Here is a 57,671-nt window from a genome sequence, read left to right as displayed (position 1 = left end):
AAGCCATTATTTTATATCAAAAACTGGCAGAAACTAAACCTTCGCAGGAAGTAATTAAAAATCTGGCCGATTCTTATTATTATACAAATGACTTAATCAAAGCACAGCGTTATTACAGGCTTTTAGTCACCAATTATAACAAAGATTTAGACAGGCAATATTATTTTAGATACGCACAGACCTTAAAAGCAAGTAATAGTTATGCCGATGCAAATATTATTTTAAAAGAGTATTATGCCAAATCAGCCAATAGTCAGGATTCTGTTTATTTTCAAAAAGAATTAAAAGAACTTGAAAATGTATCAGCAATTGGGAACAGATTTGACATCAAAAATCTCGCAATAAATACACCTAATTCTGAATTTGGAGCCGTTAAATACAAAAATAATCTGGTTTTTGCAGGCGTGAAATTAAAGCCAGGATTGTTCGACAAAAAATACAAATGGGATAATGAAACTTATTTGAATCTGGTAAAGGTTCCGGTCGAAAATAGTAATTCTGCAGAAACAATTGTGACTTATTTTGCCGATGAATTAAAAACAGGCGTACACGAAGCCAACGCTATTTTTACAAAAGATGGCAAAACAATTTATTTTACCCGTAATAATTCTAAAAACGGCAGCAAGAAAAAGAACGATCAGAAAATTTCAAATCTTCAAATTTTCAAAGCCGAACTTGTAGAAGGAAAATGGAAAAATATTGTTTCACTTCCATTCAACAGTCCGAATTATTCTGTAGAACATCCAGCTTTGAGTGCCGATGAAAAAGTGTTGTACTTTGCTTCGGATATGCCCGGAAGTTTAGGTTCATTTGATATTTATTCGGTAAACATTAATAGAGGTGCTTTTGATACACCAAAAAATCTTGGATCAGTTATTAATACAGATAAAAGAGAACAATTTCCGTTTGCTTCAGATGATAATAAACTTTATTTTTCTTCAGATGGACATTTGGGATATGGGTCGCTGGATGTTTTTGTTTCTGATATTACAGGAAATGAATATTCGAAACCAACAAATATCGGTTTACCATTAAATTCGAATTTGGATGATTTTTCCTTTAATATCAATTCAAATACCAAGGAAGGATATTTTGCCTCAAACAGAGAAGGAGGAAAAGGAAGCGACGATATTTATCAATTTAAAGAAATCAAAGACTTAATTGTAGAAGATTGTAAACAATTTATCGCAGGAACAATAACCGATATTGATACAAAACTGGCGCTTGAAAATGCAACAGTAATTTTGCAGGATTCAGAGAATAAAAACCTGAATACTATTACAACTTCTGCAGATGGAAAATTTAGTTTTACAGTTGCATGTGAAGCTGTTTATAAAGTTTCGGCTTTCAAGGAAAAATACACAAATGAGTCTGTAACTTTATCTTTAGACAAAACCAGAAATAAAACAAGCGATGCATCTTTGGCGCTAAAATCTGTAGATGCAATTAAACTAGAAGAAAAAGAAAATGCCGAAAAGAAGAGAAAACAGGAAATCATTATAGAAGAAGAGAATAAGAAAAAAGAAGCTTTGGCAGCTGTTCAATTAAAAGAAAAAGAGAAAAAAGCAAAAGAAGCAGCAATTGTCGCGGCCGAAGTTAAAAAGAATGAAAAAGTAAAACAGATTTTAGAACAGGAAAAAGATGTTATAAGAGATGATAAAAACAGATTGATCATCAAAACAGATCCAATTTATTTTGATTACAATATGTGGTACATCCGTAAAGAATCAAAAGTGGTTTTAAGCAGAGTTGTGTTTTTAATGAATAAATATCCAGGAATGGTAATCGAAATTGGATCACACACAGACTCGCGTGGAAATGCAAAATTCAATGAAGATTTGTCTCAAAAAGAGCTAGTTCAACAAGAGAATTTATCATACAATCCGGCATTAATGCAAACAGAGTTACAGCAAAAGGTTACGGAGAATCTGTGCCCATTATAAAATGTAAAACAGATGAAGCCTGTTCAGAAGAAGATCATGAATTGAACAGAAGAAGTGAATTTGTAATTAAAAATTTGTAAATTCATCGACGTATAATAACTATTGAATTTAATATAATTATGAAAAAACTAGTCATACCATTTTTGCTTCTGACTTTAGTCGGATTTCAAAGCTGTAAAAAAGAAGAAAAACAAAAAGAAACCGAAGCAGTTAAAGCTGAGGAACAAAAAATTGTAAGCATTGAATGCTATAAGGCCATATACGAAAAAGACACAATTGATTTAAAATTGAATACCTTAAAAAACGGAAAATTAACCGGAGATATGGTGATGAAAGTTGCGCCTTCAACAGTAAGAACAGGTGAAGTTTCAGGCGAATTTCATGGTGATACATTATTTGTAGACTATACATTTAAGGAGTTGGCAAGCAAAGACAGAATTTTTAAAAATCCAATGGCACTTTTAAAACGTGATAAACAGTTGATTTTAGGAAATGGTACAATGCAGACAACAATGGGGGTAACGTACTTAGTAAAAGACAAACCTATTGATTTTGAAAGTGTAAAATATAAATTTACAAGTGTTGAATGTTCTGATAAGTAAAACGTCATAGCAAACCCGACAGGTTTTTAAAACCTGTCGGGTTTTTTATGCGATGCTATTTTTGGCAAAATTTAAAACTTTGCCAAAGATTTACTCATAAAAGCAACCATAATATTGTAAATATGGCCAATGGTTTTAACCATTGGAGCGCAATATTGTTACGCCTTGTATTGTGTCCCCACGGTTGAAACCGCGTGCTATGGTTGGAAATATAAAAGAATTAAAATATGTAATGTATTTGTCATTTATGACAAGACGTAAAAAAGCCGCTTCATTTGAAGCGGCTCTACTATTTTTAGAATGTAATTTTTTATAAAACTTCCCCTTTAATTTTTAGGGCAACTCTACCATCAGGATAATTTACAGCATTGGTTTCTACAGTAATTGTTTTACGAATAGGACCTGCAGCCATGTTATATTTCACATCAATCTTTCCTTTTTTACCTGGCATAATTGCAGCAGCAGGTTTTGTAACAACGATCGTGCTTACTGTTGATTCTGCAGATGTAATTAATAATGGGGCGTCTCCGGTGTTTGTAAATTCAAAAGAGCGAACTCCATTATCACTTTTTGATATTTTCCCATAATCAACTGTATTGTCCGGTGCCGAAAATTCAATTTTTGGACCGTTCTGCGAATAACCTATTGCACTAAATAATACTATTACAATAAAAGTGGCAACATTTTTCATTTTGAAATTGTTTTTAAGTTGTAAGTAAATATACTTTGTTTTAATTAATACACAAATTATTATTTCGCTTTTTATAGTGTACTTAATTATTTACTTTTGCTGTCAGTTATAATTACAAAAATTGAACCAATTTTTTTATTGTTAATTTGTTTAACTGTTTAATCGTTTAATTGATTAAGCTTAGACGATTAAACGAAGTAACAAATTAACGATTAAACATATCCACGATTAAACAATCTATAAATGAGTATTCCAGCACAATTTGACGCTAAAACGATCGAGAATAAATGGTATGATTACTGGATGAAAAATAATTATTTTCATTCAGAGCCAGATCATAGAACACCTTATACAATTGTAATTCCGCCACCAAACGTGACAGGAGTCTTGCACATGGGGCATATGTTGAATAATACAATTCAGGATGTTTTAATTCGTAGAGCGCGTCTTAAAGGTTTCAATGCCTGCTGGGTTCCGGGAACGGATCACGCATCTATTGCAACCGAAGCAAAAGTTGTGGCAAAATTAAAAGCGGAAGGAATCAATAAAAATGATTTAACCCGTGAAGAATTTTTGGCGCACGCCTGGGAATGGACAGATAAATATGGTGGAGTAATCCTGGATCAGCTTAAAAATTGGGTGCTTCCTGCGATTGGGAAAGAACCAAATTTACGATGGATCCTGACATGTCAGCATCTGTAATTAAATCATTTGTAGATTTATACAACAAAGGATTAATTTACAGAGGATACCGAATGGTAAACTGGGATCCGGAAGCCAAAACAACTTTATCTGACGAAGAAGTTATTTACGAAGAACAACAAGGAAAATTATTTTTCCTAAACTATAAAATTGAAGGCACTGAGGAATTTTTAACCATTGCAACAACACGTCCTGAGACTATCTTTGGAGATACTGCAATTTGTATCAACCCAAATGATGAGCGTTTTACACATTTAAAAGGTAAAAGCGCCATCGTTCCTATTTGTGGTCGAGTAATTCCGATTATCGAAGATGAATATGTTGATGTAGAATTCGGAACCGGATGTTTAAAAGTAACTCCGGCGCATGATGTAAACGATAAAGCATTAGGAGAAAAACACAATCTTGAAATCGTTGATATTTTTAATGAAGATGCTACGCTAAATAGTTTCGGATTACATTATCAGGGGAAAGATCGTTTTGTGGTTCGTACCGAAATTGCAAAAGAGTTAGAAGAAATTGGAGCTTTGGCGAAAACCGAAATCCATTTAAATAAAGTAGGAACATCTGAAAGAACCAAAGCGGTAATCGAACCAAGATTATCAGACCAATGGTTTTTAAAAATGGAAGATTTAGTAAAACCGGCAATTAAATCGGTTTTAGAAACGGGAGATATTAAATTACATCCAAAACGTTTCGAAAATACTTATGCGCATTGGTTAAACAATATCCGCGATTGGAATATCTCTCGCCAGTTATGGTGGGGACAACAAATCCCGGCTTATTATTACGGAGACGGAAAAGAAGATTTCGTAGTTGCAGAAAATATCGAAGACGCTTTAAAATTAGCAAAGGAAAAAACTAACAATCAACAATTAACAATTAATAATTTAACACAGGATGTTGATGCGTTAGATACCTGGTTTTCGTCATGGTTGTGGCCGATGTCAGTTTTTGGCGGAATAATGGACCCTGAAAGTGCAGATTATAAATATTATTATCCAACAAACGACTTGGTAACAGGTCCGGATATTTTGTTTTTCTGGGTTGCGAGAATGATTATTGCAGGTTACGAATATGCAGGTGAAAAGCCATTTACAAATGTATATTTAACTGGTTTAGTTCGTGACAAACAACGTCGTAAAATGTCTAAATCATTAGGAAATTCTCCTGATCCTTTAGATTTAATCGATAAATTCGGAGCTGATGGAGTTCGTGTAGGATTGCTTTTAAGCGCTTCTGCAGGAAACGATATTATGTTTGATGAAGAATTATGCAATCAGGGAAAAGCATTTTCAAACAAGATTTGGAATGCTTTTAAATTGATTAAAGGGTGGGAAGTTTCAGAAACTATTTCGCAGCCGGAATCATCAAAAGTAGCGATCGAATGGTACGAAGCAAAATTGCAACAGACATTAGTTGATATCGAAGATAATTTCGAAAAATATAGAATTTCAGATTCATTAATGGCCATTTATAAATTGGTTTGGGATGATTTCTGTTCTTGGTTTTTAGAAATGATCAAACCGGCTTATCAACAGCCAATTGATAAAGCAACGTTTGATAAAGCAATCGAAATGTTAGAAAGTAACCTGAAATTGTTGCATCCGTTTATGCCTTTCTTAACTGAGGAAATTTGGCATTTAATTGCTGAGAGAACTCCGGAAGAAGCGTTAATTGTTTCAACCTGGCCGGAATTAAAACCATTTAATGCGAATTTAATTGCTGATTTTGATAATACAATTGAAGTAATTTCTGGAATCAGAACGATCAGAAAAGATAAAAATATTCCGTTTAAAGATGCTATCGAATTGAAAGCAATCAACAGCGAAAACATTTCGACTTATTTTGATTCAATCGTAACGAAATTAGGAAATATTTCTACTTTCGAATATGTTGCTGCTAAAGTAGACGGAGCATTATCTTTCCGTGTAAAATCAAACGAATATTTCATTCCGATTTCAGGAGGAAATATTGATGTTGAAGCTGAAATTGCAAAATTATCTGCCGAATTAGTTTATACACAAGGTTTCCTAAAATCGGTTCAGGCAAAATTATCGAACGAAAAATTTGTTGCCGGAGCACCGGAAAAAGTTTTAGCAAACGAAAAACAAAAAGAAGCTGATGCTTTGGCAAAGATTGCTACAATCGAGCAAAGTATTGCTGGTTTGAAATAAGAATCAGATTTTCTTTTAAATATAAAATCCCAATACTGAATTCAGTATTGGGATTTTTTTAAATAATTTGAATCTCAGAAATTAGTTTTTAATGATCTTTCTGGTAGTTACAATTCCTTTATCAGAAATAAACTGAACGATATAGATTCCAGGAGTTTGTTTCGCAATGTTCACATTAAACTCTGTTCCTTTATTGGTTTTTTCTTCAAAAACAACACCATTATAAAGGCTTGATATTTTTAAAGTTCCCTGTTCGGCATTGTTGATGCTAATTTTAAAAATGCCGTTTGTTGGATTAGGATAAATCGTAAATACTCTGGAATCTTCTGCTTCTTTAAGTACGATTTCATCAGTTTTAGTGTTAGGTTTGTCAGCTTTTACAAGAGCAAAACGTTCACCGCCTTCTAGTTCGCCTTTTAAGGCATCTTCCTGAATGACATCTAAAGTAATTTGTTCCTCGGCAGGAAAGTCTCTCGCTACCCTAAAATCAAATGTTATCCCAAAAGTTTCTCCATTATCGATAGGTAAATTTGTAATTGCCGCTTCTGCCGAAGTGATCAGAATTTTATTTTTATCGATAATTTTCACACTTCTCAGGCTTCCATTAGATTCTGCTCTTTCAAATAAACGTGCATCAAGAGTAGCTTCTATAGTTCCGCCTAATTCGAAGAAATTGTTTTTAAGGTTTTCATTAAATCCTTTATCCAGAAATCTAATATTTACAGATTTAGATTTTATACCTCTAATAAAAACGGCTGTTGGCGCTACAACATCAGTAGTATTTAAATTGTAAACACTCAGGTTTTTCCAGGCAATATTATTGTTGTTTTTAGCATTTGGAGCAATACTGCCATTAACTTCATTAAACATAGGATCACCAAAAGATTCAATTCTGGCTGCTAAACAAAAATGATGCTGGTCAAATGAAAAATCACTTGGGTTTGGCGGATACCACGGAATCATAACAATTGCACTGCTGCCTGCAGTTATGGCCGGAATATTAACTTCGCCTATTAGATCGCCATGTAATACGCCAAGTACACTAAAATTAATAAAGTTAGTAGGCCATGTTAGTCCTGTAGATGCCTTGGCAAAATATAGTTTTACTTTTGAAGCAGAACTTGTAGCGGTTCCTCTGTTGTAAACTCTAATGTATACGGCATTTGGTGAACTTGTTTTATATTCAGGATTTTCATGTACAAGTCCTGCGTCAATATTTTGTCTTACCCAAATATCATCGCTTATCCACATAGGCCCTGAATCCGGATTGGGTTGTACACCAGTATCAAATGGTCTGTCTTTTATATAAAGATCAGCCAGCGGAGGTACTATTCCGGTAACAATAACAGAATATTTTTGAAGGCTGTTTACCAAAGTTCCTTTATGAGAAATACTTATCGTATAGTTGCCAGCAGCCCCAATGATCTTGATTCTCTCAAACGGATCCCTGGTATTATCACCTAATGTGTTTGTGGTAGCGGTTAACAATTTGTAAGGAAAAGTAGTTCCTGATGAATTGGTTACGCGAATATCGAGATCGTTTACCAATTTGGCAGTACCAATATTTGGTGTACTTCCAAAATAAGCTGCACCTGCGGGATCTGTCCATGAAATTGAAGCAATCAAAGGATTTACACCATCAGATGTTACCGTAAAACTATAATTTGCTCCGTTATTTAATGTGTTTTCGTCGATAATAGCATTCGTTCCTTTTTTTGTAATAGTTTCGGCTGCAAATTTTGCATTTAGTAATCCCCATCCAAAAATAGCATCAGGACCAACCGGACCGGCATCGTCTGCGGTATGTAATGCCAATCCTTTTAAGGTTGCAGCACGCATAAACCCGCCGGTTTTGTTTTTGTAATGTTGTTGCAGCAAAAGCAATGTTCCGGTAACGTTGGGAGACGCCATCGAAGTTCCGGTTGCGTTTCCGTAACTGCTATTTGTTAGTGGTGTTATTACAGATGTGAGTGTAGCGGTCGAATACAGCAAAGTCCCGTTTCCGGTAAGATCCGGCTTGATTCTTAAATCGTCTGTAGGACCCTGACTGCTGGAGGCATTAATAGTAACACTTGATAATGCTCCAGTACTGCTTATTACAGCATCATTAGCATTTGCAATTACAAGATTGTTTTTGCAGGTAGCAAATCCGGTCAGCTTATCATAGCTTGCACCTCCTATAGGGCTTGGATTTGCAGTGTTGTCATTACCATCATTTCCCGCAGCTTTTACCATTAAGTAGTACGGCGCATTAAACATTACGTTATCCCAATCTCTTGCAATGGTTTGGTAAGCACCAAATTGCCATGGAGCAATTAAAATAGGCCCTCCCGGAGAACTTCTTGTTGCCCATCCATAAGAATGATTGGATAATAACATTCCGCTTGAACCAGCTGCTGCTGTGGCTTCAGACAAATCACTATTCCAATCGTTGGTTCTGGCATTTGCCTGATAAGCCATTCCTTTTGCCTGCGCCACCACACCTGCAGCAACAATAGTACCGGTAACATGATTGGCATGCTGGCTATTGTTGTTTGCGGGGTTAATAACGGTCGCACCATCTAAAATAGAAACCCTTCCGCCAAATTCGTTATGAGTAGGAAGTGTAGCACCACCATCCCAAACATAGGCTGTCATGGTTTGTCCGTTGAGTGTAAGACCCAAACCGCCACCGGAATTTAAATAATTAGTTCGGGTTGACTTTGCTGCGTCGGTATTTTCAGGAGTAAAGTAAATTGGCGACTTTCCGTCCGGAGTAACGTCCATCAACTCACTTTGCGTCCCGTCTTTATTAATAATGGTCAGGCTCCAGCCATTAGTTCGGGCAAGACTTATTGCTCTTTCCTTATTTCTATCTGCCTCCGCTTTGTATTTTATACTTAAAGCTTCGAGTTCTGCGACATTTGTTTCAGACTTAATCTTTTCAATATCACTTTGTGTTTGGGAATACATGATTCCGCAAATCAGGAAGAGAATAATTTTGTATAAATTTTTCATATGATTTTTGATTTTTAAGGATAAATTTTTTCATGATTTTTTGTTCTTTGGAAAAAAGGGGAGGACTTCTGTCATTTGTGATTTGACAGAATACGTAAAACAAAGTGGTTTTCATTTTCATAATTCTGAGGATTAAACGGTTAGTAAGAAAAACTTTTAAAAAATTGTTTCTGTAATTTTATTTACAAACTAATATAGTTTTGTATGAATTTACTTCAACAATAACAAATCTCGCTAAAGTAAACGAAGTGAAATAGCGTATAAATACCTGATTTTTAAGTTGTTGATATTTATTTTTAAATTCATCCCAAAATTCTGCTGAAGAAGAATAAATAAAGGCGTGAGATCCTTTTATAGATAGCTGAACTTTTCTCTTTTATGTAGAAAAAGTAAATGAGGCTTCAAAAAAGAGCAAAAAAAACCGTCTCAATTAAGAAACGGTTCTAACTTTATTTTAAAGATTCAGAATAGTATTATGTGTTTTTCTTTCGATTTAAAACCAAAAATAAAGGGTAAGAAACTACAGTAATTCCTATAATAATCACAAAGCTTTTTGGGTCACTAAAAATAAAACCAATCAATAATGCAAAAGAAGCTATAATAGCAATTATCGTACTCCATGGATGCCAAAAGGAGCGGTAAGGTCTTGGTAAATCCGGTTCGGACTTTCTTAGTTTAATCAAAGAAAAATAAGCCAAACCCCAAACAATAATAGAGGTGAAGGCAGCAAATGAAAATAAAACTTCAAATGAACCAATACAAATTAAAAATAAACTGAAAAGTGACGAAACCAAAAGCGCAACAATTGGAGTTCCGCCTTTATTGACTGTTGTACCTTTTTCGATAAAAAAACCATCGCGGCTTAATCCGTATAAAATTCTTGGAGGGATCATCATAAAGGCATTCAAAATGCTAATCAAAGAAAAAATAGAAATTACGGTAACGATAATTGCACCGTTTTTCCCAAAAATAATATTGGCAACATCGGCAGCAGCCAAATTAGATTTTGCTACAGTTTCAATGGGCAAAATATAGAAAAAAGCAATGTTTATCAGAACATAAATAGCTATAACAAGCAATACGCCGCTATATAAGGATTTCGGGATATTTTTTCCCGGATTTTCATTTTCTTCTGCAAAAAAACAAACAGCGTTCCAGCCATTATAAGTTCCGATGATCAGTTGAAGCGACTTAAAAAATCCAAATATTAACCCTATTTGAAAGACAGTATTGTTTTTTGGAATTGGATCTAATTTTACGCCTGAATACATAAAACAAGCCACAACTAAAGCAACAAAACAAATCACTTTCAGAAAACTGGTTATTTGCTGAATAACACTTCCGTTTTTTACTCCGCTTAAATGCAATAAAACAAAGGCAATTAATAACGAAATGGCAATTTCAGTTGAAAAATTTGCCAGACCCGGAAACAAAATTATAAGATATTCACTAATTACAATACAATAAAAAGCAGGCGGAATGGCATTGGTAATATAATCAAACCAACCCGAAAGAAACCCGGCATAATTTCCAAAAGCTCTTTTGATGTAATTGTAAGATCCTCCGGCTTTTGGTAACATTGTAGCCAGTTCTGCATAAGAATTGGCACCAATTAAAACATAAATTCCGCCAATAAGCCATGAAGTAATAATAAGCCAGTAATTGTCAAGCATTCCTGCAATTGTGCCTGGTGTTCTTAAAATTCCAACTCCAATTGTTCCTCCAATTAATACGGCAATATTAAAACTTAATCCTAAACTTTTCTTTAATTGGTTCTTTTTGGAATCTGACATATTTGGGTTTTATTTTGATATTTTGATGGAGCAAAAGTAATTATAAAATGAGACACATTTTTAACAAAATAAAAAACCTCACCTTTTGCAAGATGAGGTTTAAAATTTCCAAAAGAGCATTCTAATTTTTAATAATCAGAAAACGCTGTATGGGGAAAATCTAATTCAAAATTTTAGAATTTATAACGTAAACTAGTCATTACCTGACGAGGCGCGATTGGGTTTACACTATAATTTTCGTGAACTGTATAATTCAATTCATTTGTAATGTTTGATAATCGGCATAAGATTGAGAATTTTTTCCATTCATACCCAAGAGAAGCATCTACAGTAACGTAACCTTCTAAAGGAATATCACGATCTCTAATCGTTACAGTATATGTTTTTGGATTGGTTGCAGGTGTGTTTTCTGTCCATAAATAATCATCATTCCATCCTCCTGTACGATCTCCAACATAGTTTCCAATCGCTCCAAAAGTCACTCCTTTTAATAAACCGCTTGGCAATTTGTAGAAAAAGCTCAAATTGGCAGTGTTTTTTGGAGTTCTTGCTAAAACATCTCCAACAACAAGACTTCCGCTTGTGCCGGATGATTTAGATACTTTGGTTTCATTAAAACTATAACCTGCCATAATGTTCAAGCCTTCTAAAGGTGTAGCAGTAATATCTATTTCGACTCCTTTTCCTTTTGTAGCGCCAACTAATTCTTTTAGATTGGTATTAACGTTTTGTGTAACACCGTCTGATTGATATTGAGCTGTTTGTGCTAAATTATTATTGGTAATTTGATATAATGTTACGTTTGTAGTCAAAAGACCTTTGAAGAAATCTTTTTTCACACCAACTTCATACTGATCTATAATAGATGGGTCTAATGGTTGTGAATCTACGGTTGTTCCTGTATTTGGGGTAAAAGAGTTGGAGTAACTTGCAAACAAAGATAAATCTTTAGTTGGCTGAACTACCAATCCTGCCTTAGGTGAAAAAGCTTTGCTAATAGATTTAGCACCAATTACTGGTAGTGCATCTTCGTAAGCAGTTGTAATGACGTTTACATTATTCTTTTTCTCTATCACTTCCTTTGTAGTGGTAGCTTCGCTTTGCTGCCATGACCAACGTAATCCCGCCAGAACTTTTATATATTGATTTATCGAAACTAAATCTTGAAAATACGCTCCAAAACGTTGCGTTTCTGTACTTGTTAATTGAGTAGTTCTTGCTGGATAAGGAATAACAGTATTTTGTGTGCTATAATCGTAAGTATATAAGTTTATAGCGGTAGCTTCTGTTGTTAAAAGGTCTGCAGGTTTTCCAGGAGCATAGAATCCAAAAGTATAACTTGGAGCTAAAGAGTTTTCGTAGTCAGCACCAGTGAAAATTTGGTGTTTTACACTTCCTGTATTAAAAGTTCCCTGTAAACTTAACTGGTCACCAAAAATTTGTTCGGCAGCGTCAGCTTTTGTTAAACCACGTTTCCAATTTCCATTAGCATCGATTGTACTTAACTGTGCTGTAGATGTTTGAGTTCTGCGGTAAGATTGGTAAGAAGAATTAAAATTTAATTTCCAATTTTTATTGAAATCATGGTTAAATAATAAGGAAGCACTAGAAGATTTAGTATTTGCAGTAGACCAAAGTGCTCCGAAGAACTCGTTACGAGGCAAATCTAAAATTGTTTTTCCGTAGATTCCGGTTCCAAAATCCGGAGTCCAGTCAGCACTTAAATAATCTCCTTGTAATGTAATTTGGGTTTTATCTGAAAGATGAAATAGGAAGGAAGGATTGATATAAATACGTTCGTTTTTTACAAAATCCCTAAAGCTTTCTGAGTTTTCATAGGACCCTGTAAATCTGTAGGCAATAGATTTATTTAAAGGTCCGTAAAAGTCAATAGATGGCTTATAATAAGAGTAACTTCCCATTTGCATAGAAACTTCTCCACCGCTTGTAAATTTTGGTGTTTTGGTAACTAAATTCATAATTCCGCCAGGAGCAACATTTCCATACAATAAAGCTGAACCTCCTTTTAAAAATTCAACTTTTTCTAAAGAAGAAACTTCAGGTATAGAACCGGCATTATATCGAAAACCATTTTTAAACATATTATTGGCACTCATATCATATCCTCTTGAAAAGAATGATTCCTGTGCGCCACCACGAGCAGATCCTACATAAACACCATTAAGGTTTTTTACTACTTCACTTAATCTAATTGCTTGTTGTTGTTCGATTACTTCGCTGCCAACAACCTGAACACTTTGCGGCAAGTCCATTACTTTAATTCCTGAACGTGCTGCCGAAATTGGTTTTTTAGGTTTATTGGCTGTGATTAAAACTTCATTAAGAGTTTCTCCTTTTTTGTTTTTTACAGTATCGTTTGCTGTACTATTATCTATACTTGTGTAATCTTGGCTATAAGAAGCAGCAAAACTTATCAAGGCTAAGAATAGTATTAAATTATGTTTCATGGTATTTATTTAGATTCAATAAAAATTACGAATGCAAATATAGAGATGTGAAGTCCTTAACAAAAAATTATGAGGTCATTATCTTGATTAAAGTTTCATTAATATTGTCTTAAGATTAGCTTAAGATTTTGCTTTTACTATTTTTATTTTATATTCTATGAAATGCCTAAAAACAAAAAAACCTTGCCCAAAAGAGCAAGGTTTGATCGAAGATTAAAATCTAAAAAAGTTTTAAAAATTATTTAACCGAAATTAAATAAGTAGCCATTTTCCAGATTTCATCGTATTTTTTTCCGTTGTGTTCTCCCGGAGCTTTTTCAGTATAAGCAAATTCTACCATGTAATTACCAGGCCAGATTGGTGTAAAAGAGATTTCTCCTTTATCATTGCTCCATAATTCTTTTTCCCAGCCATTTGGAGCAATTACTTTGATTTTTTGCTCTTTTGCTTCCTTACCTTCGTATAAAGCGTTTATGTTTATTTTCGTTTTTTGTTTTGCAGTAACTACATCTTTTGCAAATACACTAATAACGTTTGTATTTACTGTGGCTTCGTTTCCTTTTGCAGCATTTCCAACAGTTACAGTCGCGCTTGAATTGTAATCTAAAACCATAGTTCCGTAAACATCTTTTACTTTATGATGCATTGCAATCGTGTAAACACCCTCTTCATCTGGCGTAAAGAAAGCCTGATATTTATTGTCTAAAGCTTTGGCAGTAAGTTTTGTTTCTTTTTTAGAAGGGCTAATCACTACTAATGTAAAATCTTTTAAATCTGAAAACCATTTATCAGCTTTTGTAATGTCATTATCTGAAAATTCCCCAAAGTAAACAGAAATTTCCTGTGCTTTTCCTTTTGTTCCGGTTGCTTTAGTTTCGATCCAAAGTGCGTGAGCAAACAATTGCGGACTTGCAACTAACATAAAAAGAAAAAAGGTGATTTTTTTAAAGTATTTGATTTCATAAGATCAAGAATTAAATTTTGTTAAGTATGATATTTTTCACAAACTTAACTCTTATTTAGAACAATTAAAAATAAAACACTAAAAAGGATTCGTTAAATTTTGGTTTTGATTATTGAGCAGAAACTGTTTTTTTCTTTTTATTATTTCTTCCCCACCAAATATAAAAACCGGTAACAGGAAGACTTGCTGAAATTAAACTGGCAAAAAAAGCGAGTATTTTTCCGGGCAACCCTAATATTCCGCCAGAATGAATGGCGTAATTTAGCGAGCGGATTTTTTCTCCGTTGTTTTTGTCAGTGTAGGTTTTTGTATTTAATAATTTTCCTGTATACTGATCAAACTGCAAATTGATTCTGTCAAAGTTCCCGCCATTTTCGATATATACAAATTGTGTTTGTAATGAATCTTCGGGAATTGAAATCATATAAGTTTCTGCTTTTGGATAAAAGTATTCTACGGTATTCGAGATTTTATCAATTAGATTTTTATCATTTTTTTGGGAAAGATCAGAGGAGAGATTTTCTTTCTTTTTCTCAATAGTCTGACCTCCGTTGGCAATCCATTTTACGCTATTGTCAAACCATTTAAAAGACCAGACCAATCCTGTAAAAGCAATAACGAGAGCAAAAAGCAGTACATAATATCCGAGAATATTGTGTAGATCATAGTTTTTTCGTTTCCATTGCGTGGTGTTTTTCCATCGAAACCAAAATCGTTGTTTGGCAGCGCTTTTATTTTTTGGCCACCAAAGAATAAGTCCGGTTATAAGTGAAATAATGAAAATAATTACCGCTATTCCTACAATGGGCTGACCGATTTTATTTGTGAGCAAAAGGCTCCAGTGTAGAAATACAATCACGTTAAAAAACTCTGTTGTGGTATTTTCTATCTTTTGAATTTTTCCTGTAAAGGGATTTACATAAATAGCATAATTGTATTCCTGATTATCCCAATACCAAATGGCATTTTCGTTTTCTTTTTCTTTACTGGTAAAAAACGTTACTGTAGCATCTTTTTCATTTCTGATTCGTATAGCATTAATGGGTTTATCTTTTCCAATAGAATCCTGTACAATTTTTAGAAGTTGGCTTAGGTTTTTCTTATCGTTTTTTGTTTCATCAGTGTAATAACGGCTGTGATAAACGACAGGTCTTAATTCTTCATCAAAGACGTAAATGCAGCCCGTAATGCCCAGAATAAAGATAATTAAACCGGAACCCATGCCTAGCCATAAGTGAATTTTAAGAATGATTTTTTTAAAAGACATTAAATAGTTTTTTAAGTAAATGATTTATTTAAAAATACAAACACCTCTATTCCGAAGAAAGAGGTGTTTGTTTGATAACAAAGTAATCTTTAAAACTTAATAGTTAAGTTCACCAATAAATTACTAGGTGCTTCAGAATTTCCGTAAAAATCCCAATATTTTTTATTGCTCATGTTATTAAATTTAACACCAACTCTCCATGAAGACTGATCGTAAAAAACAGTAGCATTGTAAGTTGTGTAAGATGGCATGTAAAAATTATTATCTGTCGCAAAATAACTTTTATCTACATAATTGGCTCCAAAACCGGCACCAAGACCTTTTAGTGTATTTTGTAAAGTATAAGTAGTCCAAAAGTTGACAACATTTTTTGGTGCTCCCGCAGCGATGTTTCCTTCAATACTTGCATCAGATGCTTTTAGGATTTTATTTTCGTTATAAGCATATCCCGCTACAATGTTTAAACCAGAAAACGGATTGGCGATTAATTCTAAATCAACTCCTTTGCTTTCCTGTACACCATCCTGATAAGTAACTCCGGTAGCATCTGTTCTTGTAGCGTTATCAATTTTTATATTGTAATAACTTGCCGTAGCACTCAGTTTTTTATTAAAAGCTTCTGCTTTAATACCACCTTCATATTGTACTGCATAAATTGGATCTAAAACTAACTGCGTTAAATCAGGCTGTGTAACCGGAGCGGAATTTTGAAAACCATTCATGTAGTTACCAAATACCGAAACCTGATCTTTAATGATCTCATATACCAAACCTAATTTTGGAGATAATGCCGTTTGATGATAACCTTCTGTAGTACCTACTTTTTCACGGTTAAAATTATCTAAACGTAAACTTAGCATAGCCGATAATTTATCTGTAAAATTAACAACATCACAAGCATAGAAACTAATTGTTTCCTGATCTGCAACCGGAATCGTTGTTAACACTAAACCGGCATCAACAGCTTTTCTTCTGATAGGAGCAAAGTTTGTCGTAACATCAATATTATCAAGAGTAAAAGTAGTACCGCCAGAAAAATTAGAACTGTACAATCTGTAATTACCACCAACCAAAAGTTTATGTTTGATACTTCCGGTAGCAAATTGTCCGTTAATATTTTCCTGAATATTAGTATAAGTATTAAAAACAGGCCCCCATAAACCAACTCTTCTGGCGACCTGAGTAGGAGAGCTCCAAACTGCATAACTCTGGTAACTGCGTTCTACATTTTCGTCTACAAAAGAAAATACGGTTGTCGATTTCCAGTTTTCAGAAATTTCATATTCTGCCTGCGCAAAAATTTTAGTAGCAGAAGTTTTAGCATCATTATCATCATGAAACATCGATTTTTTATAATCGATTTTCAATTCAGTTGGATTTGTTATGCCAGAGGCAGCAGTGTAAGTATTATAAGTACGTCTGGTATTATTAACGTTAAATAACTCAGCATCAATATTAAAAGTAAGTTTATCAGAAGCCTTGTAAGTTAAGCTTGGAGAAATGGCCAGCGTATTATTAAAGCCATAATCTAAAAAGCTTTTTTCTCTGTTAACTGCCATATTAATTCGGAACAAAACCGTTTTATCCTTGTTAAGCGGGGTATTGATATCGGCAGTAAGTCGGTTTGTATTAAAACTTCCTGTGGTATATGAAACTTCGTTTGCTGCAGTTTCAAATGGTTTTTTAGTAACCAGATTGACAACACCACCAAAAGAAGATACCGAAGATCCAAATAAAGTTCCTGATGGTCCTTTCATGATTTCTATTCTTTCTACGTTTGAAAGATCTATAGAAGAACGCCCAGATGCTGTCTCCATACCATTTCTGGCATTCACTCCCGTTGTAAAACCTCTAAATGTAATACCAATTCCGCCAGACGGAAAAGTAACAGGTATAGCACCAGGTGAATTTCGTATAGCAGTTTCAATATTTACTGCCACCTGCTCTAATAAAAGTTCTTTATGAATGACACTATAAACCTGCGGATTCTCGAGATTTTTTAATGGCATTCTCGCAACGTAATCTGTTTTTTTAGATAAGATGCTTTTTTTGCTGTTGATTACCACTTCTTGTAATTCCTTATTAGAAACCTTTAGTTTTAAATTGACGTTTGCAGTTTCACTTTCGGCTACAACAACTTCTTGTTCTGTTGTTTCGTAACCAGTTAAAGAGATTTGCAGAGAATACGTATTTGGTTTTACTCTGTTTAATTCAAAAGTACCATCATCATTGGTAACTGTACCGTATTTTGAATTTTTAAGAACAACGTTAACACCAGCAGCAGGATCACCTTCTGAAGTTGTGATTGTTCCTTTTATTTTTCCGTTAGTTTGTTGGGCCAGTGCTGTGCTAATTGAAAATAGCAAGCAGATTGCAGATAGAAAACAAGACGTTTTCAAATTAAGATATTTCATTTTAATTATAAATTTGGTTAGGAGTGTTTTTATTTAGAATGAATAAAAACAATGCAAATGTAAATATTATTGTTTCTTTAACAAATATTATTTCAAATAGATAATGTCAATTTTGTTATTATTTTAATGGTGATAATATATCTTGTTGTTAGTCATTAATTTATGATGTATAATGTCATTTTTGTATTCGTAAGAAAAAAATTAAAAGAATAGAATGTGGTTTAAAAGGCCTAAATTTGCAGCCAAATAAATTTCACAAATAATGATTCTCCCTTTTTTTAAAAGAATCCAGAATTCACCAAAAGGATTTAGAATAGCCAATACTGTATTTTTTTTCGTTTCCGGTTTTGGATATTCTTCGTGGGTATCCCGAATTCCACACATACAAGCACAATTACATCTGTCTGAAGCAGAATTTGGAGCTGTTTTATTTGCATTTCCGATAGGTTTAATGCTTACTATGCCTTTTACAGGAATGTTATTAAACAAATACAGCAGCCGTTATATCATGTTGTTGGGCGCAATTATGTTTAATATTGCTTTGTCTTTACCGGGTTTAGCCGCTTTTGTATGGCAATTGGTTATGATACTTTTGATTTTTGGAGCGTCTCGTAATATTTTTAATTTATCGATAAATGCTCAATCTCTCGAGGTTCAGAAATTATATCCAAAATCGATTATAACCCGTTTTCATGCAGTTTGGAGTATAGCAGTTTTTTCTGGTGCTGGTCTCGGTTATATAATGGTTACACAGCATATTGCGCCTTCCTATCACTTATTAGGAGTAAGCATTTTTATGATGGGACTTACGGCTTGTTTTTATCCGCTAAGTATTCATAATGAGCCTGTTCCGGTTAAAAAGAAATTCTTTTCAATGCCCGAGAAAAACCTGGTCAAGTTTGCCTTGATTTGTTTCGTTTCGATGGCTTGCGAGAATACGATGTATGACTGGAGCGGAATCTATTTTGAAAACATATTGCATGCTTCGCCAAAGTTAACGAGTGCTGCATTTGTGTTTTTTGCAACAGCCGTAACTTTAGGACGTATATTTGGAGATTACGGAGTTATGAAATTTGGGACTAAGCAAATTCTTCTTTATAGCGGTATATTGATCACCTTAGGATTTGGTATTTGTTTTATTCTGCCATATGTATATCCAACTATTTTTGGTTATGTTTTAATTGGATTTGGGGTTTCCTGCGTAGTTCCGTTAGTATTTAGTATTGCCGGAAGATCCTCAAAATTAAGTAGTGGTTCAGCTCTAACTTCTATATCGACTATTGGTTATCTTGGATTTTTACTTGTTCCGCCAATGGTTGGTTTTATCTCCGAATATCTAAATATGAAATTTGCCTTTTTGATTATGTCTCTTTTAGGAATTTTGATGATTTTTATGGTGAATAAAATCGGTGAAAATGAATAATTATTTGGATTCGTTTTTTTTAACTGGACTGAAAGTCCAGCCCTATAAAATAAATCGAACCTCTGGTTCTTTATTTTGATTGTCTTTAAATCTGTAATTATACATTGCTAAAAATCATTCCTATAGCTTCAGTATCTAAAGAACCAGAGGTTCGATAAATATTGTAGAGGTGGACTTTAGTCCAGTTTAAAATAAAAAACCGAGTTAGGAAGATTATTATTTCTTAGTCATAATAAACCTCTCCGTAGTTTTCTTTCCACGTAAGTTTCCAGTAATTTCAGCCGTTAAAGTATTATTAGCGCCTTTTGTGTAAGTAATCTTTTGAGGATAATCGTGCGATGGATTTTCGAAAACCAATTTCTTTTCCGTTTCTGAAGTAGAACCAAAATCGATCGCTTTGTCGTCGTTTTGTCCGTTTACAGTGGCGCTGTATAGCAACATTTCGCCCTTTTGTGCCAAAGTTATTTTTTCAGAATGCAGCGTGTCATCTGTTTTTATGAAATAAGATGTCGCGGTAAAAGTGCTATCGTTTACTTTTTGCCAGCTTTCGGTAAGAACGCCGTCCGGAGATTTATTTTCCCAGGTTCCAAGAAGCCAGTCGGCAATTTTGATTTTATCTTTTTCGATAGTTTCTTTTTTTGACACGAAACTATTGCTAACAAAAGCATTAAAACGGTTATTTTTTGAAACATATTTATGGTTTTTGGTGTTAAATAGAAAAGCTAAGTTATTAAAAAGTTAGCCACGAATTTCGCAAATTTTCACGAATTAATTATTGAGAATATTTAATGCGAAATGTGAAAAATTTGCCACTCCCGATAGCTATCGGGATAAACGATTAAAATGATTTTATTTCACGCAGATTTAAAAAGATTTAAGCAGATGTTCGCAGATTCATATAAATTTAAATCAAAATTAATCTGCCTAAATCTGCGTGAAAAAATCTTTAATCTGTGGTAAAAAAATTAAAAACCTTCCTGTAAAATCGAATAAACCAATTCTTTCGTTGGTTTTTGGTCTTTTAATTTTTCTCTGACTAGATCAAAAGTCACTTTAAAATCACAGCCTAATTTATAATCGCCACATCCGTAAGCAGTTTTGCCTTTCATAATCGTTCCTTTTTTGCATTTCGGACACGTTAATGAATCAGATGCTGTATTTGAGTTTACTTTTGCTTTCGCTTTTGATGCTGTTTTTTTAGGCTCTAATTTAAGTTTGTAATTTTCTTCAAAACGAATCAAACCTTCTACGGTACCATCTTCGGTTTTAAAACCTTTTATATTTACAGTAGACCCTTTTTGAAGCAATCTTAAATATTGACTTTCTGTTATTTTTTTATCTGAAAAAACATAAGGCAATACAAAATCACAACCAGCCTTATATTCGCTGCATCCGTAAGCCGATTTTCCTTTAATCAGATTTCCTTTTTTACATTTAGGACAGGCTTCCGCCAAAATACCATCGGCTTTCTTTTTTCGACCTTTACAGCTTCTTTCTGTACATTTCCGGCATGCGAAATATTGGCGTGTCTGGTTTCACTTCGAACCTCAGTAACCAAAGCTTCAACCATTCGCTTCATATTTTTGATAAAAGCTCCGGCGGTAAAAGTTCCTTTTTCGATATCTTTCAATTGCTTTTCCCACGAACCGGTCAGTTCTGCCGATTTTATCAATTCATTCTGAATCGTCTCAATAAGCTGAATTCCAGTTGGAGTTGGTAAAACCTGTTTTTTATTTCGAACAATATATTGACGTTTAAAAAGGGTTTCAATAATATTCGCACGCGTAGACGGGCGACCAATTCCGTTTTCTTTCATCAATTCGCGCAAATCTTCATCATCGACTTGTTTACCGGCGGTTTCCATTGCACGTAATAAAGTTGCTTCCGTAAACTGATTTGGCGGCTTAGTTTCCTTTTCTAAAAACGAAGGTTCATGCGGACCTTTTTCTCCCACAACAAAACTGGGTAAAATATCTGCTTCTTTTTCTTTTGCATTCGGGTCTTCAAAAACGATGCGAAAACCTTTCTTTAAGATTTCTTTCCCCGTGGTTTTAAACATTACATCGGCAGCTTTTCCAACAACAGTTGTATTAGCAACCAAACAATCATCGTAAAAAACAGCAATAAAGCGTTTTACAATAATATCATAAACTTGTTGCTGATTATACGGTAAATTGATTTCTATTCCGGTTGGAATAATCGCGTGGTGATCTGTAACTTTTTTGTCGTTGAAAACCTTTGGCGATTTTTTTATTTTTTTCCTAAAAGTGGCTGGGTTAATGTGCTATAATTAGATAATTTCTGCAGAATTCCCGGTACTTTTGGATAAATATCGTTTGGTAAAAATGTAGTATCAACTCTGGGATATGTCACTACTTTTTGTTCGTATAAACTTTGTGCAATTTTGAGTGTTTCATCTGCCGAAAATCCAAATTTTGTATTGCAATACACTTGTAAACCTGTTAAGTCAAACAATTTTGGAGCAAATTCATTTCCGTTCTTTTTTTCGACCGAAACAATTTCGAAATCACTTTCTTTGACTTTATTGGCTAAAAGTTGTCCGTCTTCTTTATTCAAAAAACGACCTTCTTCATAACTAAAAAGCGTTTCTCTGTATAAAGTCTGTAATTCCCAATAAGGTTGTGGTTTAAAATTTTCGATTTCTTTAAAACGATCTACAACCATTGCCAATGTTGGCGTTTGCACTCGTCCAATAGACAAAACTTGTTTGTATCCGCCATGTTTTACGGTATACAAACGCGTAGCATTCATCCCCAATAACCAGTCGCCAATGGCTCTCGAAAATCCGGCATAGAATAAATTATCGTAATTAGCAGACGGTTTTAAGTTCTCAAAACCTTCTTTTATGGCTTCGGTTGTTAAAGAGGAAATCCACAAACGCTGCACTTCGCCTTTATAATTGGCTTCGTTCATTACCCAACGCTGAATCAATTCTCCTTCCTGTCCGGCATCCCCGCAGTTTATAACGACATCTGCTTTGTCGAATAAACTTTTTACAATTTTAAACTGCTTTTGAATTCCTGAATTTTCAACCACTTTGGTTTCAAATTTATCAGGAAGCATGGGCAGGTTATTCAAATCCCAGCTTTTCCAATGCGGTTTATAATCGTTAGGTTCTTTTAAAGTACATAAATGCCCAAAAGTATAGGTTACAGCATAGCCGTTGCCTTCGTAATATCCGTCATGCTTGTTATTGGCACCCAAAACGGATGCAATTTCACGTGCTACACTTGGTTTCTCGGCAATACAGACCTTCATTTTTCTCTTTTACATTTGAAGAGCGAAATTAGGCAATTTTTCTTAAAGGTACTGAGGCGCTAAGGGTCTAAGATGCTAAGTTTTTGTATTATCATTAATGAGCTGGATATGAAGTTTTTTAAGTTTGTTTTTTTAATCGCGCAAAGACGCAAAGGCGCAAAGTTTTTTGTGTATTATTTTTAAACTTTGCGCCTTTGCGTCTTTGCGCGAAAATTTGATACTGATTTTTTATAGCGATATTGCTTTATCTTGTTGAAAACTCTTCCTCGCGAGGACTTTAGTTTTTTCTTAGAATCTTAAAACCTCAGCACCTTAGTGACTAAAAAACTCCAACATCGTTTTCAATGCTTCTTTCGAGTGCATTTTTTCTCCATTCTCAATAGATTCCTGTGCGGCTTCTGAAGCTCTTTTACGCATGATGGTTTCATAATCGGAAATAGCTTCCTGAACGGTTTTGTATTTATCAGATGTAAGGCATTCACTTAATTCCAAAGCATCAAGCATCGCCATATTTGCGCCTTCACCGGCGAAAGGAGGCATTACGTGCGCTGCATCGCCAATCATAGTTAAATTTGGCAACGCTTCCCAGGTTTGATCAAGAGGCATACAATAAATTGGACGCGGAATAAAGGGTGCTGAAACATTTTCGAATAATTCATACCAATTACTACTCCATTCAGGATATTCGGTTTTAAACCATTCCAGCATTTGGGTTTTATCGGCATAATCCAAACCATTTGTTTTAGTCCAGTTTTCATCGGCTTTAAAACTGGCGTAAAAACCAAGATCACCGCCGCCTTTTTGTCCGAGTAAGATATTTTGAGTGTCTCCAAATGCCATTATTTTTCCGCCATCGATTAGCGAAGCGATATTTGGTGCATTTTTTGCCGATTCATAAATGTTGCCTTCAAGCATTAAAATGCCTGTGTAAAAAGCTTTGATGTCTGTAATATAAGGTCGGAGTTTTGAATTGGCGCCATCAGAAGCAATGACAATATCTGCGTAAACCGAATTTCCATCTTTAAAATGCAATAACCAGCCTTCGTTTTGAGCTTCCATAGAAACGAAATGACTGTTCCAAATCACGGTTTCGGGTTGTAAAGATTCTAACAATATTTTGCGTAATGCACCGCGATCGATTTCAGGACGAAAATATTCGTTGCCAAAATCTTCATGAACATTCGTTTCGTGATCGCTGTAAAATACTTCAGCTTTTTCGTTTAATATTAAAGTTTTGTCTGCGCCCGGCAGGAAATTATTTTTGAATTCTTCAAATAAATCGGCTTTGTGAATGGCTGCCAAACCAGATCCGTCGTGCAAATCAAGAGGCGAACCCTGAACGCGTGCATGTTTGTTTAAATCTCTTTCGTATACCTTTACCTTTACGTTTTTCAATTGTAAAAGTCGGGCTAAAGTAAGTCCGCCCGGACCGCCGCCAATGATGGCAACTTGTTTATTTTCTAGTAACATTCCTTAGAAGTTTAAATTATTTTATTCCGATTGGCTTTTCAGCCTTATGTCGGGACAAAATTATTGCGCTTTCAGGACGGATAATAGTATAAATCGGTCATTCGTATTTTTTAGCAATTCGCTGGGAACTACGCCGGAGAATTTCTTGATTTCTTTTATAAAATGGTTTTGATCTGTAAAGTTTAATTCGGGAAAAAGTTTGCCTTTTGCAATATGTTCTAAAGATGCTTTGAAACGTAAAATTTTGCAGAATGCATTTAACGAAAGTCCGAATTGTTTGTTGAAATACCGATTGATTTCGCGGCTGCTCCAGGATATCTCTTCCGAAAGTTGCTGTACTTTAATTTCGCCGTTTGATTCGTAAACCAGTTTAAAAAGTTTGCGTTTTCTTTCGTCGATTTCTTTAGGTAAAATCCCGTTGATTTTTTCTAATATTTTTTTATGAAAGGCATCAAAATTTTTCAAGTCATCGTCGTTCACTTCCCAAAAGGTTTGAGGTAAAACTTTGGCACTATTTAAAATATCAGCAATTGATGTTTGTAAAAGATATTCGACGCCAAGCGGTTTAAAACTAATTTTATAAGCCAGTGTATTAGCACGAATAACTTGTTGTTCAGGCACATTTTCCAAACCAATAAGCGCAACCTGAAATGGCTCTGATTCCGTTTTCATAAAAAATAAATCAATTCTTCCATCTGGCATTAAAACCACTTCCATGTCTTTGTCTGACTTGTTATGAAACATTCCGATATTTTCTACAAAGTCAGTGAGAGATTGGTCTGGTTCTAAGGCTTTGTAGTAGAAGTTATTCATATTAAGAGGGATTTGCCACGAAGGCGCTAGGTCGCTAAGTTTTTTTTAAGTTTTATAGACAGTGTCCTTGCGAGGAAGACGTGTTCGCCGGGGCGAAAGCAATCTCACTAAGATAAGCTAAATTATTTATTCACTCTTTTTCTGCAAGTTAAAAACTGTACCGGCAGGATCCATAATCCAATGCATGTTTTTAGGAATTTCTTCTATTTCGTCGCAGGTGTCGACACCATTTTGTTTTAAATAACTTGTTGCTTCCTCGACATCAGGAACTGTTAATTGTAGCCAGGTTTCAGAATGTGTGTAATTATCTACGCAATCCAGCCAAATCACATTGTTTCCAAATTGAACTGAATGCGTTTTTGATACTGTTGGATTATCTATTGGTACTTCTTTTACTTCCAGTTTTAAAATGTCACGGTAGAAAGCTACAGTTTCGTTATATTTTTGCTTCGGAATTTTAATTGCAATGTTGATTCCGGCTTCAAATCTTGTTTCCATAATATTTTTCTTTTATTATAAAATTAATAACAATCAGGAAAAATACGATCATTCGTGTCTTTTTTTATTTCCTCAATGGCGTATTTTGCTGAATCCTTTACATCTCTTTTCCTGCTTTTTAAATGTTTTTCTAAAAAAGGTATAGCTCTTAGTGTTCCTATTGTATTAATCGTAGCATTTGTATAAACTAAGTCGTATGGATCATCAGAATCAGTAAGAATTTCAATTAATGCTGTTTCTGCGACGCTATCCAATGCGTTTTTTAAGGATTGTATGGCACTATGCCGAATTAACCATTTGTCACTTTTTGTTGCCTGAATTAATGGTTGCAAATCTGTTCCAATTGGTTTTTTAATAGCTGCAATTCTGTCAAGCAGAGATGTAATTATATATTTGTCTGTTTCCTTTTGAATGCGGAAAATTAAGTAATCTAGCGCTTTTAAATCACTTGTATTCTTTGCAATATGACCAAGAAGAAAATAAGACCTGTCTCGTTTCTTTTTGTCTTTTTCATTGTCAATAAAGGTAATTAGTTGCGGAATGTATTCTGGGTTCTCAATATTTTCGGCTTCTCTTAAAGCTTTCCAGGAAATTGTTTTGGAACTATCATAACCAGCTTCCTTATTTTGGTCGCTCGTATCCAACATTCTGTCGATTAGGTTTATTAGGTAGCTATCCATTGTATTTTAACTTTATACTTGAAAATGTATTTTCACATATCAATTGCGAATTTAAAAGGAGTATTTTGCAGAGCAGTTATCTTGCTTCCATAATTAATTAAAGCATTTTATTTAACAACTAATCACGAAATGAAATATAAGGATTTTTTGATTATCTGGGTTTAGTTATTTTTTTGGAAGCTTTGTTTGTCTTATTCTTCAAGTATATAACTAAAATTTTCACTTTTTGGAATAGTCAAAATCCCTTTTTCCTTCATTTCATTAGTGGCTTGAGTATAAATGAAATGATACCACCAAATAAAAAATTCCTCAAAAGAGATTTCCTTGTCGTAGCCTAATTTAGTGTATATCTTTTTACTGTAATTTCTTTCTTCTTCGAGAATATTCAGCAAGTTTGGAAAATAATCTTTAGCCATTTTATCAAAAATCTGGTTGTCTGTTTGTGAAATTAAATTTTCAGAAGCAGCAGTTTTTAAATGGTTTCGGTTATTTCCATATACGCTTACATAACGACCGTCAATTTGTTCGGTTTGATTGCCGTAGATTCCAAAAGATTCTATTTGTTGATTTGTATTTTCGTCGATTTTAAAATAATAATGTTTGCCGTTTCTTAAAGGTCTGTCTTCCTGTTTTAAAAAATCTTTTTCGACATTATCAATTTGCCAGGAATCTAGCAGAACATCACTCAAAACTAAAAAGGACCAGGTTTGAAAATCTTGCGTTTTTGCAATTGTTGTTTTGCCGAATTGCTCTTTTATTTTGGCTAAGTTTTTTTGAATGGATTTTGTTATTTTTTCCGAAATTGGTTTTGCATATTTATAAAGTAATTCACCGTCTTTTGCATCGGCAATAAAAACTGTAGGCTTGTATTGATTGTTTACTTTATGAAGCCAGTTTTTGGATTCTAAAAGTACGCTAGCGCTAGCCATTTTTTCGTCGCTGAATTTTACATACTCCTGAAAATCTTTTGGTGAGAAACCTTTGTGAAGTGCAAATAAAAATTTATCTAAACTGTCATTTTTAATCCTAAAATCAGGAAAGTTATCTCCGCGCGAAATCATGGCGCGTTCGATTTTAATTTTAAAAATAGTATCAATTTTATTTTGAGCAGTTAAGTTTTTTCCAAATAGTAAGAGGAGGATGAAGAGTAGATTTTTTGGTTTCATTTTTTTGTTATAGTAATTCTATTTGTAAATTTTGTCATGAAGGTAAACAAGCAGAAGATTTTTTTAATGTTTTCTCATCTTTATTGGCGTTTAGTATTTAAATATTGGTTTTTATTAGAAAATAATGTCAGGAGACTTTTATCAAATTTATAGTTTTTAACAACATAAAAAAATACATAAATTCAGAAACAAATAAAATAGAAAAATAACAAGATAATTGCTTCAAAAAGTGCATTTTAGAAAATTAAAATAATTATATTCGTTCTTCTTAATTGAATTATAACTAATTATAAATGAGTATGAAACAAGCCACTACTATAGACGAAGTAATTCAGTTATTGGATGAAATAATAGAGAAAGCAAAACTAGACCAGAGCGCTATAGGTTTGTTTACGATGTTATACCGTGAAGTTACGGTACAAGTAAAAGAAGGTATCCTGAACGGTTCTTTTCAAAATGGGGAGCGAATGGAAAAACTCGATGTCATTTTTGCCAATCGGTATTTGAAAGCGTATTACCAATATACAGCCAAAGAAAAACCATCAGAATGTTGGGGATTTGCCTTTGAACAAGCAGAAGATTTTTGGCCAATAGTGCTTCAGCATTTACTACTCGGAATTAATGCGCATGTGAATCTCGATTTAGGAATAGCCTCGGCTCAGGTAAGTACAGTAGAAGATATTGAGGACTTAAAACATGATTTTGACCAAATAAACGCCATTTTAAGCAATTTGGTTGGAGGTGTAGAAAAATGCTTAATCAAAATTTGGCCAACACTTACATGGATACTTAAATTTACAGGCAAAATAGACAATTTCTTTATTGATTTTAGTATGGAAACCGCCAGAAACGGTGCCTGGAAATTTGCCAATGAATTTGTGGCGATTCCGGAAAACCAAAGAGAAGCGTGTTTACAGCTAAGAGATGAAAGAATAACAGAAATTGCCCGATTAGTTTCGAACCCCGGATATTTTGTTAGTGCCGTTTTTAAATTCATCCGTTTATTTGAAAAAGGTACTGTGGCCCAAAAAATAACTGATATGCAGATTGCCGAAGAAAAGGGGATTGAATGTGCTGCTGTTGCTTGATTTAAGATTATGTTCATGAGAGGAACTTCAACCAGTGATGAAAGCATATGTACATGTCATATTGAAAATATATCAGATCAATCGGATTTTATCTAGGGTTATAAGTAACTTTAGAATATCCATGTTTAGGTATTCCATGTTTTTCAAAAACGTGAAATTGCCATTTATATTGATATTTATAATCATCTAACGTAGATTTTTTAAAAGCATTTCTAAATTTGCTTTCTATTTGTTCTAAAGCGTTATGTTTTATTAATATTTCCAAAACTGCTTTGTTGAAATCTTTGATTCTTGTTCCATATCTATCATTACAATAAAAGGATTGTTTATTATCGAGGATTTCTAAATATTCTACTTTAGATTGAAAAAGATGATTGCTATATTTTCCATTCAAAATTATATTTTTCAATGTTTCATATATTTCTACGTAATCTTTATTTGAATCTACAGAGCCATTTGCGCCTACTACAATTAGTTTTCCATTGTGGCGCATAAAGCGCATACAGTTTTGAAGCTCTTCACTTAAATCATCTACTTGTCTAACTTGTGTTAAAAAATTGCTAAGTAAGACTATATCAAATCTATACTTTTTTATTCTTGACTCAATAATTTGATCACCATCATAATTAAATGAATGATTTAAAAAATTTTCTTCAAATTTTATATTGTTAAAGTCATGAAAGGTACCATGGTGATAAGGAACAATCCATTTATGTTCTACATTACTAAGCCAATTTGCAATTTCTGTAAAATGATGAAGCCAATTTCTGAAACCACTACTTCTTTCAACATAATCTGGAATGTATTCTTGATTTTTTAGCTTGTAAATATTTTTATCTTGACCAAATAATTTTAGAGATAAATATAAATCTGATAATGCAAATAATGTTGGCCCTGGTCCAGTTCCTATATCAAGTATGTTAATTGGATTATTCTTTATCGGAATTAAGTTTTTCTCTAAAAGGGTATCAAAAATCATTTGAAATCTATGATATCTTGGTAGGAAATGAATAATTGCATATGCAACTGCTGTAGAATCTTCTTCATAGTCAATTTCATCACATGATTTAATTACATCAGAAAATTTAGAAGCAACTTCTTTTGCGAAATTTTCATCATCTAATTTTTTTGAATATATTTTGTCAAAACATAAACTAATGAATCGAATCTTTGATAATGAAAATCACTACTAATTAACCATTCCTTGTAAAGTTCAATGTTTTTCATAAAATATATTTTAAAATTTTACTTATATTAATATTATTCTGTATTTATATAGTAGTGAGAAAAAACTGAAATAGCATTTATTTGGATATTAGTTTACAAATATTTACTTTTTCTATTTTTTTAAAGCAAAATAATTTTGAATATTAACATTGTAAAATTACAAAACAAATTCCCCTTCTAAAACCTTTACAGCTTCTCCTAAAATGAAAACTTTATCGTCAACAAGTTCTGTACTCATTGTTCCTGTTCTTGATGAAGACTGATAGGCATTCAATTTTGTTTTGTTTAGTTTTTGTACCCAATACTTCGTCAAAAAAGTTTGAACACCGCCTGTTACAGGATCTTCATTTGTGCCAGACCATGGCCAGAAATATCTGTAGTGATAATCGAAAGTTTCGTTGTCTGAAATTGAAGTAACTAAAACACCATTTATTCCGGTATATGAATTTACCAAAGCTGTAAAATCAGGTTTTAAATTTGCCAGTTCGGTTGCACTTTTAATTTCAAGTAGAATAATATTATTTTTCGGACTGTATCTTTTATTTACAATTTCAGAAATTCCAAGTGCGTCTATCATTTCCTGAGGCACTTCTGTTTCTTCGGTGTCATAAACAGGAAATTGCATTTTGATTTTATTTCCTATTTTCTCAATAAGCAGCTCAACATTATCACGGTTAATAAACTTTATATTTTCAAATGAAGCAGTATCAAAAACAATTTTTGAAGAAGCCAATGTTGCATGTCCGCATAACGGAATTTCAGTTTTTGGCGAAAAAAAACGGATGCTGTAAATGTTATCTGAGATTTGCTTTATAAAAGCTGTTTCAGAAAATCCAATTTCTGTTGCAATGCTTTGCATCGTTTTGCTATCTAATTCTGTGTTTGGTAAACAGACTGCAGCCGGATTTCCTTTAAATTTTTCGTTTGTAAACGAATCTACAAAATATGTTTTCATTTGTTTGATTTTGTATGTTTAGAGAGATTAAAAGTAGGAATGTTAAATGAATTTACCTAGTTTTTTACTTCTAACATAACTTTTTCAGTTGCATACAACCGATTGTATACAATCACTAAAAAGTAATCTGTTACTTGTAGTTTTGTTTCGAAAAAAAATAGAAAATCATGGAAATACAACATAAACAACAAGTCACAGAATTTCTAGAATCAATGAAAAGAATAAATAAATTCAAAAAACTAAAACCAGAAAATAATAGTGACAATTCGTTTAGCATAAACTTAAAAGTATCTGGTTATAACGAATTAAATTTAATGGTTTCAAGTCTTTTAAAAGCAAGTATTATTTTGCTTAATGACGATGCCCGAAGTCAGGCGTGTTTTCCATTTAATGAAGCTGATAATAATGTAATGACTTTGCTTGAAATTGCTTTACAGCTTTTACCAGAAGATGAGATGGAAGTTTTGGATGATTTGCATAAGATTTGTTTGGAAAGCTAATACGTCTAAGTGTCGCTGTGCGAAGTCTCCCGACTTCGTACCCGTTCCAATATTCCGTCCCAAATTTCAAATTCAATACTCATTATATCGAGTAAAATTATTCAAATTTAGTACATCAACGATAGGAATGTCGGCTTTTTCAATTTTTAGTAAACCTGTATCAGAAACATAATTACTGGCACTGGAATAAATATAATCCGATGCTTTTTCAACAAGACCAGCACGAACAGGATTTAGATGAATGTAATCCAGTTTTGACCACATAAATTTGTTGCTGTAAATTTCTTCCGGATGATTTCCGTATTGCCAAAACTGATAGTTTTTGTTTCTGGAATGAGTTTCGGTTGCTAATTGAAAACGTTCCAGCATCCATTCTCTTCGGCTTTCCGGATCAGATTTTATTTTCTGAATAATTTTTGCAGCAGTAAATTTTTTAAAATCCCGCAACAAATCAGACAAGTTTTCATCATCAGATTGTACGATCATATGTATATGATTGCTCATAATAACATAACCATACAATATCATAAATTTGTTTTTAATGCAGAAATCCAAACATTCTACAACTATATCTCTGTAATTTTTTCTTGTAAAAACATCAACCCAATCTACAACGGTTGCTGTAATAAAATGTGGTAATTTTTGGTCTCTTATTTTGTATCCTCCTTGCACAATTTTTTTATTCAAATATAATTATTTTTCTTACAAATAAATATTTGATAATCTTTGTTGCTTATAGGAACGGGTACGAAGTCGGGAGACTTCGCACAGCGATCGCGATGATGTGAATATTTCGATAGTGTTCTTTCCACGCAGGCTGTGCGAAGTCTCCCGACTTCGTACCCCACAGCTATTATCCGCTAAGTAAATTTTCTGTTTAAAAACTCAACTCTTATGTATAATACATTTAATCTACATTGTTACTTATAGGAACGGGTACGAAGTCGGGAGACTTCGCACAGCGATCGCGATGACGGAAACACTTCGGAGAGCGGGGGAAAATATTATCTGCTTGAAATTATATAATTATGACGCTCGCGCCAGCGATTACTATTATATTTTTATAAAATGCTGAACCGGACTGTTTTCAATACTTGAATTTTTTATAGTACCTACGTTAAGAGCTGAAATTGTGCCATTATTTATTTCATCGATAATTTGTTGTGTAAAGTTTGAGATGTAACTCGGTTCTATTCGACGATAATCTTTTTCTAATATTTCTTTTATTGATTTTTCATCTCCCGAAACTGTTTTAAAAAATTTTCTTAACAGTAAATTTTTAAAATCATCGAAGTTATTAATAATTGTATCAAGGTGTTGATTAGCTTCAATATCAATTAAATAAATATTGTTTATTAAATGCTCAACTATATCCAAAGCAATTCTAATTTTAGATTCTTTGGGAACTTCCATTTCATGGACAGAATCGTTGCCTAGGAAGCGAATACTGTGTAGTCGATTAGCATCTCGTTCAGTAATTAATTTATTTCGTAGAAGGTTATTTATTTTTTGTTCTAAAGATCTTCCAGTTATATTCTGTTCTATTGCAATAGCTTCAATTATAGCTCTCAATCCAACACCAGAAAGGAGATAACTATTTGATTTGATAGTTTCTAAAGTTTCAAGATATACAGTTCTTATCTTATTAGGAATACTATAGTGATTCCTAATTGTATTGTGTCCATTAATTGATAATGGAAAATATTTTTTATCGTGGAAATAAGTTTCGTGTTCGTCATCATATGTTAACATGCTTTCATCTCCATATATATTTCTGAATTGTATATTATCACAGCCATTACATTGAATTATTTCGTAATCCATGTGCCAATGAAAATCATCTTCATATTTGCTACTTGTTCTTTTTGAAAATAGTACACTATGATTAGTAGGTAAGCCACAAATAGGGCAGTAATCTTTATTCATTTATCTTATATTTTGTAATTAATAACATTTGTTTGATGAAATATTTACATATATCATATGGAAGTATCCCGATAGCACGGATTTGTAATCCGTGCCCGCAAAGAGAATCATCTTTTAAAAATACAAAGCATTATATCTCAATGTTGGAGGCACGGATTGCAAATCCGCGCTATCGAACTAGAAGGTATATCCGCGCGATCTGGGTTATTTTTTTGTGATCCAATCATATAAAAAGTTACCGCCCAGCTCACTTAATAGTAAACCAGAAATGAATATAATAATTGTTGCCCAAACTGGATTTCGGCCAAGCCAGTTGGAATAATTATAATACCAAGAAATTTTTAATTTCTTAATATCTTTTTTTGTGTTTGATATTAACTTAGCATGTATTGCTTTTGTATTTAAAATATTTTCAGCTGAAAGGCTTATATGAGGGTTTTTAAAAAAGTTGATATTTGTTTTTTATATATTGCTTTATCGAATAAACATCCAGTAATATTATTTTGCATAATTTCACCAGCTTGATGATTTAAACCTCCATACGCATTAAACATAATTGTAAAAGCATAAATAAACCTTAATAAATAATTCTCAGCCGTTATTCCTTCGCGTAGATTCAATTCTTCTAAACCAAATGTTGATATAACAATGAAATTATTTTTTATTGGTCTGGTAAAATAATTTCCCTGAAGAGGTCTGTCAATAATGCCAACAGAAAAATCAGCATCATTTGCAATATTAATTGTAGCCAATTTATTATCTGTAATTGTTAGATTATCTTCATTTAAAAAAGTTGGGGAGGTAATAATAATATCATTTGTAGATTTAAATGTTAATGATGAATCAAATCTTTTTTTAGTTTTGAAAAATCTAAATGATCATTATGACCAATTTTAATTATTTGAATATTTGTCATTTAATGTTTTATTTTTGTGTTTTTTAGGTATTAAATAATTTAATTGTGAAAAATACGGTAATTGATTATAAAGTTTTTATTAAAAAATAAGGTACAGACACTTGTGTATCGCTTGAAAAACTCACTTTCATCGATTTTTTGACCTTTTTGCAATCCAATATATTTATCAACTTTCACATAGAATACTTCAATATCATTTTAAGCTCTGTCTAAATCAGTTATATATGTATTTTGCGACATTCTTATTTTACTTTAGATAAATAATCAGATCTGCGCCATTTGCTGTACAAAGTCGGAAGACCCCGCACAGTGATAGCTACATTTATAAAGGAACACTTTGAAGAGATTATTATCTAGTTATTTTTTATTTTTTTCATCAATATTAATTGTCTCATCAATTTCTTTATTCGAATCTGTGTCATATTTCTCGTAGATAATTACTTGAAAACGTTTGAAGAGTCTAAAAAATCTTTTTTTGTAATTTCAAAATTTAAAGAAACAATATAAGGTTTGTCAAATGTTGAATTGTCTTTATCTCGACATATAATTTTGGCTGAAAAAAAATCATTATATCCAGAATAAAAACTAGCTCCAAATGCTTCATACCTTTCAGTGTTAACATTTTTTGACTCTAAAAAGTATTTAAAATCAGTGTGATCACTAATATCTGCCGCTGAAGTTCCAACAAAGTCATTATATTGTGTACTTGCTTTCATAATTTTGTCTAATTTGTTTAAATGTGTTTTATTAAAATTTAATTTAGCATTGATAATAAATTGGATATTCGCATATTCTTATGATAACAAGTTATTCTTCTTTTACTTTTGTTTTTATCATATCGCCAATTTTTTCAGAACCTTCTTTTGCGATGGATATAAATTTATTTTTTAGCTCAGGAACAACGTCCATTGCTTTAAGAAAGGCTGGAGAACTCAATAATTCTTGCCATGGACTACCATGATTTTCATTTTCTACTAATCGTAGTGGAGCTTCTTCCAGTCTTGATAATGCGGAACTAAAAAGTCTTGCTTCAAATGCTTCATCAATTCTTGATGCTTCTTTACGATATCCCTCATATGCTTTTGCAACAGAAGATTTAAAAGCATAATCTTCCGCCAACCGAAATCTTTGGTTTATTTGTTTTGTAGCAATCCAAGCAAACCAAATTGGAGCAGCTAGACCAATTACTGATAATGCAATATCTATCCAAATTATTCCCCAGTTTGGATTAGAATCCTTCAACGCTTTTGTCAAAATTTCGAATCTTGATGATCCAATTAAACTACCTGCTATCAAAGTAAAAATTAGCCCTAAGACCCAAATCCACATTGTGTTGGCAAGTTTGTTTGCTCTTTGCTCAAATGAAGCAGCTAAACCTTTCGTTGTAGTAATTCTATATGCATCTTCACATTGTTCAACTAATAAATCAGTTTCAATTTTTCTTTCCAATATTTTTTTGATAATTCTTGAATTTCTTTATGATAAGTTTCAATTTTACCAAATAATTTTGCAGAATCAGTTGAAAAATCATCGACTTTTTTTCTAGCTTCTTTTAAGCTTTGTAAATCAGTTGGTAAGGATTCAGCAGCTTCTGTTGCATCTTGAATTAATTTAATTTGGGATTCAATTTCTAATTTCTCTGGAATAATATTTTCAAGTTCAGATTGAATTGAGCGCAGTCTTTTTGTAAGTTGTGTTGGCAATGCTTTATTATCTTGTAAAACTTGCCAACTAAAAATTGGTTCAACAACAATATTTATCCATTGAATTAAGGCTGTATAAGTTGTGATTGCATTAACGCAGTTTGAATTGAAAAGATGTGGCATAGTAGTCGCCTTAAAACTTTCAATTTTTTCAGGAATTAATTCTATACGTTCTATTAAATCATCTTCTATTTTTTCAGGATTTAGTTTCTTAATTTTATTTGAAATATTGCTAGATAATGATGATATATCAGTTCTGGTTAATGGAGGGCAGTTCCAGCCAAATTGGTCAGTAAATGTCTGATCGCTGGAAGATGATGTCAAAATTGCTTGAGCCAAGTCATCTAATGAATTGCATAAGCTTTGTAAAGTTGAATCCATATTTTCTTCTATTTTTTATAAGAATAAGTATTAAGGGAATCTTGTTGTGATCTCAATTATTTAGCTTAATAAATTTATACTAAATGATAAATCATATTCAAAAAAGATTGACTTTTTATAAAAACAAACATCGTCTTTATTTCAAATTAATCACCAAGTAAAAACACCTGATTTTATTTAAATTAATTTTTGCTAAAAGTATATCTCATTAATTGAATGCTTTTATGGAAAACCATAAAAGCCAATTAAAAACTAGAAAATCCCTAGCTCTGATAGAAGTAAAAATCCCTTTGTGAAGCTTTAGCAGAACAAAAGATTGGAACGGATAGCAGCCCCGATAGCTATCGGGATCCTAAAAACCATCATAATTCCACTAAATTTCATCCTTAAAAAACTCAAAAAATCAATAATAGAATTTTCAACAAAAATTTCGTAAATTTGCACTCCAATAAAAGGAATTAGAAAATGTTAGATAGACTTCAAATAGTAAAACAGCGTTTTGACGAGATTTCAGATTTGATTATCCAGCCGGATGTTATTTCTGATCAGAAACGTTATGTGCAATTGAATCAAGAGTACAAAAACCTGAAAGCATTGGCTGAAAAGCGTGATGAATATGTGCTTTTGATGGCTAATATAGATGAGGCAAACGAAATTATTGCTGATGGAAGCGATGCAGACATGACCGAAATGGCCAAAATGCAATTGGACGAAGCAAAAGAAAGATTGCCGGAACTTGAGGAAGAAATCAAATTTATGTTGATTCCTAAAGATCCTGAAGATGCTAAAAACGTAATGGTCGAGATTCGTGCCGGAACGGGTGGGGATGAAGCGAGTATTTTTGCCGGAGATTTATTCAGAATGTATACTAAATATTGTGAAAATCAAGGTTGGAGAACTTCGGTTGTAGATATGAACGAAGGAACTTCGGGAGGTTTCAAAGAGGTTATTTTTGAGGTTTCGGGTGAAGATGTTTACGGAACTTTAAAATTTGAAGCCGGTGTTCACCGTGTTCAGCGTGTTCCTCAAACTGAGACGCAAGGTCGTGTGCACACATCTGCAGCAACAGTTATGGTTTTGCCGGAAGCGGAAGAATTTGATGTACAAATTGATATGAACGATGTTCGTGTTGATTTCTTCTGTTCATCTGGACCTGGAGGACAATCGGTTAATACAACGAAATCTGCGGTACGTTTAACGCACATTCCAACCGGATTGGTGGCGCAATGTCAGGATCAGAAATCACAGCATAAAAACAAGGATAAAGCGCTGAACGTTTTACGTTCTCGTTTATACGAACAGGAATTGGCTAAGAAAGAGGCTGAAGATGCTACAAAGCGTACATCTCAGGTAAGTTCTGGTGACCGTTCGGCTAAGATTCGTACTTATAACTACGCTCAGGGTCGTGTAACTGATCACAGAGTTGGTTTAACTTTATACGATTTAGGAAACATCATGAACGGTGATATCCAAAAAATTGTTGCCGAATTACAATTGGTAAACAATATGGAGAAATTAAAAGAAGCTTCGGAGGTTTTCTAAAAAAGGTACAGAGGTTTAAAGGTACAAAGGTTTAGGATCTGCCTTACGATTTAATAAAATTTAAAAAGGGACTGTTTCACTTGTGAAACAGTCCCTTTTTTATAAGATTCAAATCTGATAGCTCAGGATCTTTGGCATCTTTGTACCTCTGAGCCTTTGCATCTTTGAACCTTTTAAGATATATAGTGAAGGATATTAACTGATTAACCGTTTGTTTATAAAACGTATAAAGCAAGTTAGATACCTAAAAATACTCTCGTAAATTCAAAACATTTATATAGATTCGAGTAAACGTATACACCATTTTTCAATACTATTTCGCTTAGCTTTTCCATAATACTTATATTTTTAGTTTAAACAATTACTCTCTTGATGGTTCGTATGGTGATGATTCTTCTTCTGTTTCATCATGAGAAGAGTCATGAGGTTTTGAAACTAAATTGGTTATAATAAGCTGTACTACTGATCCGAAGATACTTTTGAAAGTAGAATCGGATTTTCCTACTACTAATCTCTTTGCGAGATAACCAATTCCAATACTGATTGCCGATTGTGCCAAATGACTTTTAAATCCAACTGTTTCATTAATTTCCTCAACCGTATTTCTAATTAGATTTAGCGGTTTTAGATTTTGCTTAATTTCTGCAACTTCATCTTTAATCGCGATCCAGTCCTGTTTTTGTTGCGCCTTTGTTTCAAGAATCATTTGTTCTAATCTGTCAACAGTAAAAATGTTTTCTTTAATGGTTCCCATAACAGTTAATTTAAGCTTTGTCAGTTTCGTTTAAATCAGTTTTAGTTTCTTTTAAAATGCTGGAAATAATCATATTTCCAATCGGTGTTTTTATTAGCGAATGTTGAAATGTGTTTAAAACAATGGCAACAATCAGGTAAAATAACGCCAATATAAAAAAGCCATAAGAATATTCTCCAAGCTGTTTTCCAATCCATAAACTTAACCCGATATTAAGAAATAAGGTAAAAAATGCAACAACAGCACCAACGGCAATTTTAGATGTTAATGTTGAAAGAACATCTGCTGATGCAGATACCGTTTTAAGTTTGACTAATTCAATACTTGTTCGGGTATAGTTTTCAGCTTTTTCAAAAATGTTTTCGTCGTTTCTTGTTGTTGCATTTGTTTCCATGATAAAGGTATTTTATGGTTTAAAAAATTCACTTTTTTAATAGTTCGTTTTTACAGCTTTAGCTTCATCTTTAACAGTGTTGAAGTCTTCTTTTACAGAATTGAATTTTGCTTTTCCTTCTTCGATAATATCTTTACCGTTTGAAGTAATAGTGCTTACAATTCCGTCAAATTTCCCTTTTAGGTTATCTCCGTAATCTTTTGATTTATCTTTTATTTTTTTCTTGTTTCTGAACCTTTATCCGGTGCAAATAAAACTCCTAAAAATGCTCCCGCCGCTGCGGCTCCTAAAATTCCTAAAATTGTGCTACTAGTTTTCATAATATTTGATTTAATGGATTAATGTATATTTAATTAATTGTTTGTGTTTTTTAAATTTCTCGACCTTTAATAAGTCTGAAAAGAATTGCAATAATGGCAATTACTAATAAAATGTGAATAATACTTCCGGCGCTGTAAACAAAGAACCCAAGGGCCCAAAGAATAACCAGAATCACTGCGATTGTGTATAATAAATTTGACATGGTCTTATTATTTATGGTTAATAATTAATTGATTTGTTTTTTAATTTAATTTGTATGATAAGTAAACAGATAAATTACTGTTTTTTGCATCCGGGAATGTATAAGTTTGTCCTAAAACCGTTCTTTCTTTACCAATAGTTGTTAAACCATAGTTGTAACGAACACCAATACTTATTGGGCTAAAGTCAACTCCAACACCTGCTACGATACCAGCATCGAATTTGTTTAAGTCATCTGTGTCTATATCTTCGTTAAATTCAGCAGCTCCGTCTCCGGTAAGTTTAGAACTTACTAAATAAGATGCATATCCACCAGCCTGAAGGTTAAAGTTTTTAGTGATATTAACTCTAACTAATAAAGGAACTTCGATATAGTTTAATTTAAATTTTGCGTCCCCACTTGCAAGATCACTGTTATATTCTAACTTAGAACCTCTTGTGGTAAATAAAACCTCTGGCTGAATAGCGACAAAATCTGAGATTGGTAATGTGGCATAAACACCGGCATTAAAACCATACAGAATATTTTCGTCAGTTGCTTCATCATCGTCTGATAAAAAATTAGACATATTAAAACCTCCTTTTATACCAAACTCGGTTGTAACATTTTCGTCCTGAGCGTGTAGTACTCCAAAAGAAGCGGTCATAAATAGGACTAAGGCGCATAATAAATTTGATTGCATTTTCATAATTGTGATTAATTTAGGTTAATGATTGCTCTAAAGGCATTTAATTAATTTGTTGTTTAATTTGTTCAGTTTCTCTTAAAAGCTGATACATTTCTGGCAAATAATGCAATACTAATTTCAAAATCACTTCGTCATTTGTTTCTTTAGAAACTGATTCTAATGCTTCAATTTGTCCGTTTAATGATTCCAACAATGAATCCAAATAAACTTTATCAAATCTGGCGGCACTAGTGTCAGTTAACTTATATAATTCCAGTTTACTGGAGTTGTTTATTTCGGTAACAATCACCAGCCTTTTATTGGCTATTTTTGCTATATCCCTTAACAAATTATTTTGGTGATTTTCAATTTTCCTGCTTAATTGCTTTATAATACTTTTAGAAGTTTTTTGTTCTGCAATCTGACTTTTAGAAATAATAGCTTTACTTAAATTTGCCGTCGCAATAAAAAAATAAGCTTCCATTTGCTCTCTGTCATTTGTATTAAAAGCTTCGTTTTTAAAGTTACTTTCTATTAGATTATTTTTATTGCAAGACGTGTTGCAAAGGATAATTATTAAAAAGAATATTTTTAAAAATGTTGCTCTCAATATGGGCATTGCTTTCATTAATTACTTGTTAAAGTATTACATTACAAAGATGCTAACGAATGAAGCGTTTTGCTTTACAGCATAAAAAAGAAACGTTATATAATTCCCATAATGGATTTATATAACGTTTTTCATGTAGTTTTTTAGAAGTTTTATTCTGGTAGAAACACAGTAAATACAGAGCCTTTTCCTAAGGTGCTGTCTGCAGTAATATAACCTTTATGGTTCTCGACAATTTTTTTACAAATTGCTAAACCAATTCCTGTTCCCGGATAATCTGTTTTAGAATGCAAACGCTGAAATAAAATAAAAATGGTTTCTTTAAACTGAGAATCAAATCCCATTCCGTTATCTGAAAAAGTTATCTTATAGAATTTCTTACTATTTGGTTCTAATAAATCAGGATAATCTTTTGATGTAACTTTTTCGGTCACAATATTAATTTCCGGATTTATATCAGGCTTACTGTATTTTAAGGAATTTCCAATCAGGTTGATAAAAAGCTGTTCGATTTGATACGGAATAACATCGAGCTTCGGTAATTTTGAAACCGTAATGGTTGCTTTTTTCTCGTCAATGATTTCTGTTAATTCAGATTTGGCATTTTCGAGTAATTCGTTCAAATTCGATTTTATGAATTCTTTTTTAGTAGTATTCGTTCTCGAGAATAAAAGTAAATCGTCTATTAAAACACGCATTCTTTTTGCCGAAATTTCAATCTTGCTAATGTAATCTTTTGCGCTATCAGATAAAACAGCTTTATCTGCATCAGAAACCCTTGAAATAAAGGTTTGAATTTTTCGAAGAGGTTCCTGCAAATCATGGCTTGCAACATGATTAAAAGACGCAAGTTCCTGATTGCTTTTTTCCAGTTCTCTATTACGTTCCTGAAGTTCTATGTTTAATAAATGCTCGTCAGTAATATCAAAATTGATTCCGAGTAAAATCTGACTGCCTTGTTGATCAGTCAATAATTTCCCTGTCGATTTAAAATATCTTATTTCATTATTTGGAAGCGTAATCTTATAGTAAATAAAAGGTAATTGTTTTTTATTGACAATTCCTTCCATAGATTTTGCCACAGCCTCTTTATCATCTGGGTGTACAAAATTTAAAAAAGTATCTTTTTCAGGAACAAAAGCATTTGGTTTAAAACCTAATAAACGATATTGATTATCTGAATAATCGATTTTATTAAGATCAAGATCCCATTGCCAGGTGCTGAATTTACCAATAACCTCAGACTCGGCCATTAATCGGGAAGAAATCAAAAGCTTTTTGTTGAATATTTTTAATCGTTTAATGTCTTTGCTGATTTGTCTATAAGAAAGAATAATAAAGATTAATGCGGTTAAAAATAGTGAAATAGAGAAAACAGGACTTAAAGAAATTTCCTGATCGTATATTTTTAATCTTTTTTGCTGGTATCTTTTTTCGATATCATTCATTTCATCAACCTGAAAACGAATGTTATCCATTAAAATTCGTCCGCCAAACATATGATTGTCGAGTTTTCTTTTATCATATGTTTGTGGATTGCTGTATTTAAAACAGTTTTCGAATGAAGTAAAACGCTGTGTAATAAGCCCGAATAATTTTTGAAGGTTTTTTTGTTGCTTCGGATTATCGGCTGTAAGTTTTTTTAATGTAATAAATGAAGTATTTACCTTGTCGCGAGAATAAATATAAGGAGTTAAAAAACGGCCGTTACGTGTTATTATATAGCCACGCTGTCCCGTTTCGGCATCCTTTATCGCCGACATTAACCGCTCTAATTGAATGTTTATTTCATAAGTATGCATTACAAGTTTACTGGATTCGTTTAAATCCTGGTTGTGTTTGTAAGCAATTGAGGAAAGAAATAACAGAATGAAAACTGCGATTACAAAAATAACTCTCAATGAGTTTGAAGAATTAAACTTGGGTATCCATTTCATTAAGCATTATTATTTTAGGCGCAACAGGAAATTATCACGATTTAAACCAGACGTGTGATAGTGCCAATTTAACGTCACGACTTCATTAATAATTTTCTTTAAAGTATTAAAATCACTTGGCTTTTTGATATAAATATTGGCACCCTCAATAAAAGTATCTTCTATGTCCTCTTCAGAAGATGAGGTAGAATAAATGGCAATAATTATATTTTTAAGATGTTCGGTTTTTTTGATTTCGATCAAACATTCTTTTCCTGTTTTTTTAGGCATGTTCAAATCCAGAAATAAAATATCAGGCAATTTTACATCCGGTTGCATTAAATGTTCCATTAATTGAAGACCATCATGAACAAAGGTTACTTTGGTTTGCACTCTTACTTCTTCAAAGGCATCTTTAAAGAAAAGGCGGTCGTCTTCATCGTCATCAGCGAGTAAAATGTGTAATGCGTTTTTTTGCATCGAATTAGTGGGTTTATTGGTTGTGTATTTTATTTTAAATTCTCTCTTCTTTTTTTAATAATTCTCTGGAAAGCCGAAGGAGTTATTCCTGTTGTGTTTTTAAACTGGGTACTTAAATGTGCAACACTCGAATAATTAAGTAAAAAAGCAATTTCGGTTAAACTCATTTCATTGACTAGCATCAATTGTTTGGCTCTTTCTATCTTTTGCAAAATAATAAAATTTTCGATAGAAGAATAAGTTACTTCCGAAAATACATTAGATAAATAACCGTAACTATGATTTAATTTCTCTGCCAAAAATACAGAACTTTTAAAATTATTATTGTCATCCATGTAAACAAGCTCAATAATAGCGTCTTTAATTTTTTGAACCAAAACGCTTTTTTGGTTTTCGACAACTTCAAAACCAAATGGGCTTAAATCATTTTTTAAAGTTTCCAGCGCTTCAACACTCAGATTTTCATCTAGTTCAATTTCGCCAAAACCTAATGTGGTAAAATTCATGTTTTGTTCTTCTAATTTTTGCTTTAAAAATAGAGAACAAATTGTGTTGATGTCAAACTTTATAAATAGTTTCATAGGATCGAAATAGGGTTAAAGATAGTTAAATTTTTTGGACTTTTTGTTGAGATTACAGATTTAAGTGAAATTTATTTGTCAATTCGTTCACTGAGCTAATCAAAAAAATACCGTCTAAGTTTAAAAAATTAGACGGTATCTTGATTGGGTCAAAAAGGATTACAAATCCGATAACATTTGATGAAATTCTTCTTTAGTTTTACCTAATTTTTGCTGAAGTTTTCCGTACATTTCGTCTTCTTTACCTTCAGCATACATCAAATCATCATCTGTCAGATCAGCGTATTTTTGTTTTAATTTCCCTTTTAACTCATTCCAGTTTCCTTTTATCTCTGTCGTATTCATGATAGTTTTATTTAGTAATTTATAGTATTGTAAAGTTGCAAATTAATCCATAACGATGTGTTATATCCATTTTTGGGATTGTTGCATAATTCACATTTTTAAGCTTTAAACCTGATAACGACGTAAAATCCAGGCCATTTTTTCGTGTTGTTGTAATAAACCTGTAATAAAATCAGCAGATCCTATATCATTATTGTCATTCTCAAAAACCGGAATATAGTCTCTAAATTCTGTAACTAATTGTTCGTGGTTTTCTAAAAGTTCTTCCAGCATGTTTTTTTGCGAAGCGTATTCTTTTGGAGACTCTTTTAAAGTAGAGTTTTCAATAAATTCCTTCATCGTTCCAATAGTTTTTTCTCCAAGTTGACTAATGCGTTCAGCAACCTCATCAATGTTGTTTTCTAAAACGCGGTATTGGTCCTCAAATAATTTATGCAATTCCATAAAACTGTTTCCTGAAATATTCCAGTGAAACTTTCTGGTTTTTACATATAAGGTCATTTCGTTAGATAAAATCGTGGCTAATATACTTGTGCTTTTCTTTAAACTTTTTGGCGTAATTCCAATATTTGGGCTCATAATCCTTTTATTTTAGGTTTAGGCCAAAATTAAAAAACACACTAAGTTTTTTATTTACATAATTTATTAAAGATGTTACATGAATTCAATGTTAGCATAACATAATAACAAATCTATTATTGTAGTTTTGCCGCCAACTAAATTTTAAACCAAATTCTAAATGAAAAAAACACTACTTATTTTATTTCTTTTTACATGCACTTTAACCGTTAATGCCCAATCCTACATAGGGTATTTTCAGGACAACTACGCCGGAGTTCAAAGCGTTCTTTTCAATCCGGCTTCTATAGCCGATTCTCGTTTTAAAACAGATATTAACTTGTTTTCTATAAGCGGGTCTGTGCAAAATGATTTATACGGAGTTAAACTTTCTGATGTTTATAAAGACGGATATGATTTTGATACTCAGTCTAAAATAAGTCCATCAAATGCAAACAATGCTGTAATTAATTTTGATATTATGGGACCTTCGTTTATGTTTAACATTGCGCCAAAACATACTATCGCGGTTTTTACAAGAGCAAGATCTGTAAGCAATTTGAGAAACATTAACGGAAATCTTGTTGATCAGGTTAAAGAAGGTCTGGATAAAGCAAGCGATTTTAATTTTAATGCCGGAAATGCCAATGGATCTTCCAATTCATGGGGAGAATTGGGTATTTCATACGCAGCAGTTTTATATCAAAAAGACCAGCACTTTTTAAAAGGAGGTATTACGGCAAAATACCTTCAGGGTGGAACAAACGGATATATTCAGGGAAATAATATCAATCTTTCCTATGTTGAAAACACCACTAATCCTGAGAAAGGAACCTTAAATTCTCAAGGGCAGCTTACTATTGGTACAAGCCAGGATTGGGAAACCAACAAGGATTATGAGTTTGATGCTAATTCAAGAGGTTTTGGTTTTGATTTCGGACTTGTGTACGAATGGAGACCGGATTATGATAAATATGATCTAAGTAAAGCAAAACCTGCTGATAATAATTTCAGGGATTTAAATAAATACAAAGTACGTTTTGGATTGTCTGTAACAGATATTGGATCTATCAATTACAAAGATGCTAAACAGGATACTTACAACGTAAATGGCTCTATCACTCAGGAAATGATTGATAATGCAGATGATTTTTACGACTTTTTGAATGAACATTATACAAAAGTTTCAACTTCAAAAGGATTAAAAACAAACTTGCCAACAGCACTTCATCCTGATGTTGACTGGAATATTCACAATAAGTTTTACCTGAATCTTAATGGAGATATTAATATGGTATCTTCAGGTAAACTAAACGGAAATGGTATTGCAAACAGAGTGAGTTTGTCACCTCGTTACGAAAGCAGATGGTTTAGCTTTTATTTGCCAGTTACCTGGATGGAATACAGCGGAACACAAGTTGGTTCAGGATTACGTGTTGGAACTTTCTTCGTAGGTTCGGGATCGATTCTTAGTAATTTAGTTTCGAAAGAATCTAAAGCAGCTGATTTTTACCTTGGATTGAAAATTCCGGTTTACGAAAAGAAATTTAAAGACACTGATGAAGATGGTGTAATTGACAAAGAGGATTCTTGTAGAAAAGTAGCAGGTCCTGCAGAAAATAATGGCTGCCCATGGCCAGATACTGATGCAGATGGAGTTTTTGATAAAGACGATGCTTGTGCAGCTGTTGCAGGTCCAAAAGAAAACAAAGGTTGTCCTTGGAAAGATACAGATGGAGATACTTTATTAGACAATGTTGATGCTTGCCCAGCAGTTGCCGGTCCGGTAGAAAACAAAGGATGTCCTTGGCCGGATACAGATGGAGACAGCGTTTTAGATAAAGACGATGCTTGTCCGGATGTTGCAGGTTTAGTTGAAAATAAAGGTTGTCCGGATCTTGATGCTGATAAAGACGGAGTTTCTGATAAAGAAGATGATTGTCCTTTAATTGCAGGTCCTGCAGAAAATAAAGGTTGTCCTAAAGTAACCAAAGCGACATTAGAGCAATTAAAAGTAGAAGCAAAATCTATCTTCTTCGTAACTGGAAAAGCGACTTTAAATGACGCTAAAAAAGGTGTAACTTCTGGAAGATTAGATGCTATAAAAGAGATATTGAAAAATTATCCAAATGCTAAATTTGCCATTAACGGTCATACAGATAATGTTGGAAATGCAAAAGCAAACCAAAAATTATCTGAAGCCAGAGCAAAAGCAGTAATGGATCTTTTAATAGAAAAAGGTGTTAACCCTGCCAATCTAACTTCTCAGGGATTTGGATCTACAAAACCGGTTAAATCAAACAAAACCGCTTCTGGAAGAGCAGAAAACAGAAGAACAGAAATTGTTTACTTAGGTAATTTGTAAACCAAACTGAATATAATACCAAAAAGCCATTCTTAATTGAGTGGCTTTTTTTATTTTTGCATACTTTCTAAAAAGAGCCATTTCTTTGAAATTAGAAGAACTAAAAAAACAAGAATGACAACACAACAACTACACGAACAAATTCTTCAAAAAAAATCATTTTTATGCGTTGGATTAGATCCTGATTTAACCAAAATTCCACCTCATTTATTAGAAACCGAAGATCCTATTTTCGAATTTAATAAAGCAATAATTGATGCTACACACGATTTAGCGGTGGGATACAAACCAAATACAGCTTTTTTTGAAGCCTATGGAATAAAAGGATGGATTTCATTACAAAAAACAATCAATTACATCAACGAGAATTTTCCGGAAATCTTCACCATTGCCGATGCAAAACGAGGTGATATCGGAAACACTTCAAGTATGTATGCAAAAGCTTTTTTTGAAGATTTAAATTTTGATAGTGTAACCGTTGCGCCCTATATGGGAAAAGATTCAGTTGAACCTTTTCTGGCATTCGAAAACAAACATACTATAATGTTGGCCTTAACATCAAACGAAGGCGCTTTTGATTTTCAGACTTTAAATGTAAACGGAAAAGAATTATATAAACAAGTTTTAGAAACGTCTAAAACATGGAAAAACAGCCATAATTTAATGTACGTTGTGGGCGCTACAAAAGCAGAATATTTTGCCGATATAAGGAAAATTGTTCCGGATAGCTTTTTATTAGTTCCGGGAATCGGCGCGCAGGGCGGAAGTTTATCTGAAGTTTGCAAATACGGAATGAATGATAAAGTTGGTTTATTAGTCAATTCAGCAAGAGCAATTATCTACGCTTCAAAAGGAACAGATTTTGCAGAAAAGGCAAGGGAAGAAGCGCTTACAGTTCAAAAAGAAATGGAAGAGATAATTAATTCGAAGTTTCAGGTTTAAAGTTTCATTGCTTTACTTTGAGAATAGTCCTACTACAGAGTTGCACTAAGATAATTTAAACAGTTTTAAAAAGCTTTGTGATTTTTAAAATCTAATCTTAAAAAACTTTGCGAATCTCCGTGAAAAAACTTTGTGTAACTCTGTGGTAAAAAAAACACACAATCCAATAACTTGAAACCTGAAACAAAGCAAACATGAAACAACTCAAAGATCAACTAGGCACATTACATTCTTTTGAGAAAACGCCAAAACGAATCATTTCGTTAGTGCCATCTCAAACCGAGTTGTTGTTTGATTTAGGTTTAGAAGAAAAAATCATCGGAATAACTAAGTTTTGCGTACATCCCTATCATTTTAAATCAACCAAAAAAGTTGTTGGCGGAACCAAAAAGATTCATTTCGAAAAAATAAAACTATTGCAGCCCGATATTATCATCTGCAATAAAGAAGAAAACACGCTTGAAATTGTCGAGCAATTAAGTGCAATTTGTCCGGTTTGGGTGACGAATATTATTTCTGTTGAAGATAATTTTCAGATGATTTCTGACTTCGGGCAGCTTTTTAATTGCAGAACCGAAGCGCAAAAGTGGAACGACAAACTGGCTTTTGCTTTAAGCGATTTCAAAAAATACATTCAGGATATTCCGGTGCAAAAAGCCGCTTATTTTATTTGGAAAGATCCTTATATGGTTGCCGGAAATGACACCTACATCAATGAATTATTAAAACTGAATCATTTTCAGAATATATACGAAGACAAAGGTCGTTATCCTGAAATAGAACTCAAAAAAATGAGATTGGAAGGCGATCCTGATTTGGTTTTTCTTTCCTCAGAGCCTTATCCTTTTAAAGAAGAAGATGCTTTTGAAATAGGACGTTTTACACATCACGCAAAAACTATTTTCGTTGACGGTGAAATGTTCTCCTGGCATGGCAGCCGATTGTTAAAAGCGTTTCCGTATTTTAAAATCCTCCACGAAAGATTGAAAAACTAAATTTCAATTTTTAAATTCCAAATTCCAAGTTGCCAAACTTTGAACATAATTTTACCGCAAAGTTCGCAAAGCTTTTTTACTATAAAGCTTTTATAAAAGACAAAGTTCGCAAAGCTATATGTTTGATTTAGCTTTGTGAACTTTGCCCACTTATATTATAAAATAAACCTTTGCGAATCTTTGCGAAAAATCTTTGCGAACTTTGCGGTAAAATTATGTTCAAAGTAAAATATCCCGTTTTTATTTAAAAATTAATTAAACGAACTTCTAAACTCTAAAGGCGATACATTGGTTTTGCTTTTAAACAATTTATTAAATGACTGCGGATATTCAAATCCCAATTGAAAAGCTGTTTCGCTCACACTTAACGAAGTTGTTGTTAGTAATTCTTTTGCTTTTTCGATAATTTTATTGTGAATATGATGCTGTGTGCTTTGTCCCGTTAAGGAACGCAGCATATCACTTAAATAATTTGGAGAAACATTCAGTTCATCTGAAAGATAAGCCACTGTAGGCAATCCGAATTTTTGAACTTTATCTCCTTCAAAATAATCAGATAACAAAGTTTCTAGTTTGCTTAAAAGAGTGTTATTGACATTTTTTCGGGTAATGAATTGTCTATTATAAAAACGGTTGCAATAATTAAGCAGCAGTTCGATATGTGAAACCATTACGTCCTGACTAAAAGCATCGATGGAAGAACAATATTCCTGTTCGATATTTTTCATGATACCGGTAATCATAATTTGTTCTTTGTCAGAAAGATGCAAAGCTTCGCTAACGGCATATGAAAAATAGCCATAATCTTTTATGTTTTTAGCCAAAGCATAGTTTTGAATAAAATCTGGATGAATTACCAACATTGCGCCATAAACTGCCGTATCAACGCTAACTTCTGTAGAAATTACTTGTCCCGGTGACATAAAAGTCATTACACCTTCATCAAAGTCATAGGTATTTTGTCCGTATTTCATTTTTCCCGTAAAACCTTTTTTGATGCAAACGGTATAAAAAGAATAAACTACACTTTTTAGATTGTCATCAAAATGGCAGGTTATTTTACTTAAATCGACAAAACTCACTAAAGGATGTTCCGGTTTTGGAATTTTGAGTAAAGAATGTAATTCTGAGATGGATTGAATTGTATGAGGAATATGAACTTCTTTTTTCATAGCGAAATATTTAAAACAATTATATTTAAAACAATATAAAAGAGGAAAAGCTACCGTAAAGATAACTTTTCCTGAGTGATTTATTTAAGCAAATTATTGATCAATTCCAGCCATATTAGCAGCATCATATCTGGCACCGGTTTGTGTACCAAGCGGAATAATCGATTCTAATCGATTCATTTCGTCTGCAGAAAGAACCATTTGTGCAGCAGCGATATTTTGCTCTACATATTTTACTCTTTTCGTTCCCGGAATGGCTAAAATATTTTTTGATGCAATCCATGAAAGTGCCAATTGAGAAGCGGTGATTTGTTTTTCGTTTGCCATTTTCTGAATTTCATTTACCAATTCTATATTTTTATAAAATTGTTCTCCCTGAAAGCGCGGAATTGCTTTTCTGAAATCAGTATCATCAAAATCATCCGGACTTTTTATGTCTCCCGAAATAAAACCTCTTCCGAGTGGAGAATAGGCAACAAAACCAATTTCTAATTCGTTTAGGGTATCTAAAATACCAGCTTCTTCAGCGCTTCTTTCAAATAAAGAATATTCTGTTTGTACTGCAGTCAAAGGATGAATTTTGTGTGCTTTGCGTATCGTTTCAGATGAAACTTCAGATAATCCGATATAACCCACTTTTCCTTCTTTTACCAAATCAGCCATTGCCTGCACAGTTTCTTCAATTGGGGTATTTGGGTCAAGTCTGTGTAAATAGTACAAATCGATATAATCAGTTCCCAGGTTTTTTAGAGAACGTTCTACCGCTTTTTTCACATATTCTTTCTTGCCGTTAAACTGCCACGTAAGTTGTTCGTTATCATCAATTTCATAGCCAAATTTTGTAGCAATAACATAAGCGTTACGATTGCCTTTTATAGCTTTTGCTACTAATCTTTCATTCAATAACGGACCATATAAATCGGCTGTGTCCAGAAAATTTCCACCCAACTCAAGTGATCTGTGAATTGTTGCAATAGCTTCTTTTTCATCGGCTTTGCCATAAATATCCATTCCTGCAATTTGGGTCATTCCCATACATCCCAAACCAATATTAGGAACAACAAGCCCTTGATTTCCTAATTTAAATTTTTGTATTGTGCTCATAACTTGTTTGATTTTTGTGTTTTAATTTAATAACACAAAGATCCATCAACTATAAAGTTATAAAGTAGCCAAATCCCTTGTAGTTGTATCCAAATTGAAGAAGAGGAAAAAAGTTTCTGGTTTTTGGATTGTGCTGATTTAATTGCAATTTCTACCACAGAGTTTCACAAAGGTTTTCACAAAGTTACACGGAGTAATTAAAAAAAACTTTGCGAATCTCTGTGAAAAAACTTTGTGGATCTCTGTGGTAAAATTTATGTTCAAAGCATGGTAACTTGAAACCTGAAACCTGAAACTAAAAAACAAAACTTATATAAATAAAGAATGCCGGCATCTCGAAGACGCCGGCATCATTTAACTAACCAAAACCAAAATAATAAATAACCAGTTTATTACATTACAAAGATCAGACATATATGAATGTTCTGCTGTTAAGGTTTTGTTATTACTTTGTTGGACATAAGTTAAGATTTTTTAAGATCTCTGTTTTGAGGATTCTGTAACTATAAATAATTTTTGGTTATTAAAATATAGCGACAATCAATTTTTACTTATATAAATCGTAAGATTAGTTTGTATATTTGATAAAATATTAAATGTCAGCAACATGGAAACAAACAAAAAATTAACAACTGCAACAGGAACCCCTGTTCCGGACAATCAAAACATTCAGACTGCTGGTCCTCGCGGACCTGTTTTATTACAAGATTTTTGGTTTTTAGAAAAAATGGCGCATTTTGATCGTGAAGTAATTCCGGAACGCAGAATGCATGCAAAAGGTTCAGGTGCTTACGGAACTTTTACTGTAACTCACGACATTACAAAATATACAAGAGCCGACATATTTTCGGAAATTGGAAAAAAAACAGATATGTTTGTTCGGTTTTCAACTGTTGCAGGAGAAAGAGGCGCTGCTGATGCTGAAAGAGATATTCGCGGTTTTGCAATGAAATTTTATACAAATGAAGGAAATTGGGATTTGGTAGGAAATAATACTCCGGTTTTCTTTTTTCGTGATCCGATGAAATTTCCAGACTTAAATCATGCCGTAAAACGTGATCCAAGAACCAACTTAAGAAGTGCTGATAACAATTGGGATTTTTGGACATTATTGCCCGAAGCCCTGCATCAGATTACAATTGTAATGAGCGACAGAGGAATCCCGAGATCGTATCGTGAAATGCACGGATTTGGAAGTCATACATTTAGTTTTTTAAATGCTCAAAATGAAAGACATTACGTAAAATTCCATTTTGTGTCGCAACAAGGAATTGAAAATTTATCTGATGAAGAAGCTGCCTTGTTAGTAGGCGGTGACAGAGAGAGCCACCAAAGAGATTTATACGATGCTATCGAAGAAGGAAATTTTCCGAAGTGGAAAATGTTTGTTCAGATAATGAGCGAAGAGCAAGCTGCTACTTATCGTTTTCATCCTTTTGATTTGACAAAAGTTTGGTTAAAAGGAGATTTTCCACTTATCCCTGTTGGAGAATTCGAACTTAATAAAAATCCCGAAAATTATTTTGCAGAAGTAGAACAAGCCGCTTTTAATCCCGCCCACATTGTTCCGGGAATAAGTTTTTCTCCGGATAAAATGCTTCAGGCGCGTTTGTTTTCATACGGAGATGCCCATCGTTATCGTTTGGGTGTAAATAATTATCAAATTCCGGTAAACTCTTCCAGATGCCCTTATAATAGTTTTCACAGAGACGGAGCTATGCGCGTAGATGGTAATTTTGGAAGCCGCAAACATTATGAACCAAACAGTTTTGGCGAGTGGCAGGAACAGCCAGAATTTAAAGAGCCGCCATTAGCACTGCATGGTGATGCGTATGCGCATAATTTTAGAGAAGATGATGCAGATTATTTTACTCAGCCAGGCTTATTATTCCGTTTACTGACAGACGAGAAAAAACAATTGTTATTCAAAAATACTGCAGCGCAAGTAGGAGGAGCACAATTATTTATTCAGATTCGTCACATCAGAAATTGTTATAAAGCAGATCCGGCTTATGGAGAAGGTGTGGCAAATGCGTTGGGATTAACAATGGAACAAGTACATAGTTTTGCCGATCCAAGAGTTTAGGAAAAAGGTTCAAAGGTTCAGAGTGGCAAAGGTTCAAAGTTTTTTACTTTGTCTCAAAGTACCCGACATGTCTAAAAAGTTCCGGAGGAACGATTTATATTGTAGCCGGGGATTTTAATCCCTGTTAAAGGTGCACATTACGTTATATGTTTTCTTTAATCGAAATAACAAAAAACGAGATTATATTATTATAAATAAAACCCGACAGATTTTTAAAACCTGTCGGGTTTGCTATTTTAAAAGAAGCAAAGGCTCAGAGTTTGATGTTGACAAAGCTTTGCGAACTTTACTCAATATTATTTTTAAGTTCAAAGAATTAAAGAAAGCTTAGCGAACTTAGCGTAAATCTTTGCGCTCTTTGCGGTAAAAAAACTTAGTATCTCAGAACCTTAGTTCCTAAGAAAAAACAACAGTCTTATTACTATAAACCATTGTTTTACGTTCGGCATGTAGTTTTATGGCTCTTGCCAAAACAATACGTTCCAAATCACGTCCTTTCATGATAAAATCATCAACAGAATGTATGTGAGAAACCCTCGCAATATCCTGCTCAATAATTGGACCTTCATCTAATTCTGCCGTAACATAATGACTTGTTGCACCAATAATTTTTACACCACGCTTAAAAGCGGAATGATAAGGTTTTGCGCCTGGAAATGCAGGTAAAAACGAATGATGGATATTAATAATTTTATTCTCGTAAAGTGCGATCAAATTTGGCGTTATAATTTGCATATAACGTGCCAGTACAATAAAATTAATCTGATATTTTTTCAGCAGTTCTATTTGTTTGGCTTCGCCTTCTTCTTTATTATCTTTTGTAAAAGGAACACAATGAAACGGAATATCAAAACGCTCTGCTATCGATCGTAAATCATTATGGTTACTTATAATTACCGGAATTTCGACATTTAATTCTCCTGCGCTGTAACGGCCTAAAATATCAAAAAGGCAATGATCATACTTAGAAACAAACAAAGCCATTTTTGGTTTTTGTTCCTGATTGTACAAATCCCATGACATGTTAAAATCTGTTGCAATAGTTTGATTAAAATCTTCTTTTAAGCCTTCAATAGTAATGTGGTGATTTGTCAATTCACACTCTAATCGCATAAAAAATACATTTTGTTCTACATCAACATGCTGGTCAATGTAGGTAATATTTCCTTCTACTTTTGCAATAAAAGTAGTCACTGCGGCAATAATACCTTTTTGGTCTTTGCAATGAATCAGAATGGTAATTTTTTGCATTTTTTTGGTTGGTTTTTGATTAGTGACAAAGTTGCAAAGGTTCAAAGTGACAAAGGTTGCTTTGTACCTTTGCAACTCTGAGCCTTTGAACCTTCGGAAAAATTATTTCCCGTCCTGCATAGCAAACACGCTTTTCAATAAAGGCGTTGTTCTTGCACTAATGTTGTTACGGATATCTTTTTCTTCAACAGCAATCATTTTAAAAACACCAGACAAAGCCTGAGTTGTTGTATAATCTGTTAAATCAGGATTTACTTTTTTTACCAATGGAATTGTGTTGTACTTATTGATAATTTTTGTCCAAACTACATCAGCACCTACTTTTTCAAATGAACTTTTAATTACCGGATTAAATTTTCCGTATAAAGCTGTTGTTGTACTTCCTTGTAAATAAGTTGTTGCAGCACTGTCATTTCCAAGTAAAATATTTTTAGCATCTGTAAAAGACATATTTTTTACGGCTGATACAAATATTGGTGTTGCTTCTTTTACAGCATCTTCGGCAGCACGATTTAGCATTTTAACTCCTTCATCTGCCAATGAACTAAGACCAACTTTACGTAAAGTTGCATCGACTTTTTGTAATTCGGCAGGCATTAAAATTTTTACAGCTTCGTTTTTATAAAAACCATCAACTGCGGTTAATTTACTTACTTGTTGAGTAATTCCTTTATTTAAAGCTTCTTTTAATCCAGAAGCAATATCAACACTTCCGCTAGGTAATTGTGATGCCAATTGTGGCAATTGGTTTAGGGTTTGTTGTACTTGCGCACAAGAAGCAAGAGAAAATGTAACAATAGTCAATAATAAAATCTTTTTCATTAGATGGGGGTTATTTTAAGTTTCAAAAATACTACTTATTCAAAAACAAAGCCACAATTTTATTTCGGGAGCAGAAAGATTTTGTTTGTTTTTTTTAAGGTTCTAAGATTCTGAGATATTAAGATTCTGAGTTTTTACTATTCAGGTTGTTTGAATGATAAATTTTACGCATTATCTTAGCATCTTAGAACCTTAGTTCCTCAGAACCTTTACTAAGGCCAATACATTCTATGGCAATAATTATAATATTCTTTGCTCGAAATATATTTAGAATGCAAATCTATTATCGGGCGATTATTGGAATCGAATAATTTTATTCTGATTATTTGTTCCTTACTGTCATCTTTCATATCAATATTTCCCTCGGCATCGTCTAACACTTTCTTTTTTTGAGATATTCTTGTTTTTTCTCAACAATAAATTGGACTATTGCTTCATTTTGAGATTCTCTTTCACCGGCTAGTTTTCCATTGCTGTCAAAAGTTGCAATTTTTTGTAAATCATTATTTTCATAAATAAACAATTGATAGGCAATTCCGCCATGTAATATTTGTAGTTTATGATTAAGTACACGAAAGCGAAGTATCTGTTTTTTTGCATTTGTGTATTCGATAGAACCATTTCCTTGTGCATCAATATGATTATATAAAACTTTGTTTGGTTTTGAAAATTGCAAAATTCGATCTGTAAAACCATGATATTTGGCATCAGACTGTGCGAACAATAAAGTGTTTTGAAAAAGGAATAAACAGAAAAGGCAAAATAATCTCAATTGTAATAATTTTAGGGGTTATAAAAGGATTTATTTCTGTAATAAATTAATCTCTTCTTCGGTTTTTTCAATATAAACAGACAATTCATTGTATTTCCATTTTCCTCTTTTAGTGGCAACTACAAATAAAGTTCCTGTTCCTTTAGATCCTTTTATGGGAATTTGTATGTCACAGTTTCCGGTATTATTGCTTACATTAATACTGCCCGAAACCATTCCGTCTGATTCAATTTTATTCCCTAATTTTTCAATCACTAATTTATTATTTTGTGCTTCTGTCATTGCACCTTTGTAAGCATCAGAATCTTTCATTATGGAGGTTACTCCAAAGAAAATCCCTGCTATAAACAAGCCAAAAAGCACTAAAATACTTAAACATCCTGTTGGTACAAACCATTTCCAGTTTCGGGTAAACCAGTCTTTTTTAATATGTTCGCTATTTGAATCTTCCATAGAATCTTTAATTTTTTTTGCTGGGTAATAAAAAATAAATGTATGGAAATTTATTAGATTTAACGGATCATTTTCCTCCTCATTATTTTACAAAAAGAAAAATCCCATTACTAATTAAAGCAATGGGATTTACCAGTAGGATTTTTGTGTATATTGAATTAAAATTAAAATTTATACGTATTGTAAGCAATATAAATTAGGGTTATAAACAGGATTCATTTGTTTTAAATCGGCTAAAATGTTGTGAGTATAAACTCTACCGCCAATTGCTAAATAAAATAAAGATTTGGAAACATAAAAGGGTCTTAAGGGCAACGTACGCCAGGCGTTTTTTAAATTTTTCAGGAAATGTCTTAAACTGTACTTGAATACTTTTTCTTCCGGACGAACAAAATAGATAGTCGAACTTTTAGTTTTGGTCATCAAGTTTGGAAACATTACAAATCTTCCGCCTTGTTGAAGTAACATATTTATTTCAAAAAGTGATAATCCTTCGATATTTTCTGTTTTCATGATAATTAATTTTAGTGGTATTATTATGATGCAAATTTCCGTCGATTTTTGAATTTAATTATCCTCTAAGAGGTTTGAAATTAACAAGTTAGGCTTTTTTTATTCTGAAGGATACATTTGTAGTAAATAGATTACAAGATGTTGTTGCTGATTAAAAATATAGATATAGAAGAGCAAAAAAATAGTTACTAGTAAGCCTTCAAACTTTTTTTTATTGAAAATTCAATAAAAATTGCAATTAACGATTATTGAAGGCTATTTCTTTTAAGGCTTCGGGATTGCTAATTGCCTTAGTAACTTCTTGTTTTCTCATTGAATCAAAATATCCAGTTCCTGTAATTAACAGAAGTTTTTTTGGAATGATTGGTTTTTGATCAAAAATGGTAGCATAAAGCAAAGTTGACTGTAGAAAACCACCATCGTTTAAAAGATGGAGCGTATGTTTTCCATAGCGCAGATTGTCTTTGTTGTCAACCAGATATTTATAACCGTTTTTACCATCGTAAGCATCTTTAACTGCATCACCAACTCTTAATAATCCTGCGTTTTTTATAAAGCCCATAACTGAAATGGCATTTTTACGCATCCTATCATGATTTTCCAGGTAATCAGAATCAGTATAAGAGACAGGCGGAATTCCCTGATAAATATACACGGCGACATCTGGACTGTTTTTATGTATTTTTTCGACAATCATTTTTACATTCGCTTTATAATTTTCTATATCAGATAAGGCTATGTCAGTTGCCTCCTGAACAACTACATAATCGTAATAATTGCCAT

The 57,671-nt window shown here is 32.9% G+C and carries 50 protein-coding genes and 2 pseudogenes (2 of these 52 only partly in view); 11 read left to right on the top strand and 41 right to left on the bottom strand.

Features of this window, described 5'->3' with window-relative positions:
- A protein-coding gene (locus ACZZZT_RS20670) for a carboxypeptidase regulatory-like domain-containing protein (RefSeq protein ID WP_463461761.1) crosses the window boundary here: on the top strand, positions 1–1,943 show its 3' portion. 109 nt of this gene lie to the left of the window's left edge; only the last 1,943 of its 2,052 coding nucleotides appear in the window; its start codon lies beyond the left edge, outside the window; it ends in the stop codon at positions 1,941–1,943.
- A gap of 119 nt (positions 1,944–2,062) precedes the next feature.
- Positions 2,063–2,545, top strand: a complete 483-nt coding sequence (locus ACZZZT_RS20665) for a hypothetical protein (protein WP_463461760.1) — start codon at positions 2,063–2,065, stop codon at positions 2,543–2,545.
- Positions 2,546–2,855: 310 nt separating this feature from the next.
- Here the strand turns inward: ACZZZT_RS20665 and ACZZZT_RS20660 are convergent, their stop codons facing one another.
- Positions 2,856–3,236, bottom strand: a complete 381-nt coding sequence (locus tag ACZZZT_RS20660) for a DUF1573 domain-containing protein (protein WP_042566356.1) — start codon at positions 3,234–3,236, stop codon at positions 2,856–2,858.
- A 243-nt stretch (positions 3,237–3,479) separates the two neighbouring features.
- Here ACZZZT_RS20660 and ACZZZT_RS20655 point away from each other — a divergent pair.
- A pseudogene (locus ACZZZT_RS20655) lies at positions 3,480–6,115 on the top strand (valine--tRNA ligase).
- Between the two features lie 81 nt (positions 6,116–6,196).
- Here ACZZZT_RS20655 and ACZZZT_RS20650 read toward each other — a convergent pair.
- From ACZZZT_RS20650 to ACZZZT_RS20625, 6 genes are all read right to left on the bottom strand, one after another.
- A complete protein-coding gene (locus ACZZZT_RS20650; RefSeq protein WP_463461759.1) occupies positions 6,197–9,112 on the bottom strand; it encodes a S8 family serine peptidase in 2,916 nt (971 codons plus the stop codon).
- A 473-nt stretch (positions 9,113–9,585) separates the two neighbouring features.
- Positions 9,586–10,905: an APC family permease gene (locus ACZZZT_RS20645; protein WP_463461758.1), complete on the bottom strand. Its 1,320-nt coding sequence runs from the start codon at positions 10,903–10,905 to the stop codon at positions 9,586–9,588.
- Between the two features lie 173 nt (positions 10,906–11,078).
- Positions 11,079–13,373 (bottom strand): TonB-dependent siderophore receptor, encoded by a 2,295-nt coding sequence (locus tag ACZZZT_RS20640; RefSeq protein ID WP_463461757.1) that lies wholly within the window; start codon positions 13,371–13,373, stop codon positions 11,079–11,081.
- A 238-nt stretch (positions 13,374–13,611) separates the two neighbouring features.
- Complete coding sequence (locus tag ACZZZT_RS20635) at positions 13,612–14,295, bottom strand: DUF4198 domain-containing protein (RefSeq protein ID WP_463461756.1); 684 nt, start codon at positions 14,293–14,295, stop codon at positions 13,612–13,614.
- Positions 14,296–14,446: 151 nt separating this feature from the next.
- On the bottom strand, positions 14,447–15,604 hold the full coding sequence (locus ACZZZT_RS20630) for a PepSY-associated TM helix domain-containing protein (RefSeq protein WP_463461755.1): 1,158 nt from the start codon (positions 15,602–15,604) through the stop codon (positions 14,447–14,449).
- A gap of 89 nt (positions 15,605–15,693) precedes the next feature.
- Positions 15,694–18,018: a TonB-dependent siderophore receptor gene (locus ACZZZT_RS20625; RefSeq protein ID WP_463461754.1), complete on the bottom strand. Its 2,325-nt coding sequence runs from the start codon at positions 18,016–18,018 to the stop codon at positions 15,694–15,696.
- 262 nt (positions 18,019–18,280) lie between these two features.
- Between ACZZZT_RS20625 and ACZZZT_RS20620 the strand changes: the two genes are divergently transcribed.
- Positions 18,281–19,441 (top strand): MFS transporter, encoded by a 1,161-nt coding sequence (locus ACZZZT_RS20620; RefSeq protein ID WP_463461753.1) that lies wholly within the window; start codon positions 18,281–18,283, stop codon positions 19,439–19,441.
- A 216-nt stretch (positions 19,442–19,657) separates the two neighbouring features.
- Here the strand turns inward: ACZZZT_RS20620 and ACZZZT_RS20615 are convergent, their stop codons facing one another.
- The 7 genes and pseudogenes from ACZZZT_RS20615 to ACZZZT_RS20585 all read right to left on the bottom strand — a co-directional run bounded on the left by ACZZZT_RS20615 (position 19,658) and on the right by ACZZZT_RS20585 (position 27,347).
- Complete coding sequence (locus ACZZZT_RS20615) at positions 19,658–20,086, bottom strand: DUF6265 family protein (RefSeq protein ID WP_463461752.1); 429 nt, start codon at positions 20,084–20,086, stop codon at positions 19,658–19,660.
- Between the two features lie 320 nt (positions 20,087–20,406).
- Positions 20,407–22,720: pseudogene (locus tag ACZZZT_RS20610) on the bottom strand (type IA DNA topoisomerase).
- A 312-nt stretch (positions 22,721–23,032) separates the two neighbouring features.
- On the bottom strand, positions 23,033–24,190 hold the full coding sequence (locus ACZZZT_RS20605) for an FAD-dependent oxidoreductase (RefSeq protein ID WP_463461751.1): 1,158 nt from the start codon (positions 24,188–24,190) through the stop codon (positions 23,033–23,035).
- A gap of 60 nt (positions 24,191–24,250) precedes the next feature.
- Positions 24,251–25,003 (bottom strand): helix-turn-helix domain-containing protein, encoded by a 753-nt coding sequence (locus tag ACZZZT_RS20600; RefSeq protein ID WP_463461750.1) that lies wholly within the window; start codon positions 25,001–25,003, stop codon positions 24,251–24,253.
- 126 nt (positions 25,004–25,129) lie between these two features.
- The gene (locus tag ACZZZT_RS20595; protein WP_463461749.1) at positions 25,130–25,501 is read right to left on the bottom strand and encodes a VOC family protein; all 372 of its coding nucleotides are present in this window, start codon (positions 25,499–25,501) and stop codon (positions 25,130–25,132) included.
- Between the two features lie 23 nt (positions 25,502–25,524).
- On the bottom strand, positions 25,525–26,181 hold the full coding sequence (locus ACZZZT_RS20590; protein ID WP_463461748.1) for a HEAT repeat domain-containing protein: 657 nt from the start codon (positions 26,179–26,181) through the stop codon (positions 25,525–25,527).
- A gap of 191 nt (positions 26,182–26,372) precedes the next feature.
- The gene (locus ACZZZT_RS20585) at positions 26,373–27,347 is read right to left on the bottom strand and encodes a hypothetical protein (RefSeq protein ID WP_463461747.1); all 975 of its coding nucleotides are present in this window, start codon (positions 27,345–27,347) and stop codon (positions 26,373–26,375) included.
- A gap of 293 nt (positions 27,348–27,640) precedes the next feature.
- Between ACZZZT_RS20585 and ACZZZT_RS20580 the strand changes: the two genes are divergently transcribed.
- The gene (locus ACZZZT_RS20580; protein WP_463461746.1) at positions 27,641–28,435 is read left to right on the top strand and encodes a DUF5995 family protein; all 795 of its coding nucleotides are present in this window, start codon (positions 27,641–27,643) and stop codon (positions 28,433–28,435) included.
- 88 nt (positions 28,436–28,523) lie between these two features.
- Here ACZZZT_RS20580 and ACZZZT_RS20575 read toward each other — a convergent pair whose 3' ends face one another.
- Complete coding sequence (locus ACZZZT_RS20575) at positions 28,524–29,414, bottom strand: hypothetical protein (protein WP_463461745.1); 891 nt, start codon at positions 29,412–29,414, stop codon at positions 28,524–28,526.
- Between the two features lie 405 nt (positions 29,415–29,819).
- Positions 29,820–30,617, bottom strand: coding sequence for a PhzF family phenazine biosynthesis protein (locus ACZZZT_RS20570; protein WP_463461744.1), 798 nt, complete (start codon positions 30,615–30,617; stop codon positions 29,820–29,822).
- A 212-nt stretch (positions 30,618–30,829) separates the two neighbouring features.
- On the opposite strand from ACZZZT_RS20570, the gene ACZZZT_RS20565 reads away from it, so the two are divergent.
- On the top strand, positions 30,830–31,117 hold the full coding sequence (locus ACZZZT_RS20565; RefSeq protein WP_463461743.1) for a hypothetical protein: 288 nt from the start codon (positions 30,830–30,832) through the stop codon (positions 31,115–31,117).
- Between the two features lie 72 nt (positions 31,118–31,189).
- Here ACZZZT_RS20565 and ACZZZT_RS20560 read toward each other — a convergent pair whose 3' ends face one another.
- The 6 genes from ACZZZT_RS20560 to ACZZZT_RS20535 all read right to left on the bottom strand — a co-directional run bounded on the left by ACZZZT_RS20560 (position 31,190) and on the right by ACZZZT_RS20535 (position 36,043).
- Positions 31,190–31,789 (bottom strand): REP-associated tyrosine transposase, encoded by a 600-nt coding sequence (locus tag ACZZZT_RS20560; protein ID WP_463462475.1) that lies wholly within the window; start codon positions 31,787–31,789, stop codon positions 31,190–31,192.
- Between the two features lie 381 nt (positions 31,790–32,170).
- Positions 32,171–33,043: a DUF4145 domain-containing protein gene (locus tag ACZZZT_RS20555; protein WP_463461742.1), complete on the bottom strand. Its 873-nt coding sequence runs from the start codon at positions 33,041–33,043 to the stop codon at positions 32,171–32,173.
- A gap of 425 nt (positions 33,044–33,468) precedes the next feature.
- The gene (locus ACZZZT_RS20550) at positions 33,469–33,795 is read right to left on the bottom strand and encodes a hypothetical protein (RefSeq protein ID WP_463461741.1); all 327 of its coding nucleotides are present in this window, start codon (positions 33,793–33,795) and stop codon (positions 33,469–33,471) included.
- 601 nt (positions 33,796–34,396) lie between these two features.
- Positions 34,397–34,675: a hypothetical protein gene (locus ACZZZT_RS20545; RefSeq protein WP_463461740.1), complete on the bottom strand. Its 279-nt coding sequence runs from the start codon at positions 34,673–34,675 to the stop codon at positions 34,397–34,399.
- A 91-nt stretch (positions 34,676–34,766) separates the two neighbouring features.
- Positions 34,767–35,408, bottom strand: coding sequence for a hypothetical protein (locus tag ACZZZT_RS20540; RefSeq protein WP_463461739.1), 642 nt, complete (start codon positions 35,406–35,408; stop codon positions 34,767–34,769).
- Positions 35,378–36,043 (bottom strand): hypothetical protein, encoded by a 666-nt coding sequence (locus ACZZZT_RS20535; protein ID WP_463461738.1) that lies wholly within the window; start codon positions 36,041–36,043, stop codon positions 35,378–35,380. Before ACZZZT_RS20535 ends, ACZZZT_RS20540 begins: the two co-directional genes overlap by 31 nt.
- A 465-nt stretch (positions 36,044–36,508) precedes the next feature.
- On the opposite strand from ACZZZT_RS20535, the gene prfA reads away from it, so the two are divergent.
- Positions 36,509–37,585, top strand: coding sequence for a peptide chain release factor 1 (gene prfA / locus ACZZZT_RS20530; protein ID WP_026981929.1), 1,077 nt, complete (start codon positions 36,509–36,511; stop codon positions 37,583–37,585).
- A 361-nt stretch (positions 37,586–37,946) separates the two neighbouring features.
- Here prfA and ACZZZT_RS20525 read toward each other — a convergent pair whose 3' ends face one another.
- The 10 genes from ACZZZT_RS20525 to ACZZZT_RS20480 all read right to left on the bottom strand — a co-directional run bounded on the left by ACZZZT_RS20525 (position 37,947) and on the right by ACZZZT_RS20480 (position 44,434).
- A complete protein-coding gene (locus tag ACZZZT_RS20525) occupies positions 37,947–38,339 on the bottom strand; it encodes a hypothetical protein (RefSeq protein WP_302095259.1) in 393 nt (130 codons plus the stop codon).
- A 10-nt stretch (positions 38,340–38,349) separates the two neighbouring features.
- On the bottom strand, positions 38,350–38,733 hold the full coding sequence (locus ACZZZT_RS20520) for a hypothetical protein (RefSeq protein ID WP_463461737.1): 384 nt from the start codon (positions 38,731–38,733) through the stop codon (positions 38,350–38,352).
- 370 nt (positions 38,734–39,103) lie between these two features.
- Positions 39,104–39,256 (bottom strand): lmo0937 family membrane protein, encoded by a 153-nt coding sequence (locus ACZZZT_RS20515; protein WP_007811479.1) that lies wholly within the window; start codon positions 39,254–39,256, stop codon positions 39,104–39,106.
- A 40-nt stretch (positions 39,257–39,296) separates the two neighbouring features.
- Complete coding sequence (locus tag ACZZZT_RS20510; RefSeq protein WP_463461736.1) at positions 39,297–39,944, bottom strand: porin family protein; 648 nt, start codon at positions 39,942–39,944, stop codon at positions 39,297–39,299.
- Between the two features lie 40 nt (positions 39,945–39,984).
- Positions 39,985–40,551 carry a DUF4142 domain-containing protein gene (locus tag ACZZZT_RS20505; protein WP_463461735.1) on the bottom strand — a complete coding sequence of 189 codons (567 nt, stop codon included), beginning with the start codon at positions 40,549–40,551 and terminating at the stop codon, positions 39,985–39,987.
- A 134-nt stretch (positions 40,552–40,685) separates the two neighbouring features.
- A complete protein-coding gene (locus ACZZZT_RS20500; RefSeq protein WP_463461734.1) occupies positions 40,686–42,470 on the bottom strand; it encodes a sensor histidine kinase in 1,785 nt (594 codons plus the stop codon).
- Positions 42,471–42,479: 9 nt separating this feature from the next.
- Positions 42,480–42,929: a response regulator gene (locus ACZZZT_RS20495; RefSeq protein WP_042566325.1), complete on the bottom strand. Its 450-nt coding sequence runs from the start codon at positions 42,927–42,929 to the stop codon at positions 42,480–42,482.
- Between the two features lie 29 nt (positions 42,930–42,958).
- A complete protein-coding gene (locus tag ACZZZT_RS20490; protein WP_042566324.1) occupies positions 42,959–43,510 on the bottom strand; it encodes a helix-turn-helix domain-containing protein in 552 nt (183 codons plus the stop codon).
- A gap of 159 nt (positions 43,511–43,669) precedes the next feature.
- Positions 43,670–43,855 carry a CsbD family protein gene (locus ACZZZT_RS20485; RefSeq protein WP_042566323.1) on the bottom strand — a complete coding sequence of 62 codons (186 nt, stop codon included), beginning with the start codon at positions 43,853–43,855 and terminating at the stop codon, positions 43,670–43,672.
- A 105-nt stretch (positions 43,856–43,960) separates the two neighbouring features.
- Positions 43,961–44,434 (bottom strand): Dps family protein, encoded by a 474-nt coding sequence (locus ACZZZT_RS20480; RefSeq protein WP_042566322.1) that lies wholly within the window; start codon positions 44,432–44,434, stop codon positions 43,961–43,963.
- Between the two features lie 160 nt (positions 44,435–44,594).
- On the opposite strand from ACZZZT_RS20480, the gene ACZZZT_RS20475 reads away from it, so the two are divergent.
- The 3 genes from ACZZZT_RS20475 (at position 44,595) to ACZZZT_RS20465 (ending at position 48,715) form a co-directional block, all read left to right on the top strand.
- Complete coding sequence (locus ACZZZT_RS20475; RefSeq protein ID WP_463461733.1) at positions 44,595–46,778, top strand: DUF5723 family protein; 2,184 nt, start codon at positions 44,595–44,597, stop codon at positions 46,776–46,778.
- Between the two features lie 114 nt (positions 46,779–46,892).
- Entirely contained in the window at positions 46,893–47,720 is an 828-nt protein-coding gene (gene pyrF / locus ACZZZT_RS20470) for an orotidine-5'-phosphate decarboxylase (RefSeq protein WP_463461732.1), read from the top strand.
- A 194-nt stretch (positions 47,721–47,914) separates the two neighbouring features.
- On the top strand, positions 47,915–48,715 hold the full coding sequence (locus ACZZZT_RS20465) for an ABC transporter substrate-binding protein (RefSeq protein WP_463461731.1): 801 nt from the start codon (positions 47,915–47,917) through the stop codon (positions 48,713–48,715).
- A 251-nt stretch (positions 48,716–48,966) separates the two neighbouring features.
- Here the strand turns inward: ACZZZT_RS20465 and ACZZZT_RS20460 are convergent, their stop codons facing one another.
- Positions 48,967–49,887 carry a helix-turn-helix domain-containing protein gene (locus ACZZZT_RS20460; protein ID WP_463461730.1) on the bottom strand — a complete coding sequence of 307 codons (921 nt, stop codon included), beginning with the start codon at positions 49,885–49,887 and terminating at the stop codon, positions 48,967–48,969.
- Between the two features lie 93 nt (positions 49,888–49,980).
- A complete protein-coding gene (locus tag ACZZZT_RS20455) occupies positions 49,981–50,991 on the bottom strand; it encodes an aldo/keto reductase (RefSeq protein WP_463461729.1) in 1,011 nt (336 codons plus the stop codon).
- 607 nt (positions 50,992–51,598) lie between these two features.
- Between ACZZZT_RS20455 and ACZZZT_RS20450 the strand changes: the two genes are divergently transcribed.
- On the top strand, positions 51,599–53,077 hold the full coding sequence (locus tag ACZZZT_RS20450) for a catalase (RefSeq protein ID WP_463461728.1): 1,479 nt from the start codon (positions 51,599–51,601) through the stop codon (positions 53,075–53,077).
- Positions 53,078–53,473: 396 nt separating this feature from the next.
- On the opposite strand, the gene purU is transcribed toward ACZZZT_RS20450, so the two are convergent.
- The 7 genes from purU to ACZZZT_RS20415 form a co-directional block, all read right to left on the bottom strand.
- On the bottom strand, positions 53,474–54,328 hold the full coding sequence (gene purU, locus ACZZZT_RS20445) for a formyltetrahydrofolate deformylase (protein WP_463461727.1): 855 nt from the start codon (positions 54,326–54,328) through the stop codon (positions 53,474–53,476).
- A 102-nt stretch (positions 54,329–54,430) separates the two neighbouring features.
- Positions 54,431–55,150: a DUF4197 domain-containing protein gene (locus tag ACZZZT_RS20440; RefSeq protein WP_042566313.1), complete on the bottom strand. Its 720-nt coding sequence runs from the start codon at positions 55,148–55,150 to the stop codon at positions 54,431–54,433.
- A gap of 212 nt (positions 55,151–55,362) precedes the next feature.
- Entirely contained in the window at positions 55,363–55,530 is a 168-nt protein-coding gene (locus ACZZZT_RS20435; protein ID WP_463461726.1) for a hypothetical protein, read from the bottom strand.
- Positions 55,524–55,874, bottom strand: coding sequence for a hypothetical protein (locus ACZZZT_RS20430; RefSeq protein WP_463461725.1), 351 nt, complete (start codon positions 55,872–55,874; stop codon positions 55,524–55,526). Before ACZZZT_RS20430 ends, ACZZZT_RS20435 begins: the two co-directional genes overlap by 7 nt.
- A gap of 78 nt (positions 55,875–55,952) precedes the next feature.
- A complete protein-coding gene (locus tag ACZZZT_RS20425; protein WP_463461724.1) occupies positions 55,953–56,375 on the bottom strand; it encodes a cytochrome c oxidase assembly factor Coa1 family protein in 423 nt (140 codons plus the stop codon).
- A 171-nt stretch (positions 56,376–56,546) separates the two neighbouring features.
- Entirely contained in the window at positions 56,547–56,888 is a 342-nt protein-coding gene (locus ACZZZT_RS20420) for a hypothetical protein (protein WP_073393255.1), read from the bottom strand.
- A gap of 238 nt (positions 56,889–57,126) precedes the next feature.
- Positions 57,127–57,671: the 3' portion of an SGNH/GDSL hydrolase family protein gene (locus ACZZZT_RS20415; protein WP_463461723.1), read on the bottom strand. The gene runs 397 nt beyond the window's last position; 545 of the gene's 942 nt are visible here — the last part of the coding sequence; its start codon lies off the right edge, out of view; the stop codon is at positions 57,127–57,129.

This window comes from Flavobacterium sp. AC274, assembly GCF_979258275.1.
Note: the sequence above shows the minus strand (reverse complement) of the source record. Positions and strands in the feature narration are given on the sequence as shown.

Excerpts from the sequence above, each read along its gene's own strand:
- ACZZZT_RS20665 (WP_463461760.1), top strand. The coding sequence starts at position 2,063 with ATGAAAAAACTAGTCATACCATTTTTGCTTCTGACTTTAGTCGGATTT.
- ACZZZT_RS20660 (WP_042566356.1), bottom strand. The coding sequence starts at position 3,236 with ATGAAAAATGTTGCCACTTTTATTGTAATAGTATTATTTAGTGCAATA.
- ACZZZT_RS20650 (WP_463461759.1), bottom strand. The coding sequence starts at position 9,112 with ATGAAAAATTTATACAAAATTATTCTCTTCCTGATTTGCGGAATCATG.
- ACZZZT_RS20645 (WP_463461758.1), bottom strand. The coding sequence starts at position 10,905 with ATGTCAGATTCCAAAAAGAACCAATTAAAGAAAAGTTTAGGATTAAGT.
- ACZZZT_RS20640 (WP_463461757.1), bottom strand. The coding sequence starts at position 13,373 with ATGAAACATAATTTAATACTATTCTTAGCCTTGATAAGTTTTGCTGCT.
- ACZZZT_RS20635 (WP_463461756.1), bottom strand. The coding sequence starts at position 14,295 with ATGTTAGTTGCAAGTCCGCAATTGTTTGCTCACGCACTTTGGATCGAA.
- ACZZZT_RS20630 (WP_463461755.1), bottom strand. The coding sequence starts at position 15,604 with ATGTCTTTTAAAAAAATCATTCTTAAAATTCACTTATGGCTAGGCATG.
- ACZZZT_RS20625 (WP_463461754.1), bottom strand. The coding sequence starts at position 18,018 with ATGAAATATCTTAATTTGAAAACGTCTTGTTTTCTATCTGCAATCTGC.
- ACZZZT_RS20620 (WP_463461753.1), top strand. The coding sequence starts at position 18,281 with ATGATTCTCCCTTTTTTTAAAAGAATCCAGAATTCACCAAAAGGATTT.
- ACZZZT_RS20605 (WP_463461751.1), bottom strand. The coding sequence starts at position 24,190 with ATGTTACTAGAAAATAAACAAGTTGCCATCATTGGCGGCGGTCCGGGC.
- ACZZZT_RS20600 (WP_463461750.1), bottom strand. The coding sequence starts at position 25,003 with ATGAATAACTTCTACTACAAAGCCTTAGAACCAGACCAATCTCTCACT.
- ACZZZT_RS20595 (WP_463461749.1), bottom strand. The coding sequence starts at position 25,501 with ATGGAAACAAGATTTGAAGCCGGAATCAACATTGCAATTAAAATTCCG.
- ACZZZT_RS20590 (WP_463461748.1), bottom strand. The coding sequence starts at position 26,181 with ATGGATAGCTACCTAATAAACCTAATCGACAGAATGTTGGATACGAGC.
- ACZZZT_RS20585 (WP_463461747.1), bottom strand. The coding sequence starts at position 27,347 with ATGAAACCAAAAAATCTACTCTTCATCCTCCTCTTACTATTTGGAAAA.
- ACZZZT_RS20580 (WP_463461746.1), top strand. The coding sequence starts at position 27,641 with ATGAGTATGAAACAAGCCACTACTATAGACGAAGTAATTCAGTTATTG.
- ACZZZT_RS20575 (WP_463461745.1), bottom strand. The coding sequence starts at position 29,414 with ATGATTTTTGATACCCTTTTAGAGAAAAACTTAATTCCGATAAAGAAT.
- ACZZZT_RS20570 (WP_463461744.1), bottom strand. The coding sequence starts at position 30,617 with ATGAAAACATATTTTGTAGATTCGTTTACAAACGAAAAATTTAAAGGA.
- ACZZZT_RS20565 (WP_463461743.1), top strand. The coding sequence starts at position 30,830 with ATGAAAAGAATAAATAAATTCAAAAAACTAAAACCAGAAAATAATAGT.
- ACZZZT_RS20555 (WP_463461742.1), bottom strand. The coding sequence starts at position 33,043 with ATGAATAAAGATTACTGCCCTATTTGTGGCTTACCTACTAATCATAGT.
- ACZZZT_RS20545 (WP_463461740.1), bottom strand. The coding sequence starts at position 34,675 with ATGAAAGCAAGTACACAATATAATGACTTTGTTGGAACTTCAGCGGCA.
- ACZZZT_RS20535 (WP_463461738.1), bottom strand. The coding sequence starts at position 36,043 with ATGGATTCAACTTTACAAAGCTTATGCAATTCATTAGATGACTTGGCT.
- prfA (WP_026981929.1), top strand. The coding sequence starts at position 36,509 with ATGTTAGATAGACTTCAAATAGTAAAACAGCGTTTTGACGAGATTTCA.
- ACZZZT_RS20525 (WP_302095259.1), bottom strand. The coding sequence starts at position 38,339 with ATGGGAACCATTAAAGAAAACATTTTTACTGTTGACAGATTAGAACAA.
- ACZZZT_RS20520 (WP_463461737.1), bottom strand. The coding sequence starts at position 38,733 with ATGGAAACAAATGCAACAACAAGAAACGACGAAAACATTTTTGAAAAA.
- ACZZZT_RS20515 (WP_007811479.1), bottom strand. The coding sequence starts at position 39,256 with ATGTCAAATTTATTATACACAATCGCAGTGATTCTGGTTATTCTTTGG.
- ACZZZT_RS20510 (WP_463461736.1), bottom strand. The coding sequence starts at position 39,944 with ATGAAAATGCAATCAAATTTATTATGCGCCTTAGTCCTATTTATGACC.
- ACZZZT_RS20505 (WP_463461735.1), bottom strand. The coding sequence starts at position 40,551 with ATGAAAGCAATGCCCATATTGAGAGCAACATTTTTAAAAATATTCTTT.
- ACZZZT_RS20500 (WP_463461734.1), bottom strand. The coding sequence starts at position 42,470 with ATGAAATGGATACCCAAGTTTAATTCTTCAAACTCATTGAGAGTTATT.
- ACZZZT_RS20495 (WP_042566325.1), bottom strand. The coding sequence starts at position 42,929 with ATGCAAAAAAACGCATTACACATTTTACTCGCTGATGACGATGAAGAC.
- ACZZZT_RS20490 (WP_042566324.1), bottom strand. The coding sequence starts at position 43,510 with ATGAAACTATTTATAAAGTTTGACATCAACACAATTTGTTCTCTATTT.
- ACZZZT_RS20485 (WP_042566323.1), bottom strand. The coding sequence starts at position 43,855 with ATGAATACGACAGAGATAAAAGGAAACTGGAATGAGTTAAAAGGGAAA.
- ACZZZT_RS20480 (WP_042566322.1), bottom strand. The coding sequence starts at position 44,434 with ATGAGCCCAAATATTGGAATTACGCCAAAAAGTTTAAAGAAAAGCACA.
- ACZZZT_RS20475 (WP_463461733.1), top strand. The coding sequence starts at position 44,595 with ATGAAAAAAACACTACTTATTTTATTTCTTTTTACATGCACTTTAACC.
- pyrF (WP_463461732.1), top strand. The coding sequence starts at position 46,893 with ATGACAACACAACAACTACACGAACAAATTCTTCAAAAAAAATCATTT.
- ACZZZT_RS20465 (WP_463461731.1), top strand. The coding sequence starts at position 47,915 with ATGAAACAACTCAAAGATCAACTAGGCACATTACATTCTTTTGAGAAA.
- ACZZZT_RS20460 (WP_463461730.1), bottom strand. The coding sequence starts at position 49,887 with ATGAAAAAAGAAGTTCATATTCCTCATACAATTCAATCCATCTCAGAA.
- ACZZZT_RS20455 (WP_463461729.1), bottom strand. The coding sequence starts at position 50,991 with ATGAGCACAATACAAAAATTTAAATTAGGAAATCAAGGGCTTGTTGTT.
- ACZZZT_RS20450 (WP_463461728.1), top strand. The coding sequence starts at position 51,599 with ATGGAAACAAACAAAAAATTAACAACTGCAACAGGAACCCCTGTTCCG.
- purU (WP_463461727.1), bottom strand. The coding sequence starts at position 54,328 with ATGCAAAAAATTACCATTCTGATTCATTGCAAAGACCAAAAAGGTATT.
- ACZZZT_RS20440 (WP_042566313.1), bottom strand. The coding sequence starts at position 55,150 with ATGAAAAAGATTTTATTATTGACTATTGTTACATTTTCTCTTGCTTCT.
- ACZZZT_RS20425 (WP_463461724.1), bottom strand. The coding sequence starts at position 56,375 with ATGGAAGATTCAAATAGCGAACATATTAAAAAAGACTGGTTTACCCGA.
- ACZZZT_RS20420 (WP_073393255.1), bottom strand. The coding sequence starts at position 56,888 with ATGAAAACAGAAAATATCGAAGGATTATCACTTTTTGAAATAAATATG.